The organism is Massilia scottii (assembly GCF_030846495.1).
Taxonomy (GTDB): domain Bacteria; phylum Pseudomonadota; class Gammaproteobacteria; order Burkholderiales; family Burkholderiaceae_D; genus Telluria_A; species Telluria_A violaceinigra.
The window spans coordinates 114151-171821 of record NZ_JAVCWM010000014.1 but is presented as its reverse complement, the minus strand read 5'-3'; the positions used below and the strand labels follow the sequence as shown (position 1 = coordinate 171821).

At 66.0% G+C, this 57671-nt stretch carries 28 protein-coding genes (2 of these 28 only partly in view); 23 read left to right on the top strand and 5 right to left on the bottom strand.

What is annotated here, in order from left to right; genetic code table 11:
• The 4 genes in view from RBA41_RS20325 to RBA41_RS20310 are tightly spaced (at most 3 nt apart) and all read left to right on the top strand, a layout consistent with a single transcriptional unit that may run on beyond the window.
• Window positions 1–6142 carry the 3' portion of a non-ribosomal peptide synthetase gene (locus RBA41_RS20325; protein WP_306626076.1) on the top strand. It extends 6635 nt beyond the left edge of the window, so 6142 of the gene's 12777 nt are visible here — the last part of the coding sequence; the start codon falls outside the window, past its left edge; its stop codon occupies window positions 6140–6142.
• Window positions 6143–6145: 3 nt separating this feature from the next.
• Entirely contained in the window at window positions 6146–27175 is a 21030-nt protein-coding gene (locus RBA41_RS20320) for a non-ribosomal peptide synthase/polyketide synthase (RefSeq protein ID WP_306626075.1), read from the top strand.
• Window positions 27172–28764, top strand: a complete 1593-nt coding sequence (locus RBA41_RS20315; RefSeq protein WP_306626074.1) for an MBL fold metallo-hydrolase — start codon at window positions 27172–27174, stop codon at window positions 28762–28764. The genes RBA41_RS20320 and RBA41_RS20315 overlap by 4 nt, the downstream gene beginning before the upstream one ends.
• Window positions 28761–30524, top strand: a complete 1764-nt coding sequence (locus tag RBA41_RS20310) for an ABC transporter ATP-binding protein (protein ID WP_306626073.1) — start codon at window positions 28761–28763, stop codon at window positions 30522–30524. Before RBA41_RS20315 ends, RBA41_RS20310 begins: the two co-directional genes overlap by 4 nt.
• Window positions 30525–31057: 533 nt before the next feature.
• On the opposite strand, the gene RBA41_RS20305 is transcribed toward RBA41_RS20310, so the two are convergent.
• Window positions 31058–32200 (bottom strand): diguanylate cyclase, encoded by a 1143-nt coding sequence (locus tag RBA41_RS20305; RefSeq protein ID WP_306626072.1) that lies wholly within the window; start codon window positions 32198–32200, stop codon window positions 31058–31060.
• A gap of 371 nt (window positions 32201–32571) precedes the next feature.
• Between RBA41_RS20305 and RBA41_RS20300 the strand changes: the two genes are divergently transcribed.
• The 8 genes from RBA41_RS20300 (at window position 32572) to RBA41_RS20265 (ending at window position 40626) form a co-directional block, all read left to right on the top strand.
• Window positions 32572–33270 carry a DUF4386 family protein gene (locus tag RBA41_RS20300; protein WP_306626071.1) on the top strand — a complete coding sequence of 233 codons (699 nt, stop codon included), beginning with the start codon at window positions 32572–32574 and terminating at the stop codon, window positions 33268–33270.
• 128 nt (window positions 33271–33398) lie between these two features.
• Window positions 33399–33833 (top strand): hypothetical protein, encoded by a 435-nt coding sequence (locus RBA41_RS20295; protein ID WP_306626070.1) that lies wholly within the window; start codon window positions 33399–33401, stop codon window positions 33831–33833.
• Between the two features lie 74 nt (window positions 33834–33907).
• Window positions 33908–34381 carry a hypothetical protein gene (locus RBA41_RS20290; RefSeq protein WP_306626069.1) on the top strand — a complete coding sequence of 158 codons (474 nt, stop codon included), beginning with the start codon at window positions 33908–33910 and terminating at the stop codon, window positions 34379–34381.
• 682 nt (window positions 34382–35063) lie between these two features.
• Window positions 35064–36659: a hypothetical protein gene (locus RBA41_RS20285; RefSeq protein ID WP_306626068.1), complete on the top strand. Its 1596-nt coding sequence runs from the start codon at window positions 35064–35066 to the stop codon at window positions 36657–36659.
• 179 nt (window positions 36660–36838) lie between these two features.
• Window positions 36839–37426, top strand: coding sequence for a hypothetical protein (locus RBA41_RS20280; RefSeq protein ID WP_306626067.1), 588 nt, complete (start codon window positions 36839–36841; stop codon window positions 37424–37426).
• A 162-nt stretch (window positions 37427–37588) separates the two neighbouring features.
• Window positions 37589–38962, top strand: a complete 1374-nt coding sequence (eat, locus tag RBA41_RS20275; protein WP_306626066.1) for an ethanolamine permease — start codon at window positions 37589–37591, stop codon at window positions 38960–38962.
• A gap of 79 nt (window positions 38963–39041) precedes the next feature.
• A complete protein-coding gene (locus tag RBA41_RS20270; protein ID WP_306626065.1) occupies window positions 39042–39629 on the top strand; it encodes a hypothetical protein in 588 nt (195 codons plus the stop codon).
• Window positions 39619–40626: a nucleotidyl transferase AbiEii/AbiGii toxin family protein gene (locus RBA41_RS20265; protein ID WP_306626064.1), complete on the top strand. Its 1008-nt coding sequence runs from the start codon at window positions 39619–39621 to the stop codon at window positions 40624–40626. Before RBA41_RS20270 ends, RBA41_RS20265 begins: the two co-directional genes overlap by 11 nt.
• A 13-nt stretch (window positions 40627–40639) precedes the next feature.
• Here the strand turns inward: RBA41_RS20265 and RBA41_RS20260 are convergent, their stop codons facing one another.
• Window positions 40640–42130: a serine hydrolase gene (locus RBA41_RS20260; protein ID WP_306626063.1), complete on the bottom strand. Its 1491-nt coding sequence runs from the start codon at window positions 42128–42130 to the stop codon at window positions 40640–40642.
• A gap of 158 nt (window positions 42131–42288) precedes the next feature.
• Here RBA41_RS20260 and RBA41_RS20255 point away from each other — a divergent pair, with 158 nt between their 5' ends.
• The 5 genes from RBA41_RS20255 (at window position 42289) to RBA41_RS20235 (ending at window position 47594) form a co-directional block, all read left to right on the top strand.
• Window positions 42289–42498, top strand: a complete 210-nt coding sequence (locus RBA41_RS20255) for a hypothetical protein (protein ID WP_306626062.1) — start codon at window positions 42289–42291, stop codon at window positions 42496–42498.
• A gap of 143 nt (window positions 42499–42641) precedes the next feature.
• Window positions 42642–43307 carry a hypothetical protein gene (locus RBA41_RS20250; RefSeq protein WP_306626061.1) on the top strand — a complete coding sequence of 222 codons (666 nt, stop codon included), beginning with the start codon at window positions 42642–42644 and terminating at the stop codon, window positions 43305–43307.
• Window positions 43308–43436: 129 nt separating this feature from the next.
• Entirely contained in the window at window positions 43437–44255 is an 819-nt protein-coding gene (locus RBA41_RS20245) for an alpha/beta hydrolase (RefSeq protein ID WP_306626060.1), read from the top strand.
• 427 nt (window positions 44256–44682) lie between these two features.
• A complete protein-coding gene (locus RBA41_RS20240; RefSeq protein ID WP_306626059.1) occupies window positions 44683–45495 on the top strand; it encodes a TorF family putative porin in 813 nt (270 codons plus the stop codon).
• Window positions 45495–47594 carry a methyl-accepting chemotaxis protein gene (locus tag RBA41_RS20235; protein WP_306626058.1) on the top strand — a complete coding sequence of 700 codons (2100 nt, stop codon included), beginning with the start codon at window positions 45495–45497 and terminating at the stop codon, window positions 47592–47594. Before RBA41_RS20240 ends, RBA41_RS20235 begins: the two co-directional genes overlap by 1 nt.
• Window positions 47595–47641: 47 nt before the next feature.
• Here RBA41_RS20235 and RBA41_RS20230 read toward each other — a convergent pair whose 3' ends face one another.
• From RBA41_RS20230 to RBA41_RS20220, 3 genes are all read right to left on the bottom strand, one after another.
• The gene (locus tag RBA41_RS20230; protein WP_306626057.1) at window positions 47642–48091 is read right to left on the bottom strand and encodes a DUF2244 domain-containing protein; all 450 of its coding nucleotides are present in this window, start codon (window positions 48089–48091) and stop codon (window positions 47642–47644) included.
• Between the two features lie 5 nt (window positions 48092–48096).
• Window positions 48097–49692, bottom strand: a complete 1596-nt coding sequence (gene ctaD, locus RBA41_RS20225; protein ID WP_306626056.1) for a cytochrome c oxidase subunit I — start codon at window positions 49690–49692, stop codon at window positions 48097–48099.
• 138 nt (window positions 49693–49830) lie between these two features.
• Window positions 49831–50904: a LacI family DNA-binding transcriptional regulator gene (locus RBA41_RS20220; RefSeq protein ID WP_306626055.1), complete on the bottom strand. Its 1074-nt coding sequence runs from the start codon at window positions 50902–50904 to the stop codon at window positions 49831–49833.
• Between the two features lie 196 nt (window positions 50905–51100).
• Between RBA41_RS20220 and RBA41_RS20215 the strand changes: the two genes are divergently transcribed.
• From RBA41_RS20215 to RBA41_RS20190, 6 genes are all read left to right on the top strand, one after another.
• The gene (locus RBA41_RS20215; RefSeq protein WP_306626054.1) at window positions 51101–52351 is read left to right on the top strand and encodes an Hsp70 family protein; all 1251 of its coding nucleotides are present in this window, start codon (window positions 51101–51103) and stop codon (window positions 52349–52351) included.
• An 8-nt stretch (window positions 52352–52359) separates the two neighbouring features.
• The gene (locus RBA41_RS20210) at window positions 52360–53013 is read left to right on the top strand and encodes a 3'-5' exonuclease (RefSeq protein ID WP_306626053.1); all 654 of its coding nucleotides are present in this window, start codon (window positions 52360–52362) and stop codon (window positions 53011–53013) included.
• A 51-nt stretch (window positions 53014–53064) separates the two neighbouring features.
• Complete coding sequence (locus RBA41_RS20205) at window positions 53065–53388, top strand: hypothetical protein (RefSeq protein WP_306626052.1); 324 nt, start codon at window positions 53065–53067, stop codon at window positions 53386–53388.
• A gap of 93 nt (window positions 53389–53481) precedes the next feature.
• A complete protein-coding gene (locus RBA41_RS20200) occupies window positions 53482–55494 on the top strand; it encodes a TonB-dependent receptor (RefSeq protein ID WP_306626051.1) in 2013 nt (670 codons plus the stop codon).
• Between the two features lie 232 nt (window positions 55495–55726).
• Entirely contained in the window at window positions 55727–57112 is a 1386-nt protein-coding gene (locus RBA41_RS20195) for a tetratricopeptide repeat protein (RefSeq protein WP_306626050.1), read from the top strand.
• Window positions 57113–57337: 225 nt separating this feature from the next.
• A protein-coding gene (locus RBA41_RS20190) for a methylamine utilization protein (RefSeq protein WP_306626049.1) crosses the window boundary here: on the top strand, window positions 57338–57671 show its 5' portion. Its footprint extends 314 nt past the window's final position; 334 of the gene's 648 nt are visible here — the first part of the coding sequence; the start codon lies at window positions 57338–57340; the stop codon falls past the right edge of the window.

Genomic DNA, 57671 nt, shown 5'->3' with positions numbered 1-57671 from the left:
CGCCGTGCTGTGGGAAGGGCTGGACGAACCGGTACAGGTGGTGTGGCGCCATGCGCGGTTCACCGTCGATACGCCGGCCCTGGGGCCGGGCGACACCGCCGCGCAACTGCGCGCCGTGGCCGATCCGCTGCATTTCCGCCTCGACGTGCGCCAGGCACCGCTGCTGCACGGCTTCGCCGCCTTCGACGAGCCATCGCAAAGCTGGATGCTGCAACTGCTGATGCATCACATGATCCTCGATCACACCACCCTCGACATCATGTTCCAGGAAATGGGACTGATCCAGGCCGGGCGCGCGGACGCGCTGCCCGAACCGGTCCCGTTCCGCGATTTCGTCGCCGAGGCGCGCCGGGAGGGCAGGGCGCGCGACCACGAAGCGTTCTTCCGCCAAATGCTGGGCGACGTCGACGAGCCAACCGCGCCGTTCGGCCTGACCGACATCAAGGGCGACGGCGGCAACATCGAGGAAGTCCGGGCGCAGCTGCCCCCGGCCCTGGCGCAGCGCTTGCGGCGGCAGGCCCGGGCGGCCGGCGTCAGCGCGGCCAGCCTGTTTCACTGGGCCTGGGCCCAGGTGCTGGCCAAGACCACGGGGCGCGACGAGGCGGTTTTCGGCACCGTGCTGTTCGGCCGCATGCAAGGTGGCGCCGGCGCCGACCGCGCCATGGGCCTGTTCATCAACACGCTGCCCCTGCGCGTCATGCTGGGTGAGGTAAGCGTGCACGATGGCGTACGCCAGACCCACGCGCTGCTGGCCGGCTTGATGGAGCACGAGCACGCGCCCCTGGCCCTGGCCCAGCGCTGCAGCGCGCTGCCCAACAGCGTGCCTCTGTTTACCGCCTTGCTCAATTACCGCCACAGCGCCAACGAGCGGATCGACCGCAACGACGATTCCGGCTGGCGCAGCGGCATCGAGATGCTGGCGGCGCACGAGCGCACCAACTATCCTTTTGGCCTGTCGGTGGACGACCTGGGCGAAAACTTCGACCTGAGCGTGCAGATCGCGCGCCCGGTCGATGCCGCCCGTATCTGCCGTTACCTCCAGCGCGCGCTCGAAGGCATGGTCGACGCACTCGAACAGGCGCCGCAAACGCCGGCGTGGCGCATCGCCATCGCCGACGCCGACGAGCGCCGCCAAGAGCCTGCCCAGGTCACGCCGGTGCCCGCCCAGGAGCACTGCATCCACCACCTGTTCGAGCGGCAGGCCGCGCGCACGCCGCAGTCGGTGGCGGTGACGTACGAGGATCACTGTCTCACCTACGCGGCCTTGAACGAACAGGCCAACCGCCTGGCGCATCATCTCCGTACCCTGGGAGCGGGCCCGGAGCAGCGCATCGCCATCTGCATGGAGCGCGGCCTGGACATGGTCGTCGCCATTCTCGCCGTGCTCAAGGCCGGCGCCGCCTACGTTCCGATGGACCCAGCCTATCCGGCCGAGCGGCTGGCCTACATGGTCCATGACAGCGCGCCATTGCTGATGTTGGCCCAGGCCGGCGGCGTCGTTCCGGACGGGGTCAGCGTGCTCGCCATCGACGGCGACGCGCAGCCATGGCAATCGCTTTCCCCGCACAACCCGGACCACGCGCTTACCGGCGCCACGCCGCGCAGCCTGGCCTACGTCATCTACACCTCCGGCTCTACCGGCCAGCCCAAGGGCGTGATGGTCGAACACGGCAACGTCGCGCGCCTGTTCAGCGCCACCCAGCCGTGGTTCGGCTTCGGCCCATCCGACGTGTGGACCCTGTTTCACTCCTTTGCTTTCGATTTTTCGGTGTGGGAGCTGTGGGGGGCGCTGCTGCATGGCGGCCATCTGGTGGTCGTGCCCTACCTCACCACGCGTAACCCGCGAGCTTTTTACGCCTTGCTGTGCGAACGCGGCGTCACGGTACTTAACCAGACCCCGAGCGCCTTCCTGCAGGTGATGGACCAGCAAGGAGCGCAGCCGCACCGCCTGCGCCACGTCATCTTCGGCGGCGAAGCGCTGGAGGTGGGAAGCCTGGCGCGCTGGTTCGCGCGCAGCGATGCCGCCGCCACGCAGCTGGTCAATATGTACGGCATCACCGAAACCACGATCCACGTGACGTATCGGCCCATCGTGCCGGCCGACCTGGCCGGCCGGCGCGAGGCCAGCCCGATCGGGCACGCGATCCCCGACCTGCAACTGTATCTGCTCGACGCCCATGGCGAGCCAGTGATTGCCGGCGTGCCCGGAGAGATTTACGTCGGCGGCGCCGGCGTGGCACGCGGCTACCTCAATCGCCCCGACCTGACCGCGCAGCGTTTCGTGCCAGACCCGTTCGGCGGCGCGCCCGGCGCGCGCCTGTACAAGACCGGCGACATGGGCCGCCGGCTGCCCGACGGCGCAATGGAATTCTTGGGCCGCAACGACCAGCAAGTAAAGATCCGTGGCTTTCGCATCGAGCTGGGCGAAATCGAAGCGCAGCTGGGGCGCCTGCCCGGCGTGCGCGAGGCTGTGGTACTGGCACGCGATGATGGACGCGGCGACAAGCGCCTGGTCGCCTACGTGGTTGCCACTGGCGTGCGTTTCGATGCCGGCGCCCTGCATCACGCGCTCGCCGGCGTTCTGCCCGAGCACATGGTACCGGCGGCGTACGTACCGCTGGCGTCCCTGCCGCTCACGCCCAACGGCAAACTCGATCGCAAGGCCCTGCCGGCACCGCAGGGCGCGGCGTTCGCGCACAGCGAGTACGCCGCGCCGCAAGGGCCGGTCGAGGGCGCGCTCGCCGAACTGTGGTCCGAACTGCTGCAGGTCGAACGGGTGGGGCGCAACGACCACTTTTTCGACCTGGGAGGGCACTCGCTGCTGGCCGTGCAGATGACGTCGCGCCTGCGCCAGCGCCTTGGCCTCGAAGTGCCGCTGGCCGCGCTGTTCGCCAAACCGGTGCTGCGCTCCTTCGCCATGCTGGTCAGCGCATCGGCCGCCAGCACCTTGCCGGCCATCGTTCCCGGCCGGCGCCCTGCCATGGCGCCGCTGTCGTTCGCGCAGCAGCGCCTGTGGTTCATCTCGCAGATGAGCGAGCGCGCCGCTGCCGCCTACCACATGCTGCGCGGCCTGCGCCTGCGCGGCGCGCTCGACACGGCTGCCTTGCAGGCTGCGCTCGACGCCATCATCCGGCGCCATGAGGTGCTGCGCACCCGTGTCGGCATGGTCGACGGCCACCCGGTGCAGGACATCGCGCCCGCTGGCGCCTTCACGCTCATTTGCCACGACCTGCGCGACGCCGGGGAAACCGGTGACGCAGCGATCGCGCGCTGGAGCCGGCACGAAGCGCTGGCGCCGTTCGACCTGGCCCATGGTTCCCCGATCCGCGGCCGCCTGCTGCGGCTGGGGGTACACGACCACTGCCTGCTGCTGACCATGCACCACATGGCCGCCGACGGCTGGTCCATGGGCGTGCTGGCCGCCGAATTGGGTGCGCTGTATCGCGGCGACGACCTGCCGGCACTGTCGCTGCAGTATGCCGACTACGCGCTCTGGCAGCGCCAGTGGCTGGACGGGGCGGTGCAACGCATCCAGCTGGCCTATTGGCAGCGGCAACTGGCCGGTGCGCCAGGTCTTATCACGCTGCCGACCGACCGGCCACGCCCCACCGTACAAGACTATGCGGGCCAGAGCGTGCCCGTGCGGATCGAGCGCGAGCTGGCCAGCGCCCTTAAGACCTTGTCGCAAAAGCACGGCACCACCGTGTTCATGACCCTGCTGGCGGCATGGGGCGCCCTGTGCGCCCGCCTGGCGGGGCAGGAGGAGGTGGTGATCGGCTCACCGGTTGCCAATCGCGGCCGCGTCGAACTCGAACCGCTGATCGGCTTTTTCGCCAACACCCTGGCACTGCGCCTGGACCTGAGCGGCGGCCCAAGCGTCGGCGCCTTGCTGGCCCAGGCGCGCGAGTGCGTCCTGCAGGGGCAAAGCCATCAGGACGTGCCGTTCGAGCAGGTGGTCGAAGCCCTGAAGCCGCAGCGCACCCTGTCGCACAGCCCGATTTTCCAGCTGATGTTCGCGTGGCAGAATACGCCGCAGGCAGCAGCGTCGCTCGATGGCGTGCATACAGAGGAAATCATCCTGGAGCACCCGAGCGCCACGGTCGACCTGTCGCTCGACCTGGAAGAGTGCGATGGTGCCATCGTCGGCTGGATGACGTTTGCCAGCGCGCTGTTCGATCGCGCTACCGTCGAGCGCCACCTGGGCTGTTTCAGGCTGCTGCTCGCCGGGATGGCGAACGACGACAGCTGCGCCATCGACCGCATCGACATCCTGTCGGACGTAGAGCGCGCACAGGTACTGCGCGGCTGGAACCGCACCCGGCGCGACTACCGGCAAGACCTGTGCATCCACGAGTTCATCGAAGAACAGGCGCGGGCAACGCCGCACGCGGTTGCCGTGGAATTGGACGAGAGCCGCCTGACCTGCCGTGAACTGAACGACAAAGCCAACCAGCTTGCGCATTACCTGCGCACGCACGGCGCCGGCCCCGAGCAGCGCGTTGCCCTGTGCCTGGAGCGCAGCCTGGAGATGGTCGTCGCCATCCTGGCGGTGCTCAAGGCGGGCGCCGCCTACGTCCCGCTCGACCCGGCCTATCCGTCCGCGCGCCTGGCCTTCATGCTGGCCGACAGCGCGCCAGTCGTGCTGCTGACGCAGGCCGGCATCGACCTGCCTGCCGAGGTGCCGGCCGTGCTGCTCGATTGCGCTGAGCGCCCATGGCAAGCGATGCCGACGACGAACCTGGCCCCGGCCCAGTTGGGCCTGACGCCCGCGCACCTGGCTTATGTGATCTACACCTCCGGTTCCACCGGCCAGCCCAAGGGTGTCATGAACGAGCATGCCGGGGTGGTCAACCGGCTGCTGTGGATGCAGGACGCCTACCGCATCGATGCCGCCGACGCGGTGCTGCAAAAGACCCCGTTCAGCTTCGACGTGTCGGTTTGGGAGTTTTTCTGGCCGCTGATGCAGGGCGCGCGCCTGGTGATGGCCCGTCCCGGCGGCCACAAGGACCCGGCCTACCTGGCCGACACCATCAGGCGCCACGCCATCACCACTGCGCACTTCGTGCCGTCGATGCTGCAGGCATTCGTCGACAGCGGCGCCGCCGAAGGCTGCGCGCAGCTTCGGCGCGTCATGTGCAGCGGAGAAGCCTTGCCCGGCGCCCTGGCGCGACGCTTCGTGCAATGCCTGCCGCGGACGGAACTGCATAACCTGTACGGCCCAACCGAAGCGGCGGTCGACGTCACCGCCTGGCACTGCGAGGGGAGCGACCTGCCCGACAACATTCCCATCGGCCGGCCGATCGCCAACACCACGATCTACCTGCTCGACCGCCATGGCGAGCCGGTGCCGGCCGGGGTGGCGGGCGAAATCCACATCGGCGGCGTGCAGGTGGCGCGCGGTTACCTGCACCGCGACGAACTGACGCGCGAGCGCTTCGTGGCCGATCCGTTCGCCGGCAAGCCGGGCGCGCGCATGTACAAGACCGGCGACCTGGGACGCTGGCTGGCCGACGGCACTGTCGAATTCCTGGGCCGCACCGACCATCAGGTCAAGATCCGTGGCCAGCGCATCGAACTGGGCGAAATCGAAGCGCACCTTGCGCGCCAGGACGGCGTGCGCGAAGTGGTGGTTCTGGCGCGCGAAGACAGTCCGGGCGACCAGCGCCTGGTGGCCTACGTGGCTGGCGCAGCCGATCCGCAGGCGCTGCGCGCCGCGCTGGCGCGCCAACTGCCCGACTACATGGTGCCGGCGGCCTGCATCGTGCTCGACGCCTTGCCCCTGAGCGCGAACGGCAAACTCGATCGCAAGGCGCTGCCGGCGCCGGAAGTCGCGGCCTATGCGCAACGCGCCTACACCGCGCCCAAGGGCGAAACCGAGGCGGCGCTGGCCCGCATCTGGGCCGAGCTGTTGCGGCTGGAACGGGTAGGGCGGCATGACCACTTCTTCGAACTCGGTGGCCATTCCCTGCTGGTGATGCAGCTGATCGCCCGCATCCGGCAAGCGTGGGATGTCGACGTGCCGCTCATGGACGTTTTTGCCAACCCAACCCTGTGCGCGCTCGCCAGCGTCATCCTCGATTACGAGCTGCTGGCATTCGACGCCGATGAACTTGAATTTGTGATCTCTCAACATAAGGCTTGAAAAATGACTAACGCATCATTGGAAAACCTGGATCCATCCGAGAGGGAAGCTTTGCTGGCCCGCGCGCGGGCCGCCAAACTCCAGCGCAAGGGTTCCACCCAGCGCGAGCCGATCGACGTGCGCGCAACGCCTGGCGGCTCCTGGCCGCTGTCGTTTGCCCAGCAGCGCCTGTGGTTCATCGCCCAGATGGGACAGGAAGCCAGCGTGGCTTACCATATTCCGGGTGCCCTGGCGCTCGACGGGCACCTCGACGAAGACGCGCTCGATGCGGCACTGGACCGCATCGTGCAGCGCCACGAAGCGCTGCGCACGCGCTTCGCGCTGGTCGATGGCCGCGCGCAGCAATGCATCGAGCCGCACGGACGCTTCGCCATGGTGCGGCACGACATCAGCGCGGACGACCCGCATGCGCGCCAGGCGGCCATCGCTCACTGGAGCCGCCACGAAGCGGCCGAACCGTTCGACCTGGGACGCGCGCCGCTGATCCGCGCCCGCCTGCTGCGCCTCGGCGAGCGGGAACACATCCTGCTGCTTACCTTGCACCACATCGTCTCCGACGGCTGGTCGATGGGCGTGTTGATGCGCGAACTGGGCGAGCTGTATCGTGCCTACGCCGACGAAGGCGTCGCTCATTGGGACGACCCGCTGCCGCCGCTGTCCGTGCAGTATGCCGACTACACCCTGTGGCAGCGCCAGTGGCTCGATGGCGCCGTGCAGAAGCAGCAACTGGCCTACTGGCGCGGGCAACTGGCCGGCGCACCCGAACTGCTCACGCTGCCGACCGATCGGCCGCGCCCCGCGGTGCAGGACTACACTGGCCAGAGCATCGGCTTCGAGCTCGATGCGAATCTGAGCGCCGGGCTCAAAGCGCTATCGCACAAACACGGTACCACCTTGTATATGACCTTGCTGGCGGCATGGAGCGCCCTGTGCGCGCGCCTGGCCGGCCAGGACGAGGTGGTCATCGGCTCGCCGGTTGCCAACCGCACCCGGGTCGAGCTGGAACCGCTGATCGGCTTTTTTGTCAATACGCTGTCGCTGCGCATCGACGTGAGCGCCAATCCGAGCGTGAGCGACTTGCTGGCCCAGGTGCGCGAATGCGTGCTTCAGGCGCAAAGCCACCAGGATGTACCGTTCGAGCAGGTGGTCGAAGCGGTCAATCCGCAGCGTACACTCGCGCACAGCCCGATATTTCAATTGATGTTCGCCTGGCAGAACACGCCGCGCGAAGCGCTGGAGCTTGGCCAGATCAAGTTGCGCGAACTCGAATTCGACCATCACAGTGCCAAATTCGACCTCGCGCTGGACATGCAGGAAGCGGGCGCACGCATCATGGGCCGCCTGGGCTTTGCCACCGCGCTGTTCGAGCGCGCCACGATGGAACGTCACGCCGCGTACTTCAAGGCCCTGCTCGAAGGCATGGTCCGTGACGACAGCCAGCCGGTGGGGTCGATCGCCATCCTCGGCCAGGCCGAACGGCGCCAGGTGCTGGTGGACTGGAACGATACCCGGCGCGATTATGGCGACGCCTTTGCCCATGAACTGTTCGAGCGCCGGGCCGCGCAGGCGCCAGGTGCGACCGCCCTGGAAGCGGACGGCGCGTCGCTCACCTACCAGGCCCTCAACGAGCGTGCCAACCAGTTGGCGCACCATCTGGTCTCGCTCGGCGTACGGCCAGATACGCGCGTGGCCATCGCGCTCGAACGCGGTACGCCACTGGTGCTGGCAATGCTCGCCACCCTGAAGGCCGGCGGCGCCTACGTGCCGCTCGACCCGCAATACCCGTCCGACCGCCTTGCCTTCATGCTCGACGACAGCCGTCCGAAGGTGGTGCTTACGCAAGCGTCGGTGCAGGAGCGCCTGCCGGCCTGCCGCGCCCTGATGACGGCCGCGGTGCTGGAACTCGATGCCCCGCTCGCGCCGTGGAGCAACCAGCCGGCCAGCAATCCCGAACGCGCGTCCACCGGCCTTTCGCCATCGCACCTGGCGTATGTGATCTACACCTCCGGATCGACCGGCAAGCCGAAGGGCGTGATGGTCGAACACCGCAACCTGGCCAACCTGGTCGGCTGGCACGCCGACGCCTTTCCGCTGATCGCGGGCGAACGCGCATCGAGCACCGCGGGGATCGCCTTTGACGCCTGCACCTGGGAAGTCTGGCCGCCGCTGTGCATGGGCGCGGCGCTGGCCCTGGCGCCGGCCGACGCCGCGGGCGATCCGGTGGCACTGCTGGACTGGTGGGAGAAGCAGGAGCTGCACAGCAGCTTCCTGGTGACGGCGCTTGCCGACATCGCCTTCCAGCGCGAAGCCGGCGCGAAAAAGCCGCTCAGGACCCTGCTGGTCGGCGGCGACCGCCTGGGCAAACTGCCTGCGGCCGGCCTTGGGTTCGACCTTGTCAACAACTACGGACCGACCGAATCGACGGTGGTGGCGACATCGGGACGCATGTGTGCCGGCGACGCCGTGGTCCACATCGGCCGTCCGATTGCCAACACCAGCATCTATCTGCTCGATCGGTACGGACAGCCGGTCCCGGTGGGCGTGGCGGGCGAAATCCACATCGGCGGCGCCAGCGTGGCGCGCGGCTACCTGAACCAGCCGCAATTGACGCAGGAACGCTTCCTTCCGGATCCCTTTTCGCAGCTCGCGGATGCCCGCATGTACAAGAGCGGCGACCTGGCGCGCTGGCTGGCCGACGGCACCATCGAATTCTTGGGCCGAAACGATCACCAGGTCAAGATCCGTGGCCTGCGCATCGAGCTGGGCGAGATCGAAGCGCATCTGAGCCGCCAGAACGGCGTGCGCGAAGCGGTCGTGCTGGCGCGCGAGGACAGTCCCGGCGACCAGCGCCTGGTCGCCTACCTGGTCGGCGACGTCGACACCGGCGCCGTGCGCGAGGCCCTGGCGCGCGAACTGCCGGACTACATGGTGCCGGCCGCCTGCGTCGTGCTCGGTGCCATGCCGCTCACCGCCAATGGAAAGCTGGACCGCAAGGCGCTGCCGGCGCCCGAAGGCTCGGCCTACGCCCAGCGTTCGTACGAGGCGCCGCAAGGCGCCACCGAAACGGCGCTGGCCGCCATCTGGGCCGAGCTGCTTCAACTCGATCAAGTCGGCCGCCACGACCACTTCTTCGAACTCGGTGGCCACTCGCTGCTGGCCGTGCAGCTGATGGAACGCATGCGCCGCGTGCATCTGGGCGCCGACATCCGCACCCTGTTCTCGCAACCGACGCTGGCCGCGCTGGCGCAGGCGGCGGACCTGGCCGCCGGCACCGGCGGCGGCGAAGTGGCCGTGCCGCCCAATGCCATTCCGGCCGGCTGCGCCGAGATTACCCCTGCCATGCTGCCGCTGGTGACGCTGGACGAGCGTCAGATCGCGCGCATCGCCGGCACCGTGCCGGGCGGGATGCAAGCCATCCAGGATATCTATCCGGTCGCACCGCTTCAGGAAGGCATCCTGTTCCACCATCTGCTGCAGGCCGAGGGGGACCCCTACCTGTCGTCGGCCACCCTGGCCTTCGACTCGCGCGCGCGCATGGATGGTTTTGTCGCGGCGCTGCAGCAGGTGATCGACCGCCATGACGTGCTTCGTAGCGCCATCCTGTGGGAAGGCTTGAGCGAACCGGTGCAAGTAGTCTGGCGCCAGGCGCGCTTTACGGTCGACACCCCGGCACTGCCGGCGGGCGACACGGTCGCCCAACTGTGCTCCCTGGCCGATCCGCGCCACGTGCGCCTGGACGTGCGCACGGCGCCGCTGCTGCACGGCTTCAGCGCGTTCGACGACAAGAGCGGGCGCTGGCTGCTGCAACTGCTGCTGCACCATATGATCCTCGACCACACGACCCTGGACGTGATGTTCCAGGAGATCGCAGCGATCCAGGGCGGCCGGGCCGACGAACTGCCCGAGCCGGTCCCGTTCCGCAATTTCGTGGCCCAGGCGCGCCTGGAGGGCAGGGCGCAGGAGCACGAAGCGTTCTTCCGCCAGATGCTGGGCGACGTCGACGAAGCCACCGTGCCCTACGGCCTGGCCGACGTCAAGGGCGATGGCAGCAACGTGGAGGAAGTCCAGCGCCGCCTGACGCCAGTGCTGTCGCAGCGCATCCGCCGCCAGGCGCGGGCCGCCGGCGTCAGTGCGGCCAGCCTGTTTCACTGGGCCTGGGCCAGGGTCGTCGCCCAGGGGAGCGGGGTTGACGATGTCATCTTCGGCACCGTGCTGTTCGGCCGCATGCAGGGCGGCGCCGGCGCCGACCGCGCCATGGGCCTGTTCATCAATACCTTGCCGCTGCGGGTGCGCCTGGGCGCGGCCAGCGCGCAGGAAGAACTGTGCGCCATTCACGACACCTTGCTGCAACTGGTGCGCCACGAGCACGCGCCACTGTCGCTGACACAGCGCTGCAGCGCTCTGCCGGCCGGCAAACCGCTGTTCTCGGCGCTGCTGAACTTCCGCCACAGCGCCGGCCGCGACGAACAGACTGACGGCGGCTGGGACGAAGGCATCGAGGTGCTGTCCTCCCAGGAGCGCACCAACTATCCATTCGGCCTGTCGGTCGATGACCTGGGCCAGGACTTCCTGCTGACCGTACAGGTGGCATTGCCGGTCGAAGCGCGCCAGATCTGCGACGACGTATTGCGCGAACTGGAAGCGCTGGCGGGCGCGCTCGAAAAGGGCGAACGCACCCCTGTCGCTGCTGTAAACGGCGCGGCGCCGTGGAGCGATGCCGTGCGCAGCTTCGCGCAGCCATTCTGCATTCACGAACAGTTCGAACAGCAGGTCGAGCGCACGCCGGACGCCATCGCCGTGCGCCATGGCGACACGGACCTGAGTTACCGTGACCTGAACGCGCTGGCCAACCAGCTCGCGCATCACCTGCGCACTCTGGGGGTGCGGCCGGACGACCGGGTCGCCATCTGCGTGCAGCGCGACCACACCATGCTGGTCGCCATCCTGGCAGTGCTCAAGGCCGGCGCCGCGTATGTGCCGCTCGACCCGGCCTATCCAGCCGCGCGCCTGGCGCACATGCTGCACGACAGCGCGCCGAAGGTGCTCATTACCCACGAGGGCACGCTGCAGGCAGTGGAGCACGCCGTGCCGGTGCTCGACCTCTCGCAAAGCCAGCCTGCCTGGGCGCACAACGCCACGACCAACCCGCGCGCGGATGCCGTCGGGCTGCGGCCGCACCACATGGCCTACATCATCTACACTTCGGGTTCGACCGGTCTGCCGAAAGGCGTGATGGTGGAACACGCCAACGTCGGGCGCCTGTTTGCCGCTACCGCCCACTGGTTCGGCTTCGGCCCGAACGATGTCTGGACCATGTTCCACTCCTACGCCTTCGACTTTTCCGTATGGGAGATGTGGGGCGCCTTGCTCCATGGCGGGCGCGTGGTCGTGGTGCCGCAGGCCACCGCGCGCTCGCCGGACGACTTTTACCGGCTGGTGTGCGCTGAGGGCGTGACGGTTCTGAACCAGACGCCCGGCGCCTTCCGCCGCTTCATCGCCAGCCAGGGGGCGAGCGATGCCGCCCACAGCCTGCGCTGCGTCGTCTTCGGCGGCGAGGCGCTGCAACCGGCCATGCTCAAGCCGTGGTACGCCCGCAATGGCGAACGCACGCGCCTGATCAATATGTACGGCATCACCGAAACGACCGTGCACGTGACTTACCGCGAGCTTACCCCGGCGGACGCGCAGGGCGGCGGCAGCCCGATCGGCATGCCGATTCCCGACCTGGCCGTGCACATCCTCGATACCCACGGCCGCCCCGCGCCAATCGGCGTGGTCGGCGAAATGCATGTCGGCGGCGCCGGCGTGGCGCGCGGCTACCTGAACCGGCTAGAGCTTACCGCCGAACGCTTCATCGACGACCCGTTCCAGCCCGGCGGCGGGGAACGCCTGTACCGCACCGGCGACCTTGGCCGGCGCCTGCGCGACGGATCGATCGAATTCATGGGCCGTAACGATGCCCAGGTCAAGGTGCGAGGCTTTCGCATCGAGCTGGGCGAAATCGAGGCGCGCCTGCTGCACCTGCCCGCCGTGCGCGAGGCGGTGGTGCTGGCCATCGACGACACCCAGGGCGAAAAGCGCCTGGCCGCCTACGTCGTTCCGCGCGACGGATCGGCGCACGGCGACGGCATGGCGATCCGCGAAGAGCTGGCGCAGGTGCTGCCGGACTATATGGTACCGGCCTACATCGTGTGCCTGGACAGCCTGCCGCTGACCGTGCACGGAAAACTTGACCATGCAGCGCTTCCGGCGCCGGATGTGGCGCGCAGCGACGCAGGTTACTGCGCGCCGCGCAACCCTGCCGAAGAATGCATCGCGTCGATCTGGGCCGACGTGCTGGGGATCGACCGGGTCGGCGTGCACGATAACTTTTTCGCCCTGGGCGGCGACTCGATGCGCACCATTTCAATCGTTTCGAAAGCGCGCGAGCGAGGGCTTGCGCTCGCGATCGAGCACATTTTCAGTCACCTGACGGTGGCCGGTGTCGCCGCCGCACTGGCGCGCGCCCAGCCCGACGCCGCCGCCACCGCGCCCGCCGCCAGCGCGATGACGCTCTTGCCCGCCGACGCCGCGCTGCTGCCGGGCGACGTCGAAGACGCCTACGAACTGACCTGCCTGCAACTGGGCATGGTATTCCATAACCAGATGTCGGCCGACGGCAGCGTGTATCACGATGTCTTCAGCCATCACCTGCGCATCGAGGGCTGGAATGCCGAGGTGTTTCAACAGGCGCTGGACACGGTCGTGGCGCGCCACCCGGTCCTGCGTACCTCGTTCGACCTGCGCACCTTCAGCGTCGCACTGCAACTGGTGCACAGGGGCGCGCGCATCGCCGCCGACATCAGCGACATCAGCGCGTTCGACGCGGCGCGGCAGGAACACCTGATCAGCGATTTTCTGCGCCAGGAGCGCGGCAACGGCTTTGCGCCGGGCGAAGCGCCGATGTTCCGGATCTTCATCCATCAACGGGGCCACGACAGCTTCCAGCTCACGCTCAGCTTCCACCATGCGATCCTGGACGGCTGGAGCGTGGCATCGTTCGTCACCGAACTGTTCCAGTCATACCAGGCCTTGCGGGCGGGCGAGCGCATCGACGCCCCGGCGCTTGCGTGCAGCTTCAGGCAGGCCGTCGCCGCCGAACAGGCTATCCTCGCGTCGTCGTCCGCCACCGCGTTCTGGACCAACTACCTGGCTGGCCACACGGTTGCCAGCCTGCCGCCGCGCGATGCGGACAACGACATCGATGCGTCGCGCACAGCCGCCGTCGCGCTGCCGGAAGGCGTGACGGCGCAGCTGGACGTCCTGGCGCGCGAGCTGCACGTGCCTTTGCGTACGCTGCTGCTGGCTGCGCACGTGCGCGTGATGGCGCTGTTCTCGGGCGAGAGCGACGTCTTGACAGGGATGGTCTCGCATTCGCGTCCAGCCGAACAGGATGGCGACAAGGTGCTTGGCCTGTACCTGAACACGCTGCCCCTGCGCCAGGCGATCGAACCAGGCAGCTGGAAAGACCTGATCGTTGCCACCTTCAAGTCGGAACTGGCGGTGATGCCGTACCGCGCCTATCCGTACGCCCGCATCATGCAGGAAAACGGGCGCCGCGCGCTGTTCGAGTCGGCCTTCAACTTCGTTAATTTCTATGTCTACGACGGCTTGCGCAATGTGGAGTCGCTTCAATTCCTGGAAGGCCAGGCGTTTGAAGCCACCAACCACGCGTTGACCTTCAACGCGGCCCAGGAAGGCAACAAGCTGACCTTGTCGCTGCAACGCGACCCGGCGCGGCTATCGGCGCGCCAGGGGGCACGCATCGCCTCGGCCTACCAGGCGGCCCTGGTGACGATGGCGCGCGAGCCGGACGGCGCGCATCTGTTCGCCGGCTTGCTCGACGCGGCCGAGCGCGAGCAGGTCCTGCGCGGCTGGAACGACACCGCACGCGACTATCGCCAGGACCTGTGCATCCACGAACTGATCGAAGCGCAGGTGCGGAGTAACCCGCTCGCAGTCGCGCTGGAGGTCGACGACACGCGCCTGACCTACGGCGAATTGAACGGGCAGGCCAACCGCCTGGCCGTCTATCTGCGCATGCTCGGCGTGGGGCCGGACCAGCGCGTCGCGCTGTGCCTTGAGCGCGGCGCCGCAATGGTGGCGGGCCTGCTGGCCGTGCTCAAGGCCGGCGGCGCCTACGTGCCGCTCGACCCGGCCTATCCGGAAGAACGCCTCGCCTTCATGCTCGAAGACAGCGCTCCGCTGGTCCTGCTGACCCAGGCCAGTCTGGCGCGCCGCCTCATCGTACCGTCGGACCTGCCCGTGCTGCGGCTCGACGCCGCCAATCCGCCATGGCAGGCGCTCCCGGGTAAAAATCCCGACGCCGCCGCACTGGGCCTGAGCCCATCGAACCTGGCGTACGTGATCTACACCTCCGGCTCCACGGGCCAGCCCAAGGGCGTAATGAACGAGCATCTGGGCGTGGTCAACCGCCTGCTGTGGATGCAGGACGCCTACCGCCTGGACGCGGGTGACGCGGTGTTGCAAAAGACGCCGTTCAGCTTCGACGTGTCGGTATGGGAGTTCTTCTGGCCGCTGATGAATGGTGCGCGCCTGGTGATGGCACGCCCGGACGGACATAAGGATCCTGCCTACCTGGCCGATACCATCGAACGGCACGGCATCACCACCGTGCACTTCGTGCCGTCGATGCTCCAGGCGTTCGTCGATGGCGGCGCGGCCGAGCGCTGCACCGGCCTGAAACGGGTCATGTGCAGCGGCGAAGCCTTGCCCGGCGCACTGGCACGGCGCTTCCGGCAATGCGCGCCGGACGCGCAGCTGTACAACCTGTACGGCCCGACCGAAGCTGCCGTCGACGTCACCGCCTGGCACTGCGCCGGCGTTGATTTGCCTGACAATATCCCGCTCGGCCGCCCGCTTGCCAACACCGCCATCTACCTGCTCGATCGATACGGCCAGCCGGCCCCGGTTGGCGTGCCTGGCGAAATCCACATTGGCGGCGTGCAGGTGGCGCGCGGGTACCAGAACCGCGACGAACTGACGCGCCAGCGCTTCGTGGCCGATCCGTTCGCCGGCAAGCCGGGCGCGCGCATGTACAAGACTGGTGACCTGGGCCGCTGGCTGGCCGACGGCAGCGTCGAATTCCTCGGCCGGAACGATCATCAGGTCAAGATCCGCGGCCTGCGCATCGAACTTGGCGAAATCGAAGCGCACCTCATGCGCCAGGAGGGCGTGCGCGAAGCCGTGGTACTGGCACGCGAGGACAGTCCGGGCGACAAGCGCCTGGTCGCCTATCTGGTTGGCCAGGTCGACACGCAGTCGGTGCGCGCGGCGCTGGCGCGCGAGCTGCCCGAGTACATGGTTCCCGCCGCCTGCGTCGTGCTCGACGCCTTGCCCCTGAGCGCGAACGGCAAGCTCGATCGCAAGGCACTGCCGGCGCCGGAAGGCTCGGCGTATGCGCGGCGCACCTGGGAGGCGCCGCAAGGCCCGACCGAAACCGCGCTGGCCGCCATCTGGGCCACCCTGCTGCAAGTGGAGCGGGTAGGGCGCAACGACCACTTCTTCGAACTGGGCGGCCACTCGCTGCTGGCCGTGCAGCTGATGGAGCGCATGCGCCGCCAGGAGCTGTTCGCCGACATCCGCACCCTGTTCTCGCAACCGACCCTGGCCGCGCTGGCACAGGCGGTGGACCAGGCCGGGCAAGCCGGCCGGCGTGACGTGGTGGTGCCGCCCAACGGCATCCCGGACGGCTGCAGCACGATCACGCCGGCCATGCTGCCGCTGGTGGAATTGGACGCCGAACAGATCGCGCGCATCGTCGCCACCGTCCCCGGAGGCGCCGCCAATGTGCAGGACATCTATCCGCTCGCGCCCCTGCAGGAAGGCATCCTGTTCCATCACCTGTTGCAGAACAAGGGCGACGCCTACCTGCTGTCGGCCACCTTGTCGTTCGACTCGCGCGAGCGGCTCGACGCCTTTACAGGCGCGCTGCAGCAGGTGCTCATGCGTCACGATGCGCTGCGCACCGCGTTGCTGTGGGAAGGCTTGCCCGAGCCGGTGCAGGTGGTCTGGCGCGAAGCGACGTTCAACGTCGAAACACCGACCCTGCCCGGCCTCGACACGCCGGCCGAGCTGCGCGCCCACGCCGACCCGCGCCACTTCCGCATCGACCTGCGGCGCGCGCCGCTGATGCACGGCTTTGCCGCTTTCGACGACAAGTCCGGCTGCTGGCTGCTGCAACTGCTGCTGCACCACGTGGTGACCGACCACACCACGCTCGACGTGCTGTTCGAGGAAATGGCGCTGATCCAGGCCGGCCGCGCGCAGGAATTGCCGCTGCCGGCCCCGTTCCGCAATTTCGTGGCGCAGGCCCGCCTTGGCGTGAGCGTGCAGGAGCACGAGCAGTTCTTCCGCCAGATGCTGGGCGACGTCGACGAACCGACCGCGCCATTCGGCCTGCTGGACATGCAGGGCGACGGCTCCAACGTCGACGAGGCGCGCCTGCCGCTCGACCCGGCGCTGGCCCTGCGCCTGCGCCAGCACGCGCGCCGCCTTGGCGTCAGTGCCACCAGCCTGTTCCACCTCGCGTGGGCGCAGGTACTGGCGCGCACCAGCGGACGTGATGATGTCGTCTTCGGCACCGCGCTGTTCGGCCGCATGCATGGCGGCAGCGGTGCCGACCGGGTCCTGGGCCTGTTCATGAACACGCTGCCGGTGCGCATTCGCCTGGACGGCACCCCGGTCGAAGCGGCCGTGCGCGATACCCATGAACGCCTGGCGCAACTGCTGCATCACGAGCACGCCCCACTGTCGCTGGCCCAGCGCTGCAGCGGCATGGCGGCCTCGGTGCCGCTGTTCTCGGCCGGCTTCAACTACCGTCACAGCCCGCCGGCCCAGCAAGTATGGGAAGGCATGGAAGTCCTGCACGGTGAGGAATTGAGTAACTTCCCGCTGGTGCTCAAGGTGGACGACCATGGCGAAGCATTTTCGCTCACGGCCAACGCCCAGCGTCCGATCGACCCGATGCGCGTGTGCCGCTACATGCACACGGCGCTCGACCATCTGGCCGATGCGCTCGACAATGCGTCGGCCACCACCAGCCGCGAGCTGGAAATCCTGCCTGCCGACGAGCGCCGCCAACTGCTCGACGGCTGGAACGATACCTTTGCAGCGACCGACGCCGGCCGCTGCATCCATCAACTGTTCGAGCTGCACGCGGCCAGTACGCCCGACGCAGCCGCGCTGGTGGTGGACGGCAGCGCACCGCTCAGCTACACCGAACTCAATGCGCGCGCCAACCAGCTCGCGCATCACCTGATCAAGTTGGGCCTGCGGCCGGACATGCGGGTCGCCATTGCGCTGCCGCGCGGGGCCGACATGATCGTCGCCTTGCTGGCCACGCTCAAGGCCGGCGCCGCCTACGTGCCGCTCGACCCAGGCTACCCCGCCGAGCGCCTGGCCTTCATGCTCGACGACAGCCGCCCGCGCGTCGTGCTGACCCACGCCGACCTGCAGGAACGGCTGCCGGCCAGCCGCGCGCTGCTCACCGCCACCGTGCTGGAACTGGACGATGCGGCCGCGCCATGGCAGGATAAACCGGCCACCAATCCCGATCCGGCCGCGCTGGGCCTGACCGACGCGCATCTGGCCTACGTGATCTACACCTCCGGTTCGACCGGCACGCCGAAGGGCGTGATGATGGAGCACTCCGCCCTGTGCAACCTGGCGCAGGCGCAGATCGACAGTTTCGGCGTCACGGCCGCAAGCCGCATCCTGCAATTTGCCTCGTTCAGTTTCGACGGCTGCATTTTCGAGGTCGTCCTGGCGCTGTGCCATGGTGCCGCCCTGTACATGGTGGCGTCGGATGTGCCGCTGGCCGGCGACAGCCTGCTCGCCGTCGCCGACAAGCATGGCATCAGCCACGCTATCCTGCCGCCGGCCGTGCTGGCAGCCTTGCCCGACCGCGCGCGCATGGATTCGATCACTACCCTGGTCATGGCCGGCGAAGCGTCGGGCCAGGCGCTGGTGCGGCGCTGGGCTGCCGGCCGCACCCTGATCAACGGTTACGGTCCGACCGAAACCGCGGTGTGCGCCACGGTTTTCCGTTGTGATGCACAGCAGGCGGGCGACCCGCCGATTGGCCAGCCGATCGGCAACAAGCGTATTTACCTGCTCGACGCCCACGGTGCGCCGGTGCCGCTGGGCGTGGCCGGTGAAATCCATATCGGCGGCGCGGGGATTGCGCGCGGCTACCTGAACCGCCGCGAATTGAGCGAAGAACGCTTCATCCCCGATCCGTTTGCCGGTGCCCCGGGCGCGCGCATGTACCGCAGCGGCGACCTTGGACGGCGGCGCGCCGACGGCAACATCGAATTCGTCGGCCGGGCCGACAAGCAGGTCAAGGTGCGGGGCTTCCGCATCGAACTGGGCGAAATCGAAACGGTGCTGCTGGCCGCCCCCGGCGTACGCGATTGCGTGGTGCTGGCGCGCGAGGACCAGCCCGGCCAGCGGCGGCTGGTGGCGTACTTCAGCACGCCGGAACCGGAATTGTGCACGCCGGAGTCGCTGCGCCTGCACCTGGCCGGCCGTCTGCCGGAGTACATGGTGCCGGCGGCCTACGTCTGCCTGGACGCCTTGCCGCTCACGCCGAACGGCAAACTCGATCGGCGCGCCTTGCCGGCGCCGGAGGATGGCGCGTTCAGCACCCGCGTCTACGAGGCGCCGCAAGGCCCGGTGGAATCGGCCCTGGCCGCGCTCTGGAGCGAACTGCTGCGGGTGGAGCAGGTCGGCCGGCGCGACCACTTCTTTGAACTCGGTGGCCATTCGCTGCTGGCGGTGCAGATGATCTCGCGCCTGCACCAGCGTCTCGGCCTGGAGGTAGCGCTGTCGGACCTGTTTGCCCAGCCCGTGCTGCATGCGTTCGCGACCCTGGCGCACAAGGCGCCGGCGCAAGGCTTGCCGTCACTGGTGGCCGGTCCGCGTCCGTTTGACATTCCGGTCTCGTTCGCGCAGCAGCGCCTGTGGTTCATCGCCCAGATGGGCGAGGCGGCCAGCGCCGCCTACCATATCAGCGGCGGCATGCGCCTGCATGGCCGGCTGGACGAGCGCGCACTGCGCTGCGCCCTGGACCGCATCGTGCACCGCCACGAAGCGCTGCGCACCCATTTCGAGCTGGTCGACGGCGCCCCGGTGCAGCGCATCGCCGCCAGCACCGGCCTGGCCCTGGTGCGCCATGACCTGAGCACCGACGCGCAGCCGCAGGCGGGCGTCGATCATTGGAGCCGGGTGGAAGCGAGTACCCCGCTCGACCTGGGCCAAGGTCCGCTGATCCGTGCCCGCCTGCTGCGCCTGGGCGAGCAGGAACACATTCTGCTGCTGACGGTGCACCATGTGGTGTCGGACGGCTGGTCGATGGGTGTGCTGGCGCGCGAACTGACCGCCTTGTACAGCGCCTACGCGGCCGATGGGCTGGCGCATGATCTTGACCCGCTGCCGCCGCTGCCGGTGCAATATGCCGACTACGCCCTGTGGCAGCGTGGCTGGCTGGGCGCGGCGCCGGCCCAGGAGCAGCTGGCCTACTGGAAGCGGCAACTGGCGGGCGCCCCGGCCTTGATTACCCTGCCGGGCGACCGCCCGCGGCCCGCGATGCAGGACTATACGGGCCAAAGCCTGTCGTTCACCATCGATGCCGCCCTGTGCACGGGCCTGAAGGCATTGTCTCGCAAGCATGGCACCACCTTGTATATGACCTTGCTGACGGCATGGGCCGCGCTGGCCGCGCGCCTGGCCGGGCAGGACGAAGTCGTCATCGGCTCGCCGGTCGCCAATCGCGGCCGGGTCGAACTCGAACCGATGATCGGCTTCTTCGTCAACACCGTGGCGCTGCGGCTCGATGTCAGCGACAGCCCCACGGTGGCCGACCTGCTGGCCCAGGCCAAGCAGCGCGTGCTGGAAGCGCAAAGCAACCAGGATGTGCCGTTCGAGCAGGTGGTCGAGGTTCTCAATCCGGAGCGGGCGCTGAACTACAGCAGCATCTTCCAGTTGATGTTCGCGTGGCAGAACATGCCGCACGACGCCGTGCAACTGGGCGACCTGCGCCTGGAAGAACTGCCGGAGCGCCTTGACCGCAGCACCGCATTCGACCTGTCGCTGACCCTGCAGGAAAGCGGTGAGTGCATTGTCGGCACGATGGAATATGCGGCCGCGCTGTACGACCGCATCACCATCGAACGGCACCTGGCGCGCCTGCGCACGGTCCTGGAAGGCATGGTGCGCGACGACAGCCAGGCGTTCGACCGCATCGATCTGCTGGACGCGGGCGAACGCCGGCAACTGGAGGCGGCATGGCGGCATGTGCGCCAGCCGTATCCGGACAACGCCTGCATCCACCAGCTGTTCGAACAGCAGGTGGAGCGCACCCCGCACGCGACCGCGGCCGAGCAGGAGGGCAGGGCACTGAGCTACAGCGAACTCAATGCCCGTGCCAATCAGCTGGCGCATCACTTGCGCCAGCTCGGCGTGCAGCCGGACCAGCGCGTGGCCATCTGCGCGCCGCGCAGCCTGGACATGCTGGTCGCCATTCTCGGCATCCTGAAAGCCGGCGCCGCGTATGTGCCGCTCGACCCGGCCTATCCGCAGGAGCGCATCGACTACATGCTGCGCGACAGCGCGCCGGTGGCGTTGCTCACGCAGGGCGAGCTGGAAGCGCCATCCTGGCTTCACCAGCCGACCGATAACCCGGATCTCGCGGCAATCGGCCTGACTGCGTCGCACCTGGCGTATGTGATTTACACCTCCGGCTCCACCGGCGCGCCGAAAGGCGTGATGATCGAGCACCGCGGCCTGTGCAACCAGATCACGGCACTTGGGCGGCTGTACGCGCTCGGTCCCGCCGACCGCGTGCTGCAATTTGCCGCGCCGAGCTTCGACATGTCGGTCGAGGAGATCTTCGGCGCCCTGGTGAGCGGCGCCACCCTGGTACTGGGCTCGCCAGCGTGGATTGCAGACGCCCAGCGCTGGTGCGAACTGGCCGAAGCGAATGCGCTGACCGTGGCCAACCTGCCGACCATGTTCTGGCAGCAGATCGCCCAGGCGCCGCACGTGGCGCTACCGCCAACCCTGCGCCAGATCAGTATCGGCGGCGAAGGCGTGGCCGCCGCCGCGCTCGACGCATGGTGGGCCCGGCCCGGCCACCGTCCGGTGCTGGTCAATGCGTATGGTCCGACTGAAGCAACCATCAACGCCAGCATACTGACCTGCCAACCCGGCACCAATCCGCGTTCGATCGGCAGCCCGGTGGCCAACACGCCGGTCTACCTGCTGGACCGCCATGGCCAAGCGGTGCCCCCTGGCGTCGCCGGCGAAATTCACATCGGCGGCGTGGGCGTGGCACGCGGTTACCTGAACCTGCCGCAGCTGACGCAGGAGCGCTTCGTGCCCGACCCGTTCGCATCTGACGCCGGGGCGCGTATGTACAAGAGCGGCGACCTGGGTCGCTGGCTGGCCGACGGATCGCTCGAATACCTCGGGCGCACCGATCATCAGGTGAAACTGAGGGGCTTTCGCATCGAGCTGGGCGAAATCGAGGCGCAGCTGGCCAGGCAGAGCGGCGTGCGCCAGGCCGTGGTGCTGGCACGCGAGGATAATCCCGGCGACAAGCGCCTGGTGGCCTACGTCGTTGGCGCGGCCGATGCAGGGACGCTGCGCGCGGCCCTGGCGCAGGCACTGCCCGACTACATGGTGCCGGCCGCCTTCGTCACGCTCGATGCCTTGCCGCTCACGCCGAACGGCAAGCTCGATCGCAATGCCTTGCCGGCGCCGGAAGGCACGGCGTATGCGCAGCGTGCCTATTGCGCACCGCAGGGAGAGGCGGAAAACGCACTCGCGCGGATCTGGGCCGAACTGCTGCACGTCGAGCGCGTTGGCCGCGACGACAATTTCTTTGAACTCGGCGGCCATTCGCTGCTGGCCGTGCAACTGATGGAACGCATGCGCCGCAGCCAGATGCCGGTCGACATCCGTACCCTGTTCCTGCGGCCGACGGTCGCCGGTCTGGCAGGCGCCGCCGGCACGCAGGAGGCGCGCGAGGTGGTCGTTCCACCAAACCGCATTCCGTCCGGATGCACTGCGATCACGCCCGACATGCTGCCGCTGGTCGCGCTCGACGCCGCACAGATCGCGCGCGTTGCCGCCACCGTCGCCGGCGGCGCCGCCAACGTGCAGGACATCTACCCGCTGGCACCGCTGCAGGAGGGAATCCTGTTCCACCACCTGCTGCAGGCCGAAGGAGACCTGTATCTGTCGGCAGCCACGCTGGCGTTCGATTCGCGCGAGCGGCTCGACGGCTTCGTGCAGGCACTGGGACAGGTCATTGCACGCCACGACGCCTTGCGCACCTCCGTGCAATGGGAAGGCTTGCCTGAGCCGGTGCAGGTGGTGTGGCGCGAAGCGCCGTTCGTGCTGGAGACGCCGGCGCTCGCAAACGGCGACGTGGCCACCATGCTGCGCGCCCATGCCGATCCGCGCAGCATGCGCATCGACCTGGGTCAGGCGCCGCTGATGCGCGGTTTTGCCGCGCCCGATCCGGACAATGGACGCTGGGTGCTGCTGCTGATCGAGCATCACCTGGTTACCGACCACACCACGCTCGACCTGCTGTTCGAGGAAATGGCGATGATCGAGGCCGGACGCGCCGACGAGCTGCCGGCGCCTGTCCCGTTCCGCAATTTCGTGGCGCAGGCGCGCCTGGGCGTGAGCCGCCAGGAGCACGAAGCCTTTTTCCGCACCATGCTGGGCGATGTCGACGAGCCGACGGCGCCGTTTGGCCTGGCCAACGTGCAGGGCGACGGCAGCACCGTGCACGAGGCGCAGCAGTTGCTCGCGCCAGCGCTGTCGGAACGCATCAGGCGCCAGGCCCGCAGCCTCGGCGTCAGCGCGGCCAGCCTGTTCCACTGGGCCTGGGCCCAGGTACTGGCGCAGGCCACCGGCCGCGAGGACGTGGTATTCGGCACCGTGCTGTTCGGCCGCATGCAGCCGGGCGCCGGTGCCGAACGCACCATGGGCCTGTTCATCAATACCCTGCCGCTACGCGTGCGCCTCGGTGAGGTGAGCGTGGAACAGGGCATCCGTGAAACGCACGCGCTGCTGGCGCAGCTGATGCAGCACGAGCACGCGTCGCTCGCCCTGGCGCAGCGCAGCAGCGCACTGGCGGCCGGCACACCATTGTTTTCGGCGCTGCTTAACTATCGCCATAGCGGGCAGCAAGCCAGCGACAGCGTCACCGGCACCTGGGCGCAGGGCATCACGGTGCTGGCCGCGGAAGAACGCAGCAACTATCCATTCAGCCTGTCCGTGGACGACCTGGGCGAAGGCTTCGGCCTGAGTGCGCAGATCGCCGAACCGGTCGATCCGCAGCGCGTGTGCGGCTACGTGGCGCAGGCGCTGGAAGGACTGGTCGGGGCGCTGGAGACGGCGCCGCACCTGCCGGCATGGGGAATCAACATCCTTGACGCGGCCGAGCGCGAACAAGTGCTGGTGCGCTGGAACGACACCGCGCAGCCGTTCCCGGACGACCGGTGCATCCATCAGCTGTTCGAGCGGCAGGTGGCGCGCGCGCCACGGGCAGCGGCGCTGGAGCACCAGGGCCGCTGCCTGGACTACGGGCAGCTCAACGAGCGCGCCAACCAGATTGCGCATCATTTGCGCAGTCTGGGCGTGCAGCCTGACGAGCGCGTCGCCATTTGCGCACCGCGCGGCGTGGAGCTGGTCGTCGCGATCCTGGCCGTGCTCAAGGCTGGCGCGGCCTACGTTCCTTTGGACCCGGCCTATCCGCGCGAACGGCTCGACTACATGCTGCGCGACAGCGCGCCGGTGGCTTTGCTGACCGTGGCGGGCATGCCGGCGGCGGCCACGGTGCCGGTCCTGTTCCTCGATGGCGAGTCGCAGCCATGGCTGCGCCAGCCGCTCACCGATCCCGATCCGGCAGCGGTCGGCCTGACCCCGGCCAGCCTGGCATACGTGATCTACACCTCGGGATCGACCGGGCAGCCGAAAGGCGTGATGGTCGAGCACCGCGGCTTGTGCAATGTGGCGCAGGCACAGGCCCGCACGCTTGCCATCGAGCCGGCCAGCCGCGTGCTGCAATGCGCCTCGCCGAGTTTCGACGCCTGCGTGTTCGAGCTGGTCATGGCGCTGTGCCACGGCGCGGCCCTGCACCTGCCGGCGCCCGGCGCGCTGCTTGCCGGCCCGGTACTGACCGAGGCACTGGCCGCGCACGGCATCACCCACGTCACCCTGACGCCGGCGGTGTTGAACGGAATCGATCCGGGCACCGGCCTGGCGGGGGTGCGCACCCTGGTCGTGGCGGGGGAGGCGTGCAGCCAGGAGCTGGTCGGGCGCTGGGCGGCGGGCAGGGTGTTCGTCAATGCCTACGGCCCGACCGAAACGACGATCTGGGCCACCTTCCAGCTGTGCGTGGCGGGCGGCCCGGCAGGGGCTCCACCTATCGGGCGGCCGATCGCCAATACCGCGATCTACCTGCTGGACCGCCATGGCCAGCCGGTGCCCACCGGTGTCGCGGGCGAGATCCATATCGGCGGCGTGGGGGTGGCGCGCGGCTACCTGAATTTGCCGCAGCTGACGCAGGAACGCTTCGTGCCAGATCCATTTGCTGGCCATGACGGGGCGCGTATGTACAAGAGCGGCGACCTGGGACGCTGGACTGCCGACGGCACCCTCGACTACCTGGGCCGCAATGACCGTCAGGTCAAGCTGCGCGGCCTGCGCATCGAACTTGGCGAGATCGAAGCGCAATTGCGGCGCCAGGATGGCGTGCACGATGCGGTCGTGGCGGCGCGTGAAGACCGGCCGGGCGACAAGCGCCTGGTGGCCTACGTGGTCGCCGGCGCCGGCGAGGTCGATGCGCAGCGGATGCGCGCGGCCCTGGCGCAGGCGCTGCCCGAATTCATGGTGCCGGCCGCGATCATGGTGCTCGATGCCTTGCCGCTCACGCCCAACGGCAAGCTCGATCGCCAGGCCTTGCCGGCACCGGAAGGCGCGGCCTACGCCCGCAATCAGTACGCCGCGCCGCAGGGCGAGGTGGAAACCGCGTTGGCGTGCATCTGGGCGGAGCTGCTCGATGTCGATCTGGTGGGCCGCGAGGATAATTTTTTCGCGCTGGGCGGCCACTCGCTGCTGACCATCCAGATGGTCGAACGCCTGCGCCAGCAGGGACTTCAAATCGAGATGCGCAGCATTTTCGACAGCCCCATGCTGAAGGATATCGCCGCGCGCATCCAGCGTTCGGCGGCGCTGTCGCTGTCGCACCATCTGGTGCCGCTGCGCCTGGGCGGCGTGCGCCGGCCGCTGTTCTTCCTGCACGAGCCCACGGGCGAGGTGCTGTCGTACGAAAGGCTGTCGCGTCACTTTGGCGACGACATGCCGGTCTACGGCGTGCAAGCCGGCCGCGCCGACGCCGACCGGCCGGTGCGGATGGAGACACTGGCGCGCCGTTACCTGGACGTGATCCGCACGGTGCAGCCGCACGGCCCGTACCGACTCGCCGGCTGGTCCGGCGGAGGGCTGATCGCCTACGAAATGGCGCACCAGCTGCTGGGCGAAGACGAATCGGTCGAATTCCTCGGCCTGATCGATAGCGGCCGGCCCGGCTACAAGGCTGCCGAAGCCATGCCGGACGAAGCGGCGATGCGCTGGGTGTTCCTGGAGGTGTACGCCAGTTACCTCGACACGAGCCTGGACATGATGCGGGTGCGCGACTTGCAGGCATCGGGCAGCATCGATGCGGCCGTCGCCACCTGCCGCGAACGCGGTTGGCTGCCGGCCGCCTTCACCACCGAGGAGCTGACGTGGCGCTCGGCGCGCTTCGCGCAGCTGATCCTGGCCTGCGCCAACTATGTTCCGCAGCCGCTGCCGATCTCCGTGCACCTGTTCGCGGGCGAACCGGCCGAAGGCGCCGATCCGTCGATCGGCTGGCACGCGCTGCTGCGCCGCCACCTGCACCTGAGCGTCATCGGGGGCGACCACAAGACCATCATGGAGGAACCGTACATCGAAACGCTGGCGGCGCGCATCAAGCGCGTGCTGGCCGACGCCGAAGCCCTGCCGAGGCTGGAGGCGGTGGCGCCCGACAAGGCGGCCATCACCCTGCAGTCGGGCCGCAAGGGACACTCGCCGGTGTTCTGCGTACCAGGCGCGGGCGCCAACGTCACCGCTTTCCTGCCGCTGGTGCACGCCCTCGGCGACGCTGAACCGGTGATCGGTTTGCAGGCACGGGGCCACGACGGCAGCTGCGTGCCGCATGCCACCGTGGAGGCGGCCGCGCGCGCCTACCTGCCCGAAGTGCGGGCGCACGCCGGGCGTGGGCCATACCGCCTGCTGGGTCACTCGTTCGGCGGCTGGATCGCGCTGGAACTGGCGCGCCTGCTGGTGCAGGCTGGCGAAACGGTGGCGCAGGTGGTACTGGTCGATTGCGAGCCACCCGGGCCGGTGCGCCATTCGGACCGCCTGCAAACCCTGACGCTGTTCATCGACCTGCTGGAGATGGACCGTGGACAGGCGCTCGGCGTGGACCGCGCCAGGCTGGCTGGCCTGGACGAAGCGGGACAACTGGCGCACCTGATGGAGAGCTTGAGCGCGGCCGGGGTTCTGCCGCCGCGCACGCCGCTGGACAAGCTGCAAGGCTTGCTGCGCGTGTTCGGCAGCCACCTCAATACCAGCTACGAGCCGGCTGGCCCGTATGCGGGCGCGATCCTGCTGGTCAACGCCGACGTGGCCGAGACGGCCGGCTCGGCGCGCAGGGCGGCCATGTCGGCGCCCGAGAAGCTGGCGCGCTGGCAGCGCCTGGCCGACCGGGTCGATGTGCAAACGCTCGAAGGCAGCAATCACATGAACATCTTGAAGCAACCGTTCGTCGACCTGCTGGCCGGCGCCGTTGTCGACGCATGGGCGGTCGACGCCGACGTCATGCCGCTCAACCCATTCATCAACTCTTCTTCCAAAGCGAAACGCCAATGAAAACCCTGAAATCCCTCGCACCGAATGTTCGCAGCGTCCCCCTGGTCAATTCCTGGTTCGCGCATCCGTATCTGGTGTCGCCCCTCACTTTCGGCCTGTACACCAAGCACGCGCACCTGGCCATGCTCGAGTCGTTCATCGAAGACCCGGCCCAGCACCTGGAATCGGCGCTGATTCCGGAGCTGCTCGGCGGCCCGTTCATCAATTACGCGGACGATCCGGCCGACATGGCGCGCTTTCGCGACCGCACCCTGGAGCGCTGCGCGCCGCAACTGCGCTGCGCCGACGCCATCGGCGCGATGTACCAGATGCTGCAAAACCAGGCAAAGGGCGCGGGCGTGCCCGGCCTGTACGCCCAGATCGATCCGCAGATCCGCAACGGCGTCGAGCTGTCGTACGATTTGTGCAAACAGCCCAATGCGCGTTTCATCGAGTCGGTGTTTTACGACAGCCCGCTGTACGACACCTCGCTGCAAACCTGCGTGCTCGAAAAAGCGACCTACGAGCCGCGCACTTTCGTCCTGAGTACACCGCAGATCAAGCGCCGCGACAGCTCGGTCGAATTGCGCCTGCCGTTCGGCGACCCGCTGTGGAACCACCTGCACGGCGGCGCCCACGATGCGGCCGAACTGATGGAAATGCTGCGCCCGCGCGTGGATGACCCGGCGCGCGACATGCCGCTGCTTGAAACCATGTTCACCGAGCGCCGCGTGGCCGAGGGCCATCGGGGCGGACCGGCCGACACGGTGCGCATCCGCTACCTGGGCCACGCCTGCGTGCTGATGGAGTGCGGCGGCGTGAGCATCCTGATCGATCCCTTGATCAGCTACCCGGACGAGTCGCGCATCGACCATTTCACGTTCGACGACCTGCCCGAGCGGCTCGATTATGTGCTCATCACGCACCCGCACCAGGATCACATCGTCTTCGAAACGCTGCTGCGCCTGCGCAGCAAGGTCGATTGCGTGGTGGTGGGGCGTGCCGGCGGCGGCAACCTGCAGGATATTTCGCTCAAGCTGATGCTGCTGCGCTGCGGTTTCGGGCGCGTGGTGGAACTGGGCGAGTACGAAACGCTGGAGTTCGAGGGGGGACGCATCATCGGCGCGCCATTCTACGGCGAACACGCCGATCTCGATATTCGCACCAAGCTCGCCTTCGGCATCGAGATGCAGGGCGCGGCGTGCCTGTTCTTCGCCGATTCGAATCCACCGGCGCCGGAATTCTACGAGCCGCTCAAGAAAATGATGCCGCGGATCGACTGCCTGTTCCTCGGCATGGAGTGCGTCGGCGCGCCGGCGACCTGGCTGTACGGCCCCCTGCTGCAAAAAATGCTCACCCGCGGCGAGGACCAGTCGCGCCGGCTCGATGGGTGCGACGCCGCCAAGGCCCTCAAGATGCAGGAATATTTCGATCCGAAGCGTCTGTTCATCTACGCCATGGGGGCCGAACCCTGGCTCACGCACATCACCAGCATCCTGTACTCGGAAGAGTCGACCCAGTTCAAGGAGGCGCGCATCGTCGAGAAGACCGTGCGCGGGCAGGGCAAGCAGGCCGATGTCCTGTTCGGCAAGATGGAACTGATGTTGTGAGCGGGGCCGCAACGTCGTACGGCCTTTTGTGGCGGCTGCTGCGCGTCGCCCGGCCGTCCGCGGGCCAGCTGGGCGCCGCCGCGGCCATTGCACTGGTCTCGGCCGCCGGCACCTTGTGCTTTCCCCTGCTGGCGCGGCGCGTGGTGGACGAACTGGCGGCAGGCAAGACCGATCCGCTCAGTATCGGCTTGCTGGCCGCGATTCTGGTTGGCGCCGCGCTGGCGTCGGCGGCGTCGGCCTACCTGCTGGCGCGCGTCGGCCATGGGCTGGTGGCGAGCCTGCGCGCCATGTTGGTCGACAAGCTGCTCAAGCTGCCGGTGGCGGCCTTCGACCAGGACAGCACGGGCGAGCGTGTCAGCCGCGTGTTGAGCGACTGCGATGCCATTTCCGACCTGGCCACCAAGCAGGCGGTGAACCTGCTCACCGGCGTGCTGCTGCTGGGCGGATCGGTCGGCGTACTGCTGATGCTCGACGTGCGCCTGACCCTGACCTTGCTCGGCTGCGTGGCGGGCGCCTTCTGCGTGGTCATTCCCCTGGCCTTGCTGCTCGAAGGGCTGGCGCGCAGCACGCAGGATCGCACGGCCAAGCTGGGCGGCATCCTGACCCACGTGTTTTCCGAAATCCGCCTGGTCAAGGCGTTCACCGCGGAAGGGCGCGAGCGCGCGCGCAGCGGGGAGGAAATCGAGGAACTGCGGCGCCTTGGCTTGAAGGCCTCGAAAATCAACGCCGCGCTCGAACCGGTCATCGGCCTTGCGCTGACGGCGGCGATCATCATCATCCTGGTCTACGGGACTGGCCGGGTGAGCAGCGGGGCGATCACCATCGGCACCCTGACCGCCTTCATCCTCTACATCTTCAACGTGGCCGCGCCGCTGATCCAGCTGACCAATTTCGCCGCGGAGCTGCAAAAGGCCAAGGGCGCGTCCAGCCGTATCAGCGCGCTGCTCGACGAACGTGAAGAAGAGCAGGGCGCTGCGCGCGCCATCTGCGATGACGAGGATGGCACGCTGGTGTTCAGGGGGGTGTCGTTTGCCTACCCTGGCCAGGAGCGCAAGGTCCTCGAAGGGCTCGATCTGGTGTTCCGGCCCGGGACGACGACGGCGCTGGTGGGGGCCAGCGGCAATGGCAAGACCACGATCCTGTCGCTGATCGAGCGCTTTTACCAGCCGTCGGAAGGCGAACTGCTTTACGGCGGCGTGCCGATAGAGCACCTTGGGCTGGCCGACTGGCGCAGCAAGATCGGCTATGTGGCCCAAGGTGCGCCGATCATGCCCGGCAGCGTGCGCGAGAACATCACCTACGGCCTGCATGGCCGGTATACCGACGCGATGGTGCTGGCGGCCGCGGAAAAAGCCGGTGCGCTGGCGTTCATCGACCAGATGCCGCAGGGACTGGACACGCTGCTGATCGAGCAGGGCAACAACCTGTCCGGCGGCCAGCGGCAACGGATCGCCATCGCCCGCATGTTCCTGCGCAACCCGGCCATCCTGATCCTGGACGAGGCGACGTCGAACCTGGACAGCGAAACCGAGCACCAGGTGAAAACAGCGCTCGAATCGCTGATGCAAGGGCGTACCAACATCGTCGTTGCGCATCGCCTGGCCACGGTCATGCATGCGGACTGCATTTACTTTCTGGAGGGAGGAAAAATATCGGGCGCCGGAAACCATCATGAATTGATTGGATCTCATCCTTATTATGCAAGGCTGGTGGCGCGCCAGTTCCAGAACGTGCCGGAGCGCCCGGCGATGCATGGCTGACCGCAAGGTGCGCGCTGATTGAACGCTGCACGCGCTACAGCGCTGCGCCGCGCTCTTGCGCATCCGTATGGAAAATCTGGCCCGCCTTGCCGTTATGGACGTTGCGGGTCAGCACCTAAATAGCTCCGAAAAGATCATGAAACTTGCAGGTGTATCACGGAAGGCGATCCACACCAAGATCCCTCGAGCACGTCGAACGGCCTGCGCCCTTATTGTTTCCGGGATTACTTGACCGCAGTAAGGTTCACCGGCTCATCTTTTCGGTCATCTGGGGGATGTCGTTCCTGGCCAGGTCTATCCCCGGGCCCGGTGACAGCCATCGTTCGCAAGTGTCGTCATCCAGTGCATACGCGGGCAATTCCCCGAATACGGGCGCGCCAGCGTCTGCTTACCAATGAATAAGGATGCGTTGTTCATTGTCTATGGTGTGCCTGCATCCTGGTCATGATATGAATTTTCGGCGAGCCTGATGATTCGCCGTCGGCGCTGGCTATAACCTTATGGGAATACCGGCCGCATCCCCGGCCACCGTCTTACGCCGCCACTGTCCGGTTGCGCCCGGCGTCCTTGGCCGCGTACAGCGCGCGGTCGGCCCGTTCTATCATGTCATCGATCGGTTCACCGTCGATGTAGCGTGTCAGGCCGGTCGAGAAAGCAATCCGCAGATCTGGAACATGGGCGCTGGCCGATGCCGCCGCAAGCGCCCCGCGCAGCCGCTCGATCGCGGTGTGCGGGTCGCCCGGAGGGCTCGTTTCCGGCAACAACAGCAAGAATTCCTCGCCTCCCCAGCGTGCGACGATGTCGGTACTGCGCAGCTGGGCGCGCGCCAGGTGGGCGAATGTCATCAGTGCCTCGTCACCGACACGGTGGCCATGGGTATCGTTAACGTTTTTGAAAAAGTCGATATCGGCGAGCGCTACCGCAAAGCCGGGTCCGCCACGCGCCCGCCTGGTGATGTGCTCCCCCAGCAGGGTGATCATGTGGCGCCGGTTGTCCAGCCCGGTCAGTTCATCGTGGGTGGCGGCGACCTGGATGCGCTCCAGCGCCCGGGCCAGCTCGTCCTTCTGGCTGCGCAGACGTTTGCGCATTTTAGATACCAGCATCGACAGCATGGAGATGGCCGTGAGGGACGTCGCCATCATGGCGAAATACATGAGCTCCAGCGGGCCCTGGTAGACCTGCGGGTCGGTGCGCACTTTCCACGCCATGACAAGACCCATCACGGTCAGGGTATACAGTAAGACAAGGCGAACTCGGCGCATGCTCATGTCGAACATGCCATACACGGTGACCACGGCCAGGAAAACGATCGTGGCGGAGTGAATCGGGCCGCACACCGCATAGGCGAACGCAACCATGGACTGTGCCACCAGTGCCTGCGGGAAAGCAAGCTTGGGCTCGCTGAAACGGAGATTGAGGCCGCTGCGTATGATGAAGTAAAAAACCGGGCCGGCCAGTGTCAGCAGCAACGCGAGAATGCTGATGTTCTCTATGGGAAATACGTCATAGAGTACGCCAAAGCTCAATAGTGCAAGACAGACCGAATACAGGGCAGTGGTGGTCAACACCATCGTGATAGCCCGCCGTTGGTCGCGGTCGTTGGTAAGGACCAGGCTGGCGAAGCCTTGCATCCGGCTCAGGGGTGCGCTAGCGTTAAGTTCGTTTCTGGCAGCCATTACACTCTTCATCGGACCTTCGTGGTTTCATGAGGATCGTTACCCAGATCAATTATCCACGAACTCTTGCTAGCTAGCCGTTCGGTTAGCCCGCAACCCCAGCACCCCGGTGCCGCAGCCTCGTATGGCTGATTTGACAATGTCCGAGCGTTACCATTGCGTTCCAGCATCCCAACGCAAGCGCGTTGACGACCGCAAGACCTTTTCATGAGCTTGTCGACAGGGCGATCTGAACGCCACCAAAGTGGAAGCGTTTTCATCTGTCCGCGATTTTTGCGTCCTATCCGTCTCCATGGTTCGTCCATCGCCTCGTTGTGCGGCGTCTCTGCGGCCGATGCTACTGTCTCGGGTCACAACCATCAGGGGCTCACATGCAGACACAATGGCAAAAAATCGGGGGCGTTGCAGCATTTTTTGAAGCGTTCGCCTACATCGTCGGTTTCAGCGTCATGCTGACCGTGCTACAGCCGGCAGCGGGCGCCGGTACCATGCCCGAGCAACAGCTGGGCCATATCCTGAGCATGTCGGCGCTGTTCAAAGCCTGGAATATCGTCATCTATGTCGTCTTCGGCGCAGTGCTGGCCGTGCTGGTGATCGCTCTTCATGCAAGGCTTGCCGAGGGGGCGGAGATGCTGATGCGGGTGGCCAGCGCGTTCGGCCTGATCTGGTCCGGCCTGGTGATTGCGACGGGCATGATCGCCAACGTCGGCCTGAGTACCGTCGCCAAACTGTACGCGGAAGACCCGCGCTTGGCCACAGTGGCGTGGCGTACCCTGAACGCGGTGCAGGAGGGGCTGGGCGGCGGTGTCGAATTGGTTGGCGGGCTATGGGTGATCCTGGTGAGCGTGGTTGCGCTGCGCCTGGCGGCCCTCCCGCGGCGGCTCAATTATATTGGGATTGCCACCGGAACGGCTGGTGTGCTCACCGTGATCCCGCCACTTGGCGAACTGGGTGCTGTCTTCGGCATCGGCCAGATTGTCTGGTTTGTCTGGCTCGGGATTGTGATGGTATCGCCGCCAGCGGTACTGCGTCCGGGCGCCGAAGGCGCTGCCGCCGGAACGGCGCCCTGACGGTGCTGGTGTTGCTGCGGCTGCAGCCGACGCGTCGCGTATTTTTCGTCAGACTGTTGCAAGCGCTGCGCGACTGATCAGATAGCGCCATATTTGTACAAGAACAGCATAAAGAAAAGGAAAAACACGTGAACGAAGATATTAGTGCTTTCGATAAGTACGTCAACCCCGATCACGTCATAGGGTCTGCGCGTTTTGCGTTTCACTGTGCGCACCCGGAGGTTTCTTACGATGACTATCGTGATAATCAGCGAGGTGAGATTCGCAATCGAATCCAATCCAAGCGCATCAATTATCTCGACACCAACGCCTGGAAGTGCCTCAGCGATTCTGAGCGCGGGAAGAAGACACTCACCGCCGGCATGGTCGATTTCGCCGATACCATGAACAGCGATAGAGTGCGCACTAACTGCGTTTTCCCGATCGGAAGCGCGACCATTTTTGAGCTGCAATCGATGGATGATCCGGAGTCGATGTCGGCAAAGCAGGTCGGCCGGGAAACCCGTCCTGGCCGATTGATTTCCCCCTCCCTACAAGGGACAATTTTGGGCGTATTACTTTAAAGGCGAGGGGGATCTGGGCGTATCATGGCGCGAAATCGCCGAAACCCGATTAGCAGGTAGCTCAAGAAAGCGTAATGAAAAAGATATCGATACCGGTTGCCAAAGGGATGCCTTTCCTATTTTTCGTCATATTGGGCGTCTTCGGCGCTATAGGAATTATAGGAATGAATCCCTGGGTGGTTGCAGCCCCCTGTGTACTGGCAGGCATCATCTACCTGTATTTCAAATGCGTCATAGGGGCAATGGCTGACGAAGTGGTTGACTGCGGAGATACGTTGTTAGTAAAGCGAGGGACAGTCGAGTGCCAGGTGCGCATAGCGGACATTAAGAGCCTGATCGACAAGACGCATGGTAAGGATAATCGCATCATCCTTAGACTCAGGCGTCCATGTGCTCTGGGAACTAGCATCGTTTTCGCGCCTGTTCTGGCAAGGGGGAATTTCTTCAAGCCGCATCCCATCGCCATCGAATTGAGTTCTCGTATGGAAGAAAGCCGCAAGGCGGACAATCAAGGCACGGGGTCAGGTCCAGCAAACGTACATTTATGAACTTTGGGCCCAGCACGGTGTCGCCGACGACTAGCGGAAACGGCCCATCTGTTGCTCTGTATTTGAATAAAAAAAGCCGCCCCAACCCGCAGCATTGCGCGGGTGCGAGGGTGGCTTGTATTTTTAGCCGCTAAGAAAAAGCGTTAGCCATTGGCCTGCGCCAGCACCGTCTCCAGCATCTCGATCATGCGCGGCACGGGGTCGGAGGCGACATCGGATACGGTCCCATCCGTCGGTCTAGTATTTGAATAAAAAAAAGCCGCCCCCAACCCCTGCTCATCGCGTGGGGGTGTCGGGTATGGCTCTTTTTTAGCTGCCAGGAAGTGGCAGCAAGAAAGCTACTTGATCCGAGAGGACCAGCGCTCGGCCTCGTGCTTGATGATCATTCCTTCGAGCAGTAGGCGGATGGGTCTGTCATGCAGGAGTGGCGCGCATGGCAAATGTTGGCATTCCGGCAAGTCATTGCCAGAGCTTGCCCACGCCTGGATCAGGACGCGTTTTGGATTGCATGGCGTATCCGCATCTCGTTCGTCAGATGAATTTTCGGCGAGCCCTCATGATTCCCCATCGGCGGTCGTTATGACCTTATGTCAATGTTGCTTCGGCGGACAGGCCGTCCTGAAGTGTCCAATTGATAAATAGCCACTCCTTGAGCCTAATTCACTATGTTCGTACAGCGTCCATGACCGCTATTTCCTCCATCCCTGGCTGGAACTCCACGCCAGTGCGTAGCCCCGCCCTCACCACTAGCCGGAGTGAAGCGCCAGCAGTACAGAGGGCGACGCCCTCGACCATCGTCAATCTCAGCCCGCAGAGCGTCTCGGCATCCCTGAGCGGCGCCGCCGCGCTGACGTGGGAATCGACAGCGCAAGACGGCATGAGTGCACTGATCGGCACCAATGTCGCTTCGCGCTCGCTGGCCGGCCGCTTCAGCGGACTGGGCTCGGCCCTGCTGACGCAATTCAGGGGCGATGTCAGCAACGTCTCGCAGTCGGTGCGGCTGTCACCGGCGGTAACGCCGTCATCGCCCTACGGCATCTCGGCCGCACCACCTGCCTTGCATGGCCAGGGCGACGACACGATCTCGCTCAGCATCACCACCAAAAACGGCATCGAGGTCAAGCTCGCGCTGGATAACCAGGACGATGGCCTGGCGGTGCAGATGAGCAGGAGCGGCGAACTGAGCGACGCGGAGCGCAGCGCACTGGCCGGCCTGGCCGGCGCTTTCCAGGACGCCATCGACGGCATGGCGGAACAGCCGCCCTCGGTCAAACTGGCGGGCCTCACGCAATTCGATCCGTCCGTACTGGCGTCGGTGGACCTGCGCGCGGTGATCAGACTCGATACCGATCCCGACCGCACGCAGGCACTGCACTTTCATGCCGACGGCGCGCAGCGCAAGGTGAGCCTGAGCGGCCCGTCCGGCACGGCCTCCGTCAGCGTCGATACCAGCAACCTGTCGGGCTTGGGCAGCCCTGAACAGCAGGCCAGGGCACTGGCCAATCACCTGAAGCAGTTCGACCACGCGGCAAGCAGGGGCCGTGCCGACGCGGGGCTCATGACGATGTTCAAGGAGGCATTTTCCGGGCTCAACGCCAATGTCGGCGCCGCGCCGGCGCGCGCCGGCGCCGCCCCCGGCGGCAAATGGGAACTGGCGGCCGGGGACCACGCCGCGCTCACCGGGCTGGCCGACTTCAGCGCGTCGGTGAGTCAGGCGTCCGCCTCGATCAATCCGATGCGTCCGAGCGAACAGGACAGCTTCACCTACGACGTCTCGCAGAGCACCAGCATCGGCGGGCGCAGCCAGGGCGAGCGCTCTATTTCGCAGCAGCAGAAGTCCGAACTGAACGCCAGTTTCCATACGCCGGGCACGCCGGGCGGGCAACTGAAGCTGGACTACACCGAGCAATCTCAAAACTACAACTTCCATCAGATCAAGGATGCTGCCAGCAGCGATGTGAATCTGGCCTACAACGAGGGGCGGCTGGTCAAGGCCACGCTCAATCAATCAGCCAGCCAGTCGGCCCGTGTGATGAGTTATGCGATGGGCAATCTGGTGTCCGATACGGTCACGCCAGTCCAGCAAGCGTTCCAGCGCGATCTGCTGTCCACGCTGGCGCCTTACCTGACCGGCGATCCACGCCGGACGGAAGAGGAAAGGGATAGCCAGCGCAGGCAATCGATGAGCAGCCTGAGCGAGCAGGTTTTGCTCAAGGGCTATCCGGATCCAATGGATGGCACCTGGTCGCTCGACAAGGCCAGTGCCATGCGCGTGTAAAATGATGTCATGACGGGCTCCACTGGTGCCGAATGCGCAGGCTTGCAACCCAGGTTGCAGGCCTTTTTTGTCTGGTTGGTTTGGCGCGGCAATCGATCATTGCCGGGCTGCCGATGCGGGCAAGCGCGCAGGCATGGCCTGCCCACAGCTGTGGCGATGCGCTATATTAGGGAAGCAAATTGAAAAAGATCAGTACCGTCGTCTATGCCGTGGTCATAGGTTTCGTGTTGTATGCCGTAGCCTATATGTATTGCTGGGGCAGGCCGGCTTGCCTGACGAACGACTACGAGCAGCTCAGCTGGACGTTTTCGGCTGGCCATGCCGACAGCGCGCTGCGCGACGGCAGGCCCGATATGTCGATCGGGATGAGCGTCCTTGCACCAGGCAACGCACATGCGAAGACTGCGTACACCCGCGCTTCGCTCCTGATCGAATGCAGACGTCCCCTGGAAGACGCCGCCAGAATCTCCTATGTCGAGATGCGTTCGGCGCAGCTGAGCACGGCCATCGAAGCGTGGCTGGCCGGGCGCAACGACGTTACCGGATTTGGCCACGGCACCCTCAAAACCGGTAAAACAGTGCTGGATCCCGGCCCATCGTGGCTGGCCAAGCCGGGCTGGCGCCACGCTTATTCTGCAAGGCATGCGCCCGACTGGTATCCGACAAACAGAATGACCGAGCAGAACTTCGTCGCCTTCTGGGGCACCGGCTACCTGTTCAGGGGTGAAGGCAAGGATGAGTATTACTGGGTCGGATTTGACAGGTGATGTGTTGAATTTTCTTCGCCAAAACCGTTAATTTAACGGCATACTTGACTCGTCGGCACTGTTTATCCTCTTCGGATAGCACCTTCCCGCTTGCGATTGGGCCGGCCGCATCGAGCAATCTTCGTCTCAAGTTTCGCCACCTTACCCGGATTGGAGTCACTCATGAACGCGAATAACGCAGGCGCGCCCGCGCTCAAGCAGGCACTAAGCACCTTTCAATTGTGGGGTATCGCCGTCGGGCTGGTCATTTCCGGCGAGTATTTCGGCTGGAGTTATGGCTGGGCCTCGGCCGGCACCCTCGGCTTTGCCGTGACGGCGCTCTTCATCGCCGCCATGTACACCACCTTCATCTTCAGCTTTACCGAACTGACCACATCGATCCCGCATGCGGGCGGCCCGTTCGCCTACAGCAAGCGCGCCTTCGGCCCGGTCGGCGGCTACATCGCCGGCGCCGCCACGCTGATCGAGTTCGTGTTCGCCCCGCCAGCCATCGCACTGGCCATCGGCGCGTACATGAACGTGCAGTTTCCCGCCCTCGATCCCAAGCTGGTCGCGCTTGGCGCCTATCTCATCTTCATGACCATGAACATCATCGGCGTGCAGGTGGCGGCCACGCTGGAACTGCTGCTGGCCATCGTGGCGATTTTCGAGTTGCTGGTGTTTATGGGCGTGGTCGCTCCGGGCTTTTCACTCGCCAACTTCACCAAGGGCGGATGGGCAGGCCAGGACAGCTTCAGCATGGCGGCCATTCCGGGCATGTTCGCGGCCATTCCGTTTGCGATCTGGTTTTTCCTGGCCATCGAAGGGGTGGCGATGGCGGCGGAGGAGGCGAAAGACCCGCGCCGCTCGATTCCCATTGCCTACGTCAGCGGCATCCTGACCCTGGTGGCGCTGGCCCTGGGCGTCATGCTGTTCGCCGGCGGGGCGGGCGACTGGACCAAGCTGTCCAACATCAACGATCCGCTGCCGCAGGCCATGAAGATGATCGTCGGCGGCAGCAGCGGCTGGCTGCACATGCTGGTCTGGCTCGGCCTGTTCGGACTGGTCGCCTCATTTCACGGCATTATCTTTGGCTACTCGCGCCAGATTTTCGCGCTCGCCCGCGAAGGCTATCTGCCGCATTACTTCGCCAAGATTCACCCGCGCTTCCAGACCCCGCACCGCGCCGTGCTGGCCGGCGGCGTGGTTGGCATCGCCGCGATCTACAGCGATGAACTGATCAAGATCGGCGGGCAGACCCTGACGGCCAATATCGTCACCATGTCGGTCTTCGGGGCGATCACGATGTATATCGTCAGCATGCTGGCGCTGTTCAAGCTGCGCCGCAGCGAGCCGCAGATGGTGCGGCCGTTCAGTGCGCCGCTGTACCCATACTTTCCGCTGTTCGCCCTGCTCGGCGCGCTGGTGTGCCTGGGGACGATGGTTTATTACAACTTTGTGATGGCACTGGTGTTCGGCGGTTTGCTGCTGGCAGGCTACGCGGTGTTCCTGACGACGGCGGGGCGCCGCGCAACGCTGGCGGCGTCGCAGGCGTAGTCATTGTCGACTTACCTGATGGCGGCCGCTGTATCATATTGCTTTCTGTTAATTCGCACCGCGCGCCGCCTGAAGCACAATGTATGAAATTCACTTGACGACGGCGCCGCTCGCGGCGGCCCAGTGGCCTGCGTTCGACCGCTACGCCGCGTCCATCGGCGCCAGGCCCATGGTCATCGAACTGGCGCGCGGGGTCCACCCGGTGCAACCGATGCTGACCCTGTGCCGCGATGGCGGGCTCGATGAGGTGGTCCGCTTCGCCCAGGCGCTGGCCGGCCAAGCCGCGCAATCCGGTTTCGAGGTGGTGCGCTGCAAGATCGAGCAGGATGCGTCGGCGGACGTGACGTGCGCACAGGGCGGGCGCCAGCATTATTTTGAATGGCACGGCCGCATGGCTGTGCCGGAGCCGATCCGCATGCAGCTGGCGGCCGTGAGCGAACAATACGGCGGCCATTTGTCCAACAACGCCATCCGCGGCGGCGACATCCGCTATGTGACCTTGCGCGAGACGGGCGACCTTGCCGCATTGCGCCGGCGCGTTGCGGCCCTGGCCGATGCCATCGCTGCGCACGGATGGATAATCGGAAAACAGCAGTGGGAAAGCGTTGTCTTCGACAGCAATCTCACTCTCGATAGTGGATGGCTGGAGCATGACGATGAAGATTGATCTGACAACCATACGTAAGTACGCGGCGCACAGCGGCTTGTCCGAAGCGACCGCCCAGCGCATTGCGGTGGAAGAAGCCTTTCTCAGGCGCGCCGCGCTGGTGGACGGTCCTTTCATGCTCAAGGGGAGTTATGTCACAAGCCAGCAGATTGACGAGGGCTGGCGGCGCATTCCGGGCGACCTCGATTGGGTCGGGCTGGACGGCGTGGATGCCGGCGTGCTGACAGCATGGCTCACGGCGGTGACGGAAACCGAACTCGATGACGGTGTGCGTTTTCGCAGTTTTTCCGAAAATGCCTTCTTGCGCATGATCGAGTACGCGATGGACGACGATTTCCCGACCGTCAATACCGATATCGTCGCGTGGATCGGTGAGCACAAGCTCGAGATCCGCGACATGGATGTCAGTTTCGGCCTCAAGCTCGAGCCCCCGCCGCAGCCCTTGTTGTACCGGCCCCGGTTCGGCGCGCCGTTCATGGTGCAGAAAAGCGTGGCGGCCGAACTGCAGATGGCGTGGAAGCTGCATCAATGCCTGGTGCGGCCGCGCTTCAAGGACATGCTGGACCTGATTCTCGTGCTACGGGCGAATACGGTCGACGTGAAACTGGTCTGGAAGGCGCTGGAAGACGAATGCCGCCACGATAAAACGCCTCTTGAGCATTTCAACTGGCTGCTGGACCGAACGATCGGAGAGCATCCGGCGTGGAGGCGCCTGTCAAACGGACGCTATGACGCCGGCGAGTGTTTTTCGGTCTGGCGCAGCGCGCTTGCGGCCAACGGCGCGCTGCAGCTGTGGGAGTCGCAACTGACGGAGGTGTACATCGGCGGACGCGAGCTGCTGTGGGTGGAGTTCGAGCAGCTCGTCGCTGAACTGGCCATGCTGCTTGAAGGCGCCGGCTTTCTGCGGCAGCCCGTTGCGGCGACAGAGGCCTTCCATCGTGAGGCCCCCACCGGCTTGATCGACACGCTGGCGCGCTGGATCGGACGGCGCGACTGAGCGCGCCCCGCGCTTATTGGGCCTGTTTCGGTTCGCCTTGCGCCGGCACGCCCAGTCTTTTCAGGTTGTCCTGCGCGTTCTTCGCCGCTGGATCGATCTCGAGCGCGCGCCGGTAGCTGGCAATGGCTTCCTCCATGCGTCCGTTCTTTTCATACGATTCGGCCAGGCTGTCGTACACATTGCTGCTGGCGGGGTAAAGCGAGGCATTGAGCTTGAAGATCTCGAGGCTTTGTTTCAGCTTGCCTTGCATGAGCATCTCGTAGCCCCACTGGTTGACCATCGGTTCTCCGAGTTTGAACTGCGGGTCGCTGGCGCGCAGTTCCTGATAGATCGCTTCGATGTGCTCGTAACCGCGTTTTTCCAGTGCCTCCAGCATTGCCGCAGGAGGGGTGTACACGGTCAGGGGGAAGGCGCGGTTGAGGGCGCGCCGCGCGATATCTTCGGAACCGCTGTGGGCGTTCGACATCAATACAACGCCGCGCCGGGTGTCCTGGTCGAACCCGATATAGGTGCGGTAACCGGCCGTGCCGCCGGTATGCCAGACGATGCGCGAACCGTGGGCGTCAAGAATATGCCAGCCCAGAGCGATCGATTCGCCCGGGCGCTTGTCGATGGTCCGCTGCGGCTTGTGCGCGGCCTGCATCGCAGGGTAGAGCGGGGAGGGGAGAATGCCGGCATTGGCGCCGACGAATTTGAGCAGGTCGGCGGTGGTCGAACGCAAGGCGCCCATGCCGGCCAGTACCGGCATGTCCCAATTCTGGGCCGGCACGCCGGGCATTCCGTAGCCGGTCGCGAGACGCTTTGTCATGTCCGCGCTCAGGGTAATGGCGGTGCTGTCCATGCCCAGCGGCTTGTTGATGCGCTGGCGTACCAGGGTTTCAAAATCGTTCCCGGCGCGCAGGGTGAGGATATGGCCAAGCAGGCCAACGCCGTAATTGGAATAGGCGTAGATCTCGCCGCTGGCCCGCGTGGGCTCGAACGCACTCAGGGCAGCGTACATTTGCGGCACGGTGTAATCGGCAAAGGGGTTGGCCGGATTGGCCGGTGCCAGATTCGCCGGCATGCCCGGTAAGCCAGACAGGTGCCCCGACAGCTGGCGCAGGGTGATCGGCTTGCCCTTGAACAGCGGCGTTTTGACGCCCGCGGGCAGGTAGGCGCCAATCGGGTCGTCCAGCTTGACCTCGCCGCGCTGCACCATGTCGCTCAGCAGCGTTGCGGTAAATACCTTGGTGATCGAGCCGATTTCAAATACCGAATCGGCGCCCACCGGTGCGCCACCCACGCTCAGCGAGCCGTACGAGATCACCCGGCTGCCACGCGGGTCGATCAGGCCGACCACGATGCCGCTGCCTTTTTTATCGATATCGACGCGTGCCTTGATCATCGCGACAATCTCGGCGTCGGTCGCGGGAACCGGGGCGCCGGATTGGGCGCTGGCGCTGGTAGCGGCGAGGGCGAGAAGACAGGAGCTTGCGAGGACGGGCAGGGTAAATGGTCGGGTCATTGTCTTCGGAGGGTAAGGGGCACAGGACAGGCGGTGCGCGCCGCGCAGTTTATCAGCAGAGGTCGCCTTCGGAATAGTACAAGTTGCAATGTTTTGCAGAACATACCGCGCGGCGTGGTGCTGGTCCAGGCCTTTTCGACCTCGACGGCGCATTGACCATGGATCCTGCGAGTCCGTGGAGCGTTGCGCTGCCGGTGTCGCTGATCGCCGATGGCGCGCCGTTGCTCGAAGTGGTCCGGCTGGCCGCCGACGGCGCCTGGTTCGACCGGCTGCTCGCGCGCGGCGAACGGCCTGCGTATTTTCCGCGCGTGCGCGATCAGCTGCTTGTGCTGGCGGACGCGAATGCGGCGCCGGACAAGCCATCCTGAGGCGCCGCCGGTGCGTGTGAAAATAAGTGCATCCGGCATGACGACCGCTTTTGTTGCGATATAGAATGTCCCCTTGTCCGATATCGATAAAAGGCTGGGATTTGATGAAGGTTCGTTGCGCCGTGGTTTCCGTGTTATCGCTCATGTTTGCCCAGTCCGTCGCGGCAAACGATATTTCCGGGGTGCGAATCGGCAGCACGCTGTCCGAGGCGAGCATCGCCATCAAGCGGGCCAACCATGCCTACGCGATGTCGACCGTGTGGAACTACGAAGGCGGAGAGGTCAAGGGGATCAAGGCGGTCGCGGGCGACACGAACGGCGGCTCCATCCATGGCTACGCCGACCAGTTCGTGGCGCTGCAGGACGAGCGCGGCGTTGTCTGGTTCGTGGCCCGCTATCAGAAAATGGGACCCGGCGCGCGGGTGACCATGGCGGACTTGCTTGCCTCGCTGAAGAAAAAATTTGGCGAACCGTCGTTTACCCCCATATCCACGCAGAGGGTCTATTCCTGGGACTACGACTGGGCAGGGGCGCAGTTCCATGGCCAGTACCCGGAAAATCCGTGCAGCGACCTGCGCATGCAGCGCCTCCACATGACGGGCCTGAGCATCTCGGCGCCGCTCACGTTTCCCGAACAATGCGGGAAGCGCATCGTGCTCAGCTATTATGAGTACGAAGGCATGGTGCACGACTTCACCTTGAAGGTGATCGACGTCAAATCGCACTTCATCGCCACCAGGGGCGTCCCCGCGCGGCCCCCGGCGCCGCCGCAGCCGGAGCCGAAGAAGGCCATCAAGCCGCAGATTTGAGCGCTGTTGCGGGCGTGTTGCCAGGCCCGGCTTGCCATGCGCGGCCGTGCAACGCATTGTTTGTGTCAACTATGTTGTATAGACAATGTTTTAGTGGCAGTATGTTGCTCTTTCCACTCTGGACTTCCCATGAAAAATGCTCTGTTTGCCTTGATGGTTGGCTGTGCCGCCATGCAGTCGTTTGCCGCGCCGGTAGCGTCGCAGACGTTCACGCTCGACTCGAAGGTGTTGTCGGAAACACGGCGTATCAATGTGTTCGTGCCGAGCGGTCACGGCGGAGAAACGGGAGCCCCCTTGCCGGTGCTCTACATGCCGGACGGCGGCAATGCCGAAGACTTTCCGCACGTGGCCGAGACCGTGCAGACGCTGGTGGCAGCCGGGCGCATGATGCCGGTGCTGTTGGTGGGCATTGAAAACACGGAGCGGCGGCGCGACCTCACGGGACCGACCACGGTGGCGAACGACAGGAAAATCGCGATCCGCGTGGGCGGGTCGGCGGCATTTCGCCAGTTCATCCGCACCGAGCTGATGCCGCACATCCGCTCGCACTACCGCACCACGGCCGACAGCGGCATCGTGGGCGAGTCGCTGGCGGGCCTGTTCATCGTCGAGACCTTGCTGGCCGAGCCGGAACTGTTCGACCGCTACGTGGCGATCAGCCCGAGCGTCTGGTGGAATGACGAAGCGCTGGTGCGCGCCGCGGATGCGCGCATCAAGGCACTGCCGAAAAAGCCGACGAAGATTTTCCTGACCTCGGCCGATGAGGAGAACATCGTGCCCGGCACGGCGCGCCTGGCGGCATCGCTGCGCGCCCACGCGCCGGCCAGCGTCAGCTGGACCTATCAGCCGATGCCGACAGAGCGCCACGATACGATCTACCGCGCGAGCGAAGCGCTGGCGCTGGAGACGGTGTACGGCACGGGCAAGGCGCCGGGCGCCGCACCGTAAGCAGGCAAGCGCGCGGGCCACGCCCACGCGCTGTCGCCAGGGCACGCCGCAGCGTGTGCCGCGTTGCCGACACGCTTGCGGCAACGTTTCAAAGCGCCGTTCGGCATCCGCTCGCTGGTAGTGGAGCGCACGCAGTTGGCCAGCAGATGCCTTGTCTGGCTTCCACTCTCCGTTATACAACGGATTCCCTTCTCTGAGTGCAACACGTTTGACATTGGCGCGCGCTCGCGCCTATCCTTGGCGCATGGCCTGCGCATGCGCAAGTCCACTTTGTTCCGAGCCCCAGCAGCACCGGGTGCCGTTGCCGGCCCCAACTCCGCCGGCAGATACAGCCGCACGTTTGACCTGACCCTCGTCTGACTCTTCGCTCAAGATGTACCTGGTGCGCTTGCCCTTGCGTGTCCAGTAACCTTACGGAAAATTCAAGATGCCTTCTATCGTCAAACAGCGTTACGCCCTTTCTTTCGTCACCCTGCTCGCGCTAGCTTCCCAGGCATCTGCCCAGAGCACCCCGGCCGATGCCAAACCGGCCGCGGCGGCGCCCGCGACCACCATGACCGCCAACGTCACCCTGGCGTCGCAGTACATTTCGCGGGGCTTCCGCCAGACCTGGGGCAAGCCTGCGCTGCAGGGCGGGTTCGATATCGGCCATCCCAGCGGGCTCTCGGCCGGGATCTGGATGTCGACCGTCAGCAACCGCTTCGTCGAAGACGGCACGCTCGAAGTCGACATGTACGGCGGCTACACCGGCACGGCCGGTCCCATCGGCTACAGCGCGCTCCTGTACTACTACAAATATCCCGGTGCCAGGTACAACGCCACCGGCGTGTCGTACGACTACGGCGAACTGTCGCTGGGCATGACGTACAAATTTTTCTACGCCAAGTACAACAGCACCTATACCAAGGATTTCTTCGGCATCACCAATGCGCGCGGCACCGGTTACCTGGACGTGGGCGCGAATGTCGACCTCGGCTCGGGGTATACGCTGAACCTGCATGCCGGCGATGGCCGGGTCGATGGCGCCGGCAACGATATCTGGAACTGGCGCGATGCGAAGGTGGGCGTGAGCAAGGCCTTCGACGGCGGCTGGACCGTGTCAGGCGCGTACACCAAGGCGCGCGGCGCCACCAATGCGTACGACGCCTACACGCTCGGCATTGCCGATTCATCCGGCAAGGTGGCGGTATCGAATCCGGCCGTCGGAACCTTTGTGCTGGCGCTGACCAAGACATTTTGATGACCAATAATACCGAAGAGGATAAGAAAACCATGGCAGCATTCGGATCGGGTCTTTCGCTGAACAGCAAGATTTGTATCGCCGCCACCGCGCTGGTGGTGTTGAGCCTGGGCGTGACGGCGGCCGTGATCGGCTTCAAGAGCAGCGCCAGCGCGGAAGCGGCGGCCATGGAACTGGCGCGCACCTCCTCGCGCGAGGTCGTTGGCGCGCTGCAGAGCCGGCTGTCGACCAACCTGGCCAGCATCATCAGCCTCGGCTCGGCGATGCGCTCGACCAAGGCGCTGGGCCAGCCCTTGCAGCGCGAGCAGATCTACGAGCTGACCAAGGCGACCCTGCTGGGGACGGAAGACCTGATCGGCGCGGCGGTGACCTTCGAGCCGAACGCACTCGACGCCAAGGATGCCGAGTTCGCCGACAAGAAGCCGCATTACGACGCCAGCGGCCGCTTCATGCCGTATTTCACCCGCAATGCCAAGAATGAAGTCAATGTCGAACCGATCGTGTTCGGCACCGATGCCGGCGCCAACGACTGGTACGACATTCCCAAGCGCAGCGGCAAGGTCTATTTTACCGAGCCGTACGTGTATCCGGTGGCGGGCAAGGATGTGCTGATGGCGTCCCTGGTGTCGCCGATCATGATTGAGGGCAAGTTCATCGGCACAGCCAGCGCCGACTTCATGCTGCCGCGCCTGACCACGATCCTGGCCGAACTGAAGGTCATCGAGGGCGGCAAATTGTCGCTGATCTCCAACGGTGGCTTGTATGCCAGCAATCCGCTGCCGGCGCGCCTGGGCAAGCCGGCCGACGACTTGCCGCCGGCCGCGCTCGAACGCATCCGCCAGGGCCAGGCCTACGAATTTGACGATGGCCGGGGCAACATCCGGCTGCTGCAGCCGCTCTCGATCCACCCGGAGATCGCGCCCTGGAGCGTGGAACTGAGTTTTCCGAAGAGCGTGGCCACGGCGCCGGCGCGCGAATTGCTGCTGTACACCCTGATCGTCGCGCTGGTCTGCGCGCTGGCCACGGCCGGCATCCTGGTGCTGGTGGTGTCGCGCCTGACCCGTCCGCTGCGCACCCTGGGCCAGACGATGACCAACCTGTCCTCGGGCGAGGCCGACCTGCGGGTGCGGCTCGACGTGCACGGCAAGGATGAACTGGCCGTCATCGGTGCCGGCTTCAATGCCTTCGTGGCCAAGATCCATACCGTGCTGGTGCAGGTGCACGAAAGCGCCGACAACGTGGCCCAGTCCAGTTCCGAAATCGCGCAGGGCAACAACGACTTGTCGGCGCGCACCGAGCAGCAGGCCAGTTCGCTGGAGGAAACGGCAGCCTCGATCGAAGAGCTGACCGCGACCGTCAGGGACAATGCCGAAAACGCCAAGCAGGCCAACCAGCTGGCGGCATCGGCCTCGGACGTGGCGCGCAAGAGCGGGGCGGCGGTGTCGCAGGTGATTGCCACGATGACCTCGATTAACGAGTCGTCCAACAAGATCGTCGACATCATCAGCGTCATCGATGGGATTGCCTTCCAGACCAATATTTTGGCCCTGAACGCCGCGGTGGAAGCGGCGCGCGCGGGCGAACAGGGGCGCGGCTTTGCGGTCGTGGCGTCGGAAGTGCGCAACCTGGCCCAGCGCAGCGCGGCGGCGGCCAAGGAAATCAAGGCCCTGATCGACGATTCGGTGGGCAAGGTGGCCATCGGCAGCCGCCAGGTCGACGAAGCCGGCTCCACGATGGAGCAGGTGGTGGCCAGCGTCGGCCGGGTCAATGCCATCATCGCCGAGATCACGGTGGCCACGGGCGAACAGAGCCAGGGTATTTCCCAGGTCAACCAGGCGATTGCCGAAATGGATGGCGTGACCCAGCAAAATGCGGCGCTGGTGGAAGAAGCGGCCGCGGCGGCGGAAAGCCTGCAGTTCCAGGCCACGCAGCTGGCGCGCGCGGTGAATGTCTTCAAGCTCGACGACCGGCACAACGGCGCCGCCCCACGCAGCGCGGCACCGGTGGCGCGGTCGACCCCGTCGTCGCACCTGGCGGTAACGAAGCCCAAGCCGGCGCTGACGAAAGCGCCGGCGGCCGAGGAGTGGGACGAGTTCTGACGCAGGTGCACGGTGCGCGCGGCAACGCGGCCACGCACCTGTTTTTCTTAACGCAAGAACGCTGTCTTGCGCAGTTCTCGGCGCAATTCCTGCGCCACCTGCTCCCGCAATTCTTCCCCGATAAAGCCGCCGATCTCGACCCGCACCCCACGCGATTCCAGCGCGATCAGGCTGCGCTGGCGGTCCGGCATGCCGATGCGGGTCCAGCACGCCTCCAGCCGGATGCTCCTTACCTGGCCCGCCTCGACCCGCTCGACGAGCAGGCAGCCGTCACTGAGGGCGATCCGCTCGCGGTCGCCCGCGTGGCGCGCGTAGCACAGCAGCGCCGCCGCCAGCACGCCGATGTCGAGCAGCGCAAAAACCAGCACGAACCAGGCGCCATGCAGCGCAAACCCCAGCCCGATCACCAGCAGGAACAGGCACAGCAAGCCATACGCCACGCCCACCTGGCGCGGCGACATCGAACAGTTTTTCTTCAATAGCCATTCGCGTTCCATTGGTGTTACTTGACCAGCGGCGGCGTTTCAAAGGTGTGGAAGGGGGCGGGACTGGGGACCGTCCATTCGAGCCCTTCCGCGCCATCCCACGGCTTGTCCGCGGCCTTCTCGCCCCCGCGCACGGTGGGCAGCACGACGGCAAACAGCCAGTATGCCTGTGTCAGTCCGAACAGAAACGCGCCAACCGAGGTGAGCATGTGGAAGTCCGTGAACTGCGTGGCGTAGTCGGCATAGCGGCGCGGCATGCCGGCCAGTCCCAGGAAGTGCATCGGGAAGAAGGTCACGTTGACCCAGATGAGCGAGTTCCAGAAATGGAATTTTCCTCGCCATTCGTTGTACATGTGGCCGGTCCATTTCGGCACCCAGTAGTAAAAGCCGGCGAACAGGCAGAACAGCGAGCCGGCCACCAGCACGTAGTGGAAGTGCGCCACGACATAGTAGGTGTCATGCACCTGGATATCGATGGGAACGACCGCCAGCAGCAGGCCGGACAGGCCGCCGATGGTGAACACCCAGATGAAGCCGATGGCGAACAGCATCGGCGTCTCCAGGGTCAGCGAGCCTTTCCACATGGTCGCGATCCAGTTGAATACCTTGACCCCGGTCGGCACGGCCACCAGCATGGTGGCGTACATGAAGAACAGCTGGGCCGTGACCGGCATGCCGGTGGTGAACATGTGGTGCGCCCAGACGATGAACGACACGATGGCGATGGCGGCGGTGGCGTACACCATCGAGGCGTAGCCGAACAGCGGCTTGCGCGCGAAGGCGGGAATGATGTGCGAGATCATGCCGAAGCCGGGCAGGATCATGATGTACACCTCCGGGTGGCCGAAGAACCAGAAGATGTGCTGGAACATGATCGGGTCGCCCCCGCCGGCCGCGTTGAAGAAGGTGGTGCCGAAGTGGCGGTCGGTGAGCAGCATGGTCACCGCGCACGCCAGCACCGGCATGACGGCGATCAAGAGGTAGGCGGTAATGAGCCATGTCCAGCAGAACATCGGCATCTTCATCAGGCGCATGCCGGGCGCGCGCATGTTGAGGATGGTGGTGATGATGTTGATGGCGCCCATGATCGACGAGGCGCCCATCAGGTGGATGGCGAAGATGGTCAGGTCCATCCCCGCGCCCATTTGCAGCGACAGCGGCGGGTACAGGGTCCAGCCGGACGCGCTGGCGCCGCCGCCGGTGAAGAAGGCCGCCAGCAGCAGCACGGCCGCCGGCGGCAGCAGCCAGAACGAAAAATTGTTCATGCGCGCAAACGCCATGTCGGAGGCGCCGATCTGCAGGGGAATCATCCAGTTGGCGAAGCCGACGAAGGCCGGCATGATGGCCCCGAACACCATCACCAGGCCGTGCACGGTGACGAACTGGTTGTACAGCTCGGGATAAAAGAACTGCAGGCCGGGCTGGAACAGTTCGAGCCGGATGAAAAGGGCCAGTACGCCCCCGGCCATGAACATGCCGAGCGAAAACCACAGGTAGAGCGTGCCGATATCCTTGTGGTTGGTCGCGTACAGCCAGCGCCGCCAGCCGTGCGGGTGGGTGTGCTGTTCGTCATGGGCCAACTCGTCCTGGCCGGGCAAGATCGTCACGCTCATCAGGCTCTCCGTGCATCGATGTCACGGATGACTATAGCGAGCGGGCCCCGGCGCACGATTCCCCGCCATGCGCGCTTTGGCGCGGGTCAAGCGGGTGCGTATTGGACGGAACTTTTTGCGGCGGGCGGCGACCTGGTCTCAGGCGCCCGGTCCCAGGCGCGCCGTGGCGCCCTCGACCACGGTGGCGGAAAACACGCGCCGCTCGGGGCAGCCCGTGCTGGTGCAGATGAGGCCGGTCAGCATCGCGCTGGCGGCCAGGGTCATGGTCTGCACCGGCTGGCGCAGGGTGGTCAGGTTGTAGCTGAGCCATCCGGCCGGCGCCATGCCGTCGAAGCCGGTGACCGACAGCTGGCGCGGCACGTCCAGCCCCAGGTCGTGGCGCGCCGTGTCCAGGCAGCCGATGGCCATGATGTCGTTGCCGCACATGACCGCGTCGGGCAGCCGGCCCAGGCCGGCGATGATGTCGCGCAGGCCGCGCCCGCCGCTGGCGTAGTCGTAGTCGCCGCTGACGATCAGGGGCGCGGCCAGGCCCAGCTCGGCCAGGCGTCCGGCCACCCCGCGCTTGCGGTCCTGCGCGATGGCCGAGTCGTGCGGGCCATCGATCATGGCGAAACACTTGTGCCCGCCCGCCGCCAGGCGCGACACCAGCAGGCGCGCCCCTTCCACCTGGTCGCACACGACGGCGTTGACGGTGCGGTCGCGCAGGGTGCGGTTGAACAGCACGAAGGGAATGCGGCGCCGCTCGAATTCGGCGGCCTGCTCGTGGGTCAGGGTGGCGGCCAGCACCGCGCCGTCGACCTGGTGCTGCCAGACATCGGCCAGGGTGGCGCCGATATCGCCTTCGCGCGCCAGCGAAAACAGCAGCACGCGCATGCCGTGCTGGCCGAACTGCCGGCTCAGCTCGGACAGGATCTGGGGATAGTGCAGGGTGACGATGTCCGACAGCACCACCGCGATCAGGTTGGAGCGGCGCGTGATCAGGCTGCGCGCGGCCGCGTTCGGCGTATAGTCGAGCTCGGCCGCGGCCTGCATGACGCGCGCGAAGGTCGCCTTCGACACGCTCGCGCCCGGCTTGAAGCAGCGCGACACGGCCGACTGCGACACGCCCGCCGCGCTGGCCACGTCATACGAGGTGACACGGCGCGCTTCGCTATGGATCAGCTCCTTGAGGTCGGCAATGCTCGGATGCAGCGGCGCGGGGGTGTGGGTCATTAATTTCTTCTGGATAACAATCCTTGTTGGACTGCCCAGTGTAGACCCTGGCTTGCTATGTGGCAATACTTTTACTGTAGAGAAATTTGGTAAGGGAGGAATCGGTGCTTTTCAGTTGCTCCACGGCGACAATCCAAGGGAATGCCCGCTTCAGCCATACTCTGGTATAATATCGCCCCTTAATCTAAAGGGTACCATGGCGAATGCTTGCGGCGTCGATTTCGGAACGTCAAACTCAACAGTAGGCTGGGTCCGCCCCGGTCAGTCGGCTCTGCTCGCCCTCGAGGATGGCAAGGCTACCTTGCCCTCGGTGGTGTTTTTTAACGCCGAGGACGAGGAGGTCAGCTATGGCCGCGCGGCCCTGGCAGGCTACCTTGCCGGCTACGAGGGGCGCCTCATGCGCTCGCTCAAGAGCTTGCTCGGCACCAGCCTGATCGACGGCCAGACCGAGGTCGGCGGGCGCGCGCTGCCGTTCCGCATGCTGCTCTCGCACTTCATCGGCGAGGTCAAGCGCCGCGCCGAGCGCGAAGCGGGGCGCAGCTTCAACTCGGCCGTGTTCGGCCGTCCCGTGTTCTTCATCGACGACAGCACGGCCGCCGACCGCCTGGCCGAGGATACCCTGGCCGAGGTGGCGCGTTCGGTCGGCTTCGAGCACGTGGCCTTCCAGTACGAGCCGATCGCGGCCGCCTTCGACTACGAGTCGCAGATCCGGCGCGAGGAACTGGTGCTGATTGCCGACATCGGCGGCGGTACCTCCGACTTTTCGCTGGTGCGCCTGTCGCCCGAACGGGCCCTGAAGGCCGAGCGGCGCGACGATATCCTCGCCACCGGCGGCGTGCACATCGGCGGCACCGACTTCGACAAATACCTGAGCCTGGCGTCGGTGATGCCGCTGCTCGGTTACCAGACCTTGCTCAATAACAATAGCGCGATTCCGTCGAGCTATTTCTTCAACCTGGCGACCTGGCACACCATCAACCTGGCCTACACCAAGAAGGCGGCGGCGCAATTGGCCGACGTGGCGCGCGACGCCCGCGAGCCGGACAAGCTGGGCCGCCTGCAGCGCCTGATCGAGGAGCGCTCCGGCCACTGGCTGGCGATGCAGGTGGAAGAGGGCAAGATCGCCCTGTCCGACGCCGCCAGCGCCACGCTCGCGCTGGAGCGCCTGTCGCCCCCGGTCGACCTGCTGCTGCAGCGCAGCGAGTTCGACCAGGCCATCAGCCACCTGGTCGGCAGCATCGACCAGACGGTGCTCAAACTGCTGGCCGATGCCGGCGTGTCCCCTGATGCTGTGGACACCGTGTTCTTCACCGGCGGCTCGAGCGGCGTGCGCATGTTGCGCGAGCGCATAGGCGCGCTGGTGCCGAACGCGCTCAAGGTCGAAGGCGACCTGTTCGGCAGCATCGGCGCCGGCCTCGCGCTCGACGCCGTGCGCAAGTTCGGTTAGGACGCGCCGTGTTCGAGAAACCGATCGTCATGCTCGATTTCGAGACCACGGGTTTGTCGCCGGCCAGCGGCGACCGCATCACCGAGGTGGCGGCGCTGCGCATCGTCGACGGCCGCGTGACCGAGCGCTATGTGTCGCTGGTCAATTGCGGCGCGCGCATTCCCTACTTTATTTCCCAGCTGACCGGCATTTCCCAGGCCATGGTCGATGCGGCGCCGCCGGTCGATCGGGTGCTGCCGCAACTGCTCGACTTCATCGGCTGCGACGCCCTGTCGGCCCATAACGCCAGCTTCGACGAGAAATTCCTCAAGGCCGAGGCGGAGCGGCTGGGCCTGGCGACGGCGCACGAGGGGCTGGTGTGTTCGCTCAAGCTGTCGCGCCGGGTGTTTCCGGGCTTGTCGAGCTACAAGCTGGGCCTGTTGTCGGGCCAGCTCGGCATCCGCTTTCGCAGCGCCGCCCACCGCGCCGAGTCCGATGCAGAAGTGGCGGCCGAGGTGCTGATCCACATCGCGCGCCATCTGGGCGACACCTACGGCTTCGGGTCGCTCGCGCCCCAGCTGCTGGTATCGATGAACAAACTGAGCGCGGCCAAGGTGCCCGATTACCTGCGCCAGATGGCCGACGCCGCACTGCTGGCAAAAAAAGTGCCGCAAAGTGCCTGATCGCTTTACAATATTGGCACCATGACCCGCCAGTTCTCCATTCGCATCCTGTTGTCGCTTCTGCTGCTGATGTCGCAGCAGATGGCGACCATGCACGTGATGTCGCACTGGAGCACAGCCGCCGGCGGCCAGGCGCAGGCCTCGGCCCAGGCGCGGCCTGACGCGGAGGGCAGTGCGCTCTCGCGCGCCATCGCCCGCGACCAGAGCTGCGACCAGTGTCTGGCGTTCGCCCAGCTGGCCGGACCGCTGCCCAGCCATGCGCACGGTTTCATCTTCGCCGACGCCGCGCTGGCGCCGGCCGCATCGATTTCCCCGCAGGCGGCGCGCGCCCGCACGCTGAACGCGTTCGAGCCGCGCGGACCACCTCAGGCCTGACAGCCACACCCTGTTTCTGTGCATACGCCAGGCCGCGCGCGGCCTGCCCGCGTGCGCCTGTCTGTCACTTTTTGTTTGCCTGAGGTTTTTTACATGAATGTCCAACGTACGCTGCTTGCCAGCGCGATTCTGTCCGCCCTGTCCGCCCTGAACCACGCCAACGCCCAGCTTGCCGGCGCCGCTTCCGCCGCCGCCGATCCTGTCGTACCCAAGGTGATCGTCACCGCCAACCCCTTCGGCAAGTCCGAAGGCGACCAGATTCTGGCGCCCGCCAAGATCCTGTCCGGCGACGAACTGCGCGACAAGCTCGGCTCCTCGCTCGGCGAAACGCTGTCGCAGGAACTGGGCGTGTCCGCCTCGGGCTTCGGCGCCGGCGCCTCGCGCCCCATCATCCGCGGGCTGGAAGGCTCGCGCGTGAAGATGCTGGAAAACGGCATGGCGGTGGCCGACGTCTCCGGCCTGTCGAATGACCATGCGGTGTCGGCCGACGGCGCCGTGGCGCGCCAGATCGAAATCCTGCGCGGGCCGGCCGCCTTGCTGTACGGCTCGGGCGCGATCGGCGGCCTGGTCAACGTGGTCAACGAACGCATCCCGACCGCGCTCGAAGCCAGGCCGGCCGGCCAGTTCGAGACCCGCTACGGCACTGTGGACCGCGGCCGCAGCGCTTCGGGCGCACTCGACGGTGCGGTCGGCAATATCGGCCTGCACATCGATGGCAATATCCGCCGCGCCGACGACTACAAGATTCCCGACAACCGCGTGCCGGGCGACCCGGCCTCGGCCTCGGGCCGCTTGCCGCAATCGTTCACGCGCCAGGATACGGTCGGCGCCGGCGCCTCGGTCATCGGCGACTGGGGCCATGCCGGCGTGTCGGTGGCCACGCTCAACAACCGCTACGGCATCCCCAGCCTGGAAGGCTCGCAGATCGACCAGTCGCAGATCCGCTACGATGCCGATGCCCTGTTCAAGATGCCGTTCGCCGGCGTCGAGAACATCAGGATCAAGTTCGGCTATACCGATTACGACCATGCCGAACTGGACGACGACAACCATCCGGAAGTGCTGTTCAAGAATCGCGCGCTGGAAACCCGCGCCGAGCTGACCCATGCGCCGCTGGCCGGCTGGCACGGCACCCTGGGCATGCAGACCGAGAATACCCACTTCAGCGCCCTGAGCGGCGAAGGCGGTCCGGACACGGTGCCGGTCACGCACTCGACCTCGAGCGCGGCCTTCCTGGTCGAGGAACGCGAATTCGGCCCGGTGCGGGTCAATGCCGGCGCGCGCCTGGAGTCGGTCAAGCGCAAGCCGCTGGGCCACCAGGACCGCAAGTTCGATCTCGGTTCGTATTCGGTGGGCGCGCTGTGGCCGTTCATGCCCGGCTACGCGACCGGTGCCACGGTGTCGGTGGCGCAGCGCGCGCCGGCCACAGAGGAACTGTATTCGGGCGGCCCGCACGACGCCACCGCGACCTTCGATATCGGCGACGCCGACTTTAAAAAGGAAACCTCGCGCAATATCGAGCTGTCGCTGCAGAAGGTGTCGGGCCTGGTGCGCTGGAAGGCCAACGTGTTCCAGAACAAGGTCAAGGATTTCATCTACGGCAATATCAGCGGCGCCATGGTGGATGAAGAAGGCAATCCGGGCGAGGAACTGCTGCAGCGCATTTACCAGCAGGCCGACGCCAGCATCCGCGGCGCCGAAGCCGAAGTGACCTACAACCAGCACGGCGCCGGCCTGTCGCTGCGCGCCTTTGCCGACACCTCGCGCGGCAAGCTCGACCACGGCGGCAACCTGCCGCTGCAGCCGGCCTCGCGCTTCGGGGCCGATGTCGGCTACCGCAGCGGCGCCGTGCGCGCCGGCATGTCGGTGGTGCGCGCCCAAAGCCAGGACCGGCTCGCCAGTTTCGAGCAGAACGCCACGCCAGGTTACACCCAGCTCAATGCCAATCTGTCGTATACCCAGCATATCGGCAGCGTCGACCTGACCTGGTTCATGATCGCGCGCAATCTGTTGAACGAGGACATCCGCCTGTCGACCTCGGTATTAAAAGAGGTCTCGCCACTGCCCGGCCGAAATTTCCTGTTCGGCGTTCGCACCAAGTTTTAAGCAGGCACAAGCCCTAATTTGTTTCAGGCCGAAACCAAACCCCGCCGAGAGCGATCTCAGCGGGGTTTTTTCATGCTGCCTAACGCGCCGACCTGCGGGTCCGCTTGTTCCCAGTCAAACTCCGGCACGCTTGTCCTATTAAAATTTTAGCAATACTTCTCAGGTCGCTTATTGCCTGTTGCAGCCCACATAATTCTGCAGTTTCAACGGCGTTGGCGCCGGAGGATGAAGCATGGACCGCCAGAATACCACCCGCGAGAACTATCAAACCTTCATGTGGTTCCGCCAGGCTGCCGAACGCGGCAATGCGTACGCCCAGTTCAATCTGGGTTTGATGTGCAAGAAAGAGCGCGATTACGACAGCGCTTTCACCTGGCTGCGGCTGGCGGCCCAGCAAGGGCTGGCATTCGCCCAGAATCACCTCGGCTCGATGTATTACCATGGCCGCGGCGTCGCCCACAACGATGCCGAGGCCGCGCGCTGGTTCCGCCGCGCGGCAGAACAGGGCGAGGCGTCGGCCCAGCAAAACCTGGGGCTGATGTACCGCAAGGGGAGGGGCGTCGAACAGAACCACGAGCAGGCGCTGGCGTGGTTCCAGCGCGCCGCCGAGCAGGGTTCGGCCAGCGCCCAGACCCTGCTGGCCGAATGCTACCTGGCCGGGCAGGGCGCGCCGGTCAGTTATGAACAGGCCATGAACTGGTTCCGCAAGGCGGCCCTGCAGAGCGACGCCGTGGCCCAGCTCAACCTCGGTCTGATGTACAAGCGCGGCCAGGGCGTGGAGGCCAGCGACGAGCAGGCGCTGTGCTGGTTCCGCCAGTCCGCGGCCCAGGGCAACCCGATGGCCCAGCGCCACGTGGGCGTGGCCTATGCCGACGGCGTGGGCGTGCGCGCCGATCCCTTGCGCGCCGTGGCCTGGCTGCAGCGCGCGGCCGAACAGGGCGACCGCGATGCCCAGTTCAACCTGGGCGTGATGCTGGCCAACGGCCAGGGCGCCGAGCAGGATGAACACCGCGCGCTGCAGTGGTACGCGCGCGCGGCCGAACAGGGCCACGTGCTGGCGCAATACAATCTGGGCAGCATGTACGCCAACGGGCGCGGCACCCCGCGCGACGAATACCGCGCGCTCGAATGGTACCGGCGCGCGGCCGAACAGGGCGCGGCCAACGCCCAGTTCAACCTCGGCGTGATCTACGCCAGCGGCCAGGGCGTGCCGCGCGACGACAGCCAGGCCGCGCACTGGTACCGCACCGCGGCCGAGCAGGGCGACGCCAGCGCCCAGAACAACCTGGGCGTCATGTACGCCAACGGCCACGGCGTGCCGCAGGATGATGCGATGGCCGTCTACTGGTACACCCAGGCGGCCGAGCAGGGCCATGCGCTGGCCCAGTACAACCTGGGCGGTATGTACAACAGCGGGCGTGGCGTGGCGCGCGACGCCGTGCGCTCCTACATGTGGATGCTGCTCGCGGCCGATGCCGGCGATGAAACGGCCAACGCCAACAAGGCCATCGTGGCGCGCCGCCTCACCCCGGCCGAGATCGGCTCGGCGCTGGACCAGTCGCGCCTGTGGCTGATCGCCCACGCTGGCCTGGGCAAGGGTGTGCGCGGCGCGGCGTAAGCACCGCGCCCGGTCCGGGCAGGACCGTGTTCATTCTATTAACGTGCCGCCGCGCCCGTTGATGCCGCGCCGAAATCCCATGCTTCGCCTGCCGCCCGACTCGGTTGAAAGTTCTGCTCGGAACTTTCTTCCAGACGCTACAATAGGCTCGCCGAACGGCTCGCCGAACGGCTTGTACCTGCCCCGCGTGCCAGCGGGATTTCTGTCCACCCTGGATGCGCGCCCATGAAACCATTACTTCGTCTGATCAGCCTGGCCGGGATGTCGCTGGCCAGCGCCGCCGCTGCCGCCACCGCCATCACGGTGCAGGTCAATGACAGCAGCGGCAAGCCGCTGGCCGACGTGGTGGTGGCGGCCGAGCCGGACGGCGGCGCGGCCGTGCCGAAGACGCTCAGGGCGGCCGAGATCGAGCAGCGCGGCCTGCGCTTCCTGCCGCTGGTATCGGTGATCCAGACCGGCAGCCGGGTGTCGTTCCCGAACTACGACAAGGTCAAGCACCACATCTATTCCTTCTCGCCCGCCAAGAAATTCGACCAGAAGCTCTACTCCGGCGTGGCGG

Coding starts and splice junctions, on each gene's coding strand:
- RBA41_RS20270 (WP_306626065.1), top strand. CDS start 39,042: ATGTATGAAATTCACTTGACGACGGCGCCGCTCGCGGCGGCCCAGTGG.
- RBA41_RS20215 (WP_306626054.1), top strand. CDS start 51,101: ATGGCGAATGCTTGCGGCGTCGATTTCGGAACGTCAAACTCAACAGTA.
- RBA41_RS20255 (WP_306626062.1), top strand. CDS start 42,289: ATGGATCCTGCGAGTCCGTGGAGCGTTGCGCTGCCGGTGTCGCTGATC.
- RBA41_RS20200 (WP_306626051.1), top strand. CDS start 53,482: ATGAATGTCCAACGTACGCTGCTTGCCAGCGCGATTCTGTCCGCCCTG.
- ctaD (WP_306626056.1), bottom strand. CDS start 49,692: ATGAGCGTGACGATCTTGCCCGGCCAGGACGAGTTGGCCCATGACGAA.
- RBA41_RS20305 (WP_306626072.1), bottom strand. CDS start 32,200: ATGGCTGCCAGAAACGAACTTAACGCTAGCGCACCCCTGAGCCGGATG.
- RBA41_RS20320 (WP_306626075.1), top strand. CDS start 6,146: ATGACTAACGCATCATTGGAAAACCTGGATCCATCCGAGAGGGAAGCT.
- RBA41_RS20260 (WP_306626063.1), bottom strand. CDS start 42,130: ATGACCCGACCATTTACCCTGCCCGTCCTCGCAAGCTCCTGTCTTCTC.
- RBA41_RS20250 (WP_306626061.1), top strand. CDS start 42,642: ATGTTTGCCCAGTCCGTCGCGGCAAACGATATTTCCGGGGTGCGAATC.
- RBA41_RS20315 (WP_306626074.1), top strand. CDS start 27,172: ATGAAAACCCTGAAATCCCTCGCACCGAATGTTCGCAGCGTCCCCCTG.
- RBA41_RS20285 (WP_306626068.1), top strand. CDS start 35,064: ATGACCGCTATTTCCTCCATCCCTGGCTGGAACTCCACGCCAGTGCGT.
- eat (WP_306626066.1), top strand. CDS start 37,589: ATGAACGCGAATAACGCAGGCGCGCCCGCGCTCAAGCAGGCACTAAGC.
- RBA41_RS20220 (WP_306626055.1), bottom strand. CDS start 50,904: ATGACCCACACCCCCGCGCCGCTGCATCCGAGCATTGCCGACCTCAAG.
- RBA41_RS20265 (WP_306626064.1), top strand. CDS start 39,619: ATGAAGATTGATCTGACAACCATACGTAAGTACGCGGCGCACAGCGGC.
- RBA41_RS20300 (WP_306626071.1), top strand. CDS start 32,572: ATGCAGACACAATGGCAAAAAATCGGGGGCGTTGCAGCATTTTTTGAA.
- RBA41_RS20195 (WP_306626050.1), top strand. CDS start 55,727: ATGGACCGCCAGAATACCACCCGCGAGAACTATCAAACCTTCATGTGG.
- RBA41_RS20290 (WP_306626069.1), top strand. CDS start 33,908: ATGAAAAAGATATCGATACCGGTTGCCAAAGGGATGCCTTTCCTATTT.
- RBA41_RS20240 (WP_306626059.1), top strand. CDS start 44,683: ATGCCTTCTATCGTCAAACAGCGTTACGCCCTTTCTTTCGTCACCCTG.
- RBA41_RS20245 (WP_306626060.1), top strand. CDS start 43,437: ATGAAAAATGCTCTGTTTGCCTTGATGGTTGGCTGTGCCGCCATGCAG.
- RBA41_RS20235 (WP_306626058.1), top strand. CDS start 45,495: ATGACCAATAATACCGAAGAGGATAAGAAAACCATGGCAGCATTCGGA.
- RBA41_RS20230 (WP_306626057.1), bottom strand. CDS start 48,091: ATGGAACGCGAATGGCTATTGAAGAAAAACTGTTCGATGTCGCCGCGC.